We start from the raw sequence: 57671 nt of genomic DNA on the forward strand, positions 1-57671 counted from the left end.
GCACGACGGCGAACCGCGGCAACCCGGGCCTGTCGCCGGTCAAGTCGAAGAACCTGGACCTGTCGGCCGAGTGGTACTACACGAAGCAGAGCATGGTCTCGCTGGGCCTGTTCTACAAGGACCTGTCCGACTACGCCGGCCAGACCGTCGTGGACGAGCCGTCGACGACCGCGACGACGCCGGTGGGCGGCGCCTACTGGAACGCGGCCATCGCGTCCGGCTGCGTGGCGACCGACACGAACTGCATGCGCAACTACATCCTGTCGCACTTCGCCGGCCAGCCCGGCGTGACGGCGACGGGCACCAACGCGGCGGGCAACCTGACCGGCACGATCAGCGGCATCCCGGGCGACCCGGCGCTGCCGTACAAGGTGACGACGTTCATCAACCAGGACAAGGCGTCGCTGAAGGGTGCGGAGGTCAACTGGCAGCACATGTTCGCCAACGGCCTGGGCTTCCAGGCCAACTACACGTACGTGAAGTCGAGCCTCACGTACGACAATATGGGGCTGGGCAACCAGTTCGCGCTGGTCGGCCTGTCGAACTCCGCCAACCTGGTCGGTATCTACGAAGACCAGAAATGGTCGATCCGCCTGGCGTACAACTGGCGCGGCGAGTTCCTCGCGAGCGTGGCCGACAACGGCAAGCCGAATCCGCGCTACGTCGAGCCGTACGGCCAGACCGACCTGTCGATCGGCTACAACGTCAACAAGAACCTGTCCGTGTCGCTCGAGGCGATCAACCTGACCGACTCGACCCAGCGCACGCACGGCCGTTCGAGCCAGCAGGTGCTGACCGTCACGACGGGCGGCCCGCGCTACATGCTGGGCGCGCGCTACAAGTTCTGATGCCGGGCTGACGCCGCGGCGCCGCGTGCGCCGCGCGTAACGACGGGCCGCCCTGCGGGGCGGCCCGTCTTGTTTTTGGTTTTGGATTGGCTTTGACGTGACTCAATTTCCTGTGCGAAAGTTGTTCTTCGTGTCATGAATTGAACGATGATGTGACATTTGGCGAGCCTTTCAGGATATTGCCCTGATAACATTCTGTGCTGCGTCGCTCACATTCATCTCGGGATAAGCATCATGAGCCAGCCTTTGGTCGTTATTGGCGACAAGACCAGTCTTACCAAGCGTCCGCCACCCGTTCCGGCGCCGGCATTTTAAGGAATGACCATGACTGATCTGCCTTTCGATCCAGTTGAATTGATGCGGAAGCATCCCCAGAAAATGCGTGTTCCGGGCGGCCTGCTGACCAAGCAAGGCGCGCAGAATAATGTCGGCAGCGTTCCGGCTGTCAGCGGCACGCTGTTCTTCAACGATGCTCACTTGCCTGAGGTGCGCGAAGCCATTTGTGCCTGCTTCGACGAATATGAGGCGGTTGCCAAAAGATATTTGACGTGGCTCTGGCGTTCCGAACCTCCGGAAGGGCCCGACAAAATCGCCTACGCCAAGGTCAAGCCGATGCGCGACATGATGAAGCGGATGGATGAGGATGACCTGGTCAGCTTCGCGTACGTCAGCGGCGAGCAGCCGCACGATGCCGGAGAATGGGAGTTCCAGGTGTTTGGCCGGCGCGGTTGGGAAGCGAAAATGATCGTGCGCGGGACTTCGTCCTTGCGCTTCAGCATGCCCCTGCTGCACCTTGAAGACCATCCCGTCGACTTCCAGGCTATGTTCGTAAGCTTCGCCCGTCGTCTCGATGCCATTCATGGATATGCGGGACACGGTTTGATATTATCGGTGGTACGAGAAGGCGACAATCAGCCTTTCGAGGCCTATCTCTCCGAAAAACTGAGCGGGCTGGACGTCGGTGACCAAGTCAGTGCCTCTCGAACCGCCCACGAAGGCATCAAGACCGTATCGTGGCTGACCGCCGTCAACTACGAGATGGTCGAGATGGTGGGCGGCTTGTCGACGATCCGTTCGGAACTGCCGATGGACTGGTTCGCGCTGTACGACTACGGTGCGGGCATTGTCATTCAGGCCGGACCTTCACCCGAGGCCGCGCCGAGCGACCGGCCCAGGCCCGCTCGTTTCGTACTGCCGAATAGGCTTTTCCAACCAGTGCGGGCGCCGAAAGTCGGCCTACACTTCGCATCCAAAGATGGCGAGCCTCGGCTGACAGGCTGGCGTGCCGAGCAGTGGCTCGAACGCTTCGACATCGACGACGACGATCTCATGGTCTATAAAGCCCAGCTTCTCGACGAACCGAAGCTGACGCCCGCCACGACGCTGCCGGATCGGCTGTGACGACCATGGACACCCCCATTTTTCCGTTGCGCGACAGGCGGCTGGAGCGCGCCGAGGAACTCTTCCTCGCGCGCCAGAAGCCGACGATCGCCGCCACGCTGGCCACGCGCGGGCCCATTGAACTGACGCCGTCGCACGTGGCCGTCATCAGGGCACTGCAAGTCTCATGGGTGCTCATCGAATCCGGTGCGCCCGGCCTGAGTCCCGAGTTTCCGTTCGGCTGGCGCCGTGGGACCCGGCGCCATGCCGCGACGGTGCTGGGGATCCGGGACGAGGCCCTGCTCGCGCGGACGCTGACCGAGGTCGGGGCGATCGTCCCGCGCCTTTGTGCCGGCGGCGCCTCGCTGGCGCCCGGCCGCTATTCGCTGCCCGCGGACATGCTCGACGCGTTCGCGGATCCGGACTGGGGCGTCGCCGACGACGGCACGTTCGCATTCGACGAACGCCATGCCGTCCTCCTCGAACACTTCAACTGGCGCACCGAGCCGCTCGACGGGCCGTATTGGCCTTTGCCTTTCGTCGACGGCAAACGGCCGTATGGCGATTGCGCGTACTTCCAGATCGACATGGCCGGGCACCTCGGCCTGCCCGGTGTCGTCGCCGCAGACGGCAAGCGGCAATACGACGATGCGCATGACGCCGACCTGGATGTCCTGCACGGACACATGCTCGCCGCGCTGCAAGTCTTCCTCGTCCACGCGACGCTGCCGCCACGATGTGAGCGGTGGTAGCGTGTAGCAAGCAATATTTTCCTTGCTTTGGAGATTTTAGCGATTGCACATGTGACCGCTAACAGCGACAATACCGTTTCAACTATAACGCGCACGCCGCCGCCATCGGCAGGTAACGTGCCGATGAGACGATCCCACCCCGTCCGCCACGCGCGGCAGCGGGCCATACGGCCCGTCATGACAGTCTCCCCGGCCCGGTGCCGCCGCGCGCAACGCGTCGCCCGATTCACCCCCTGCGATAGAGGACTGGATGAGACTTACCCTGCACCGCACGCTGATTGCGCTAACATCGGCGCTCGCCATCGTACCCGCGGCCTTTGCCGCTCCGCTGACCACCCTGGACCGCAACGGCGCCTGGGTGACGGTGGAAGCGTACGGCCCGAACGTCGTCCACGTGACGATCGCCGTCGACAAGGCCGAAGTCCTCAAGGGCCCGGGCTACGGCATCCTGGCGAAGAACGCCGACAACGCCGCGTTCCGCCACACGGCGGGCAACGACGGCGACACGTTCACGTCCAGCGGCATGACGCTGCACGTGAACGCGGCGCCGCCGCCCCACACGCCGAGCCAGCCGGAAAAATACTTCGCGCCGTCGCTGGCGCCCGTCGGCCTGCAGGTCAAGAACGCACAGGGCGAGCAGATCCTCAACATGACGGGCTGGGAGATGTCGCCGCATACCGTCTCCGGCGAGAAGACGTACCAGATCGGCGCTTCGTTCGCGGTCGGCCGCGACGAGCATTACTACGGCATGGGCCAGAACCAGGAATCGCGGGGCCCCCTGGACCTGCGCGGCCGCACGCTCGATTGCAAGCACTGGTACGACGCCCCGGCGGGCGAGACCGTGTGCGTGCCGTTCATGGTGTCGTCGAAGGGCTATGGCATCGTCTGGGACAACCCGTCGGCGACGCGCTTCGTGGCCGCCATCAACGGCCGCACGAGCTTCCAGTCCGACGTGGGCGAGCGCGTGTCGTTCTTCGTCATCACGGGCAAGACGTCGGACGAGATCTATTCCGGCTATGCGCGCGTGACGGGCAAGACCCCGATCCCGCCGAAGGCCGCGTTCGGCCTGATCCAGTCGAAGGCGCGCTACGCCAGCCAGGACGAAGTGCTGCACGTCGCGAACACCTACCGCCAGAAAAAATACCCGCTGGACGTGATGGTCGTCGACTGGTTTTACTGGACCCGCATGGGCCAGATGGACATCAACCCGGCCGAGTTCCCGGATCCGGACGGCATGAACAAGAAGCTGCACGACATGGGGATGCAGTCGATCGTGTCGATCTGGCCGCGCTTCGAAACGGCCGGCCGCTACTTCAATGAGCTGGACCGGAAGGGCTATCTGCTCAAGGACAAGGACGGCAAGACCGTCGACGGCCTGCCGTTCCGTTCCGACCGCACCGGCGGCCTGATCGACGCGACGAATCCGAAGGCGCGCCAGTGGTTCTGGGAGAAATCGCGCGACAACGTCCTGTCGCACGGCTTCGACTATCCGTGGCTGGACGAGACCGAACCGGACCTCGTTCCGGACGGCTTCCAGTATTCGATCGGTTCGGGCGACCGCTACCACAACCTGTTCCCGCTGCTGCACGTGGAAGGCTTCGCCGACAATATGCGGGCGTGGAAGCCGAACAAGCGCGTGCTGATCCTGTCCCGCGCCGCCTATCTCGGCTCGCAGCGCACGGGCGCGCTGTTCTGGTCGTCGGACGTGTTCCCGACGTGGGAAGCGCTCCAGCGCCAGATCCCGACGGGCCTGAACATGACGGCGTCCGGCATCGCCCTGTGGGGTAACGACATCGGCGGCTGGCAGAGCCTGCCGTCGACGACGAACGCGGTCAAGCCGCCGCTGCTCGATCCGTCCGACGCCCGCGACGTCGTCGGCGGCTACAGCGACTATCCGGAACTGCTGACGCGCTGGTTCGAGTACGGCACCTTCCTGCCGACCTTGCGCCTGCACGGCGACCGCAAGCGCACCGAAATCTGGGCGTTCGGCAAGCAGGCGGAAGGCGTCATGGCCCGCTACGACACGCTGCGTTACCAGCTGATCCCGTACATCTACAGCCAGGCCAAGTTCACGCACGACACGGGTGCGCCGTTCATGCGCGCCCTGTGGATGGACTTCCCGCACGATCCGAACGTCGCCGACATCGGCACCGAATACATGTTCGGCCCGGCGTTCCTCGTCGCGCCGGTGACGGAGCAGGGCCAGACGGAAAAGAACGTGTACCTGCCGGCGGGCAGCGACTGGTACAACTTCTGGACCGACGAGAAGGTGGCCGGCGGCCAGTGGGTCAAGGTGGCGGCGCCGATCGACCACATCCCGGTGTTCGTGAAGGCCGGTTCGATCGTCCCGTTCGGCACGGAGATCCAGTCGACGGCGACGAAGCAGGGCATCGCCCAGGTGAAGGTCTATCCGGGCCGCGACGCCACGTTCGACCTGTACGACGACGACGGCGTGTCGTACGACTACGAAAAAGGCAAGGGCACCACGACGCGCCTGCACTGGAACGACGGTGCCGGCAAGTTGTCGGCCAGCGGTGGCGACGCCAACCTGGCCAAGAATCTGCCGACGCTCGTGAAAGTCGTGGGCAAGTAACACTGTTCCGCTCCTCCTGAACGCCGTTCCCGCCATGTCGGGAACGGCGTTTTTTATTGCTCGCCGGTCGTGCCGCTCAACGCGCCGAATCGGTCACGCATCCGCACTTCCCCCTCACATCGTCTCGTCATGCACGGCGAATAATGTCAGACATCCTATGTGTTGTTATCGTATAACACCCCTAACAGCAATTTTGTGGTAGCGGATAGCAAATCCACCAGAGCGCCGAGAGTGAAGGGAAGTCACCGATATAAGTTCCGATATCGCTCACGATAAAAAAATTATTGGTTCGGTGATATTTGCTGAAGTATGTTACCTAGATGTCAGACGTCATACTTGACAAACCGCTCCGGCGCCACGATTTCGCCCGATTCGGGTGAGACGTTGTTGCCGGAGCGGTCGTGATCGCGCCGCGCCGAGAAATGTTATCGCATAACATTTGGTGTTAGAGCGGACGGGGCGATCGTCCAGCAACCCGCACCGGGAGAACCGTTCAGCCGAAAAACCGACCGAATCACCGCATCGACCTCCACACGCAAGACCAAAAAGGCCCCGAGGCCATCCGACAAGACGAGAGGAGACAAATGAAGCAACCCTGGAATGGCGCCGCACGGCGCCGCGCACCTTATTGCCGCGAAATGTACGCATTGACGATCCTGTCCGGCCTCGTGTCGAACGCCTGGGCGCAGGACACCGCCGCGGCGGCCGGCAACCAGCCGACGGTCGCGCCGACCGTCACCGTCACCGGTTTCCGCAGCTCGCTGGCGTTGTCCGCCAACGAGAAACGCGAGAACAACGGCCTGACCGATACCGTGTTTTCCGAAGACATCGGCAAGTTCCCCGATCCGAACATCGCCGACGCCCTGTCGCGCGTGCCGGGCGTGACCGTGACCCGCGCCTCGATCGACGGCGAAGGCATGAACATCTCGATCCGCGGCATGGGCCCGGCGTTCACGCGCGTGCTGCTGAACGGCGCGCCGATGGCGTCGGCGTCGGCCGGCAGCTGGGGCGGCAACATCAGCGCCAACCGCGAAGTGGACATGGACTTCCTGCCGTCCGAACTGTTCCGCAGCGCCACCGTGTACAAGAGCCAGCAGGCGGACATCATCGAAGGCGGCGTGGCCGGCACGGTCAATATGCGCAGCGTGCGCCCGTTCGACAAGTCGGGCTTCCGCTCGGCCTTCACGGCCAGCGGCAATTACCGCGACAAGGACGGCAAGTGGGGCAACACGGGTTCTGGTCTCGTCAGCAACACGTGGAATACGCGGTTCGGCAAGGTCGGCGCGCTGGCCGGTTTCGCATGGGGTAACACGAAATACCACACGGACGTGTTCCAGACCGTCGACATGCGCACATTCCGCCTGAACGCGAACCAGCGCAACGCGTCCGACCCGGCCGCGCTGCCGGGCGATTATTTCAACAGCCCGGCCACGGTGCCGAGCGGGGTCCCGATGTCCGCCTTGCCTGCGTATGCGCAGTCGGTGCTGACGCCGGGCGCGCCGATCGACCGCGCGATGCTGCTGGCGCTGAATCCCGGCGCCACCATCCAGCAGATCGACAACGGCCTGATGGGACGCCTGCCGCGCTACCTCGTCTACTCGGGCGAGCGCCGCCGCCGCGGCGAGGTACTGAGCTTCCAGTGGCAGCCGAACGACCAGTGGGACGTCTACCTCGACACGCTGTTCGCCCAGAAGGGCAACAAGATGACGCAGGAAGACATGAACGTCGGCATGCGCGCGAACACGCCGATCCCCATCGGCATGGAATTCGACCGCAGCGATTGCTCCGCCTATTGCACGATCACGAACGCGACGCTCGCCAACACGTTCTGGTCGCTCGAGTTCCGCCCGATGAAGGAGAACACGCACTTCCGCAGCATCAACCCGGGCTTCGAATACCGCCCCACCGAGAAGCTGACGATCGACGGCCACGTCAACTACACCGACAGCGAGTTCTATCGCGACATGCCGACGGTGCTGGTGGCGACGACGTCGCCGTCCTCGGTCGTCAAGTACAGCAACACCAATCCGGGCCAGATTCCGGTCATGACGAGCAATATCGACGTCAACGACCCGAGCGCCTTCGGCTGGTATCAGGCGGGGCAGGGCCTGTCCGGCCTGCGCACGGACCTGTACCAGCGCCGCAATACGACGAAGGGCTCGCGCCTGAACCTGAACTGGGGCGACGACGCGTTCGCCATCAAGGTGGGCGGCGCGTTCGACGACATCGAGCGCCGCTACACGGACTACAACAATGCCGACGCGTGGATGAATCTCACGTGCGGCAACAACGTCAATTATCCGTTCATGGCGCCGAACACGGCGCTCCAGGGCACATGCGACGGCCGCTTCCAGCCGGGGCCCGTCGCGTCGACCGTGTATCCCGGCTACGGCACCGGCGCGACGGCCGGCGCGACGAACCAGCTGGTCTACCTCGGCTCCGCCGTGACGAACGCCGACCTGGCCAAGTACGTGCACGCGAGCGACCACGGCTTCATCACGGTCGACTGGGACAAGTTTGCGAAGGACACCAACTACCAGTACTTCCGCGACCACATCGCGGACGTGCCCACGACCGGCGGCGGCTATTTGCGCGAAAAGGTCAAGGCATTCTACGTCGAGACGAACGGCAAGGTGCCCGTGTTCGGCCGCACGTTCCGCTACAACGCGGGCGTGCGCTACGCCCAGACGGAACAGACGATCGGCGCGCCGCAGAGCGTGGCCGATCCGCGCAACGCGGCGCAGAGCCTCGCCAACGGCGGCCGCTACCTGAACCAGCAGGCCTGGGCGTACGAGTCGACCAAGTACCACAACATCCTGCCGTCGTTCACCGTGTCGTACAACGTCCTGCACGACCTGATCGCGCGCGTGTCCGGTTCCAAATCGCTGACCCGCGCCAATCCGGCCGATCTGCACCAGACGCAGTTGTTCATCGGCGACCAGGGCGTGAACCAGGGCCAGGTGTCGAACCCGAACCTCAAGCCGTTCAAGGCGAACAACCTGGACCTGAGCCTGGAGTGGTACTTCAGCCGCGAGGGTTACGTGGCGCTGTCCGGCTTCGCCAAGGACATCGTCAGCCGTCCCGGCACACGCTACATCGACTACACGCTGGCGCAGCTGGACCAGATCTACGGCACGGTGGGCTTGACGGCCGCGCAGCAGGCGGCGGTGGACGCGGCCGGGGGGCGCGACCAGAAGCACGTGATCATCAGCGAACCGTACAACATCGACACGAAGCTGAAGGTACGCGGCCTGGAATTCACGTGGCAGCAGCCGCTCGACATGTTGCCCGTCAAGGGTTTCGGCTTCACCGGCAACTACACCTACACGAAGCAGACGGATGAAGTGGTGGGGGCGCCGCCCGTCGCCGGCGTGCCGCCGCGGACCAACAACCTGACGGTCTACTACGAACGCAACGGCGTGAACCTGCGGGTGTCGCGCCAGTACACGGCGAGCCTGATCAGCAACACCGGCACCGGCCTCGGTGCGGGTGTCTATGCGTATTCGACGTCGCGCTCGCAGGTGGACATGTCGGCCGGCCTGAACCTGCAGAAGGTGTTCGGGTTCCGCCACAACACGGACCTGACGCTCAGCGTCTGGAACGTGAACAATGCGAAGAGCCAGAACTACACGCAGTTCACCAACGCGATCTTCGACGAGAACGCGCCGGGCCGCAGCTACACCATGTCGCTGCGCACGTCGTTCTGATCCTGTGTCTCCCGGGCCGGCTGGCATTGGCCCGGTTTTGACGGAGCGGCCCCGGTGGCCGCTCCTTTTTTTCCGGCGTCAGTCGTTCGCGGCCGGCGTCCACGTGAAACGCACGCCGTCGCTGCCGTCCGGCAGCGGCCCCGGGCTGTCGGCGCGGATCGCATGCGTGGCCGGATCGACGCGCAGGAACCGGTTCGTCGCGAGCGACATCAGCACGAGTTCTCCCGTCGGCGTCTCGATCCACTGGAAACTTGCGGCCTTGCCCGGCCGGCCCTTGCGCAGGCCCACGCCGCCCTGCGCATCCACGCTCACGAACGCCGCGCCGGCCTGTAGCGCGACGCGTCCGAGACCCATGTCGCGGACTATGAACGGCGCCGGCTTGCCCGCACCGGGCGCGAACGCGGCGCCCGTCTTCCATTCCGCCAGCCGGATGCGCTGGCCGTACGGTATCGCGCGCATCAGGCCGTGCGGGTTCGGCTGGTAGACGTCGATGCTGTCGAAGTCCGCGTGGCCCCCCGGCTTGCCGAGCTGGTTGTAGTCGAAGAGGGCATAGCGCACGCCCTGAAACGTCGTCAGCTGGAACACCATCGTGAACGGTTCGCCGATGGGCGTGAAGGTTTGGCCGTCCGTCGACCAGGAAAAGCGCGCCTGCTCCGTGAGGAAGTCGCAGTCCGCACGCAGCATCACGCGTGTGGCGCCGGCCGGCAACGGCACGCGCACGGTACTCGCGCGCGCCTGGTCGTACAGCGCGAGCTGCAGGCCGGCGCCGGTTTTTTCGACGCCCAGCGTGGCGTAGGGCAGGTTCAGCAGGGCGAGGCCGGCGACGTCGCCGTCCGCGAGGCCCGCCGCGTCCAGCGTCACCGTGGGCGACGAGCGCGGGCCGATGGCGCGCTGCGTCAGGCTGTTGCGGGCCTGCCAGAACGACGTGGCCGGCAGTGCGTGCAGGCGCAGGAAGCCGGGGCGTTCCGTCAGCGACCACTGGCCGTCGACGGGCACGTGATTCCACTGCCAGACCGGTTGCAGCCGGCTGGCGGAAAAATCGTCGCTGCGCGCGTACGGCACGGCGATCGGGGAGGGCGCGGCCGTCTTCGGCTTGACCCACGTGCGCGGATTGCGTCCCAGGTTGCCGGGCAGGCCGAAATACGGCCAGCCGTCCTTCCAGGTGATGGGCGCGAGGCTCAAGAGGCGGCCCACCGAATTGAAGTCCTGCATCGAGAAGCCCCACCATTCGCCGCCCGGCGTGCGCACGATGCCGCCCTGGTGCAGCGAGTCGGCGTTGCGCGCGGACGGATCGGGCGGCACGATGGCCTCAAGCGTCTTGTTGTCCTTCAGGCGGTACCCCTTGGCCATGCCGTAGTCTTCATCCTTGCTGATGGCCCGGTTCACTTCGTACGGGCCGTCCACTCTGTCCGCCCGCGCGGCCGGCATCCGGAAACCGCCCGCGTAATTGGCGGAGAGGATGTAGTACTTGCCCTTGATCTTGTAGAAGTGCGCGCCTTCGCCCATGCCGGCGTCCCGCGTGAATAAAACCTTCTCGGTGCCCGGCACGATGTCGGTCAGGTCGTCCGTCAACTGGGCGATGCGCATGCGCTGGTGGTCCCATACGACCCATGCCTTGCCGTCGTCGTCGAACAGGACGGACAGGTCGTGCAGGCTGCGCTTCATTTCGCGCCGCGTCCACGGGCCGCGCGGATCGGCGGCCGTGAAGATCTGCGTGGCGCGGCCGTTCACGTTGCTGAAGATGTAGAAGGTGCCGTTCCGGTAGCGCAGGCTTGGCGCCCAGATACCCTGGCCGTAGATGTTCTTGCCGTCTTCCAGATGATAGGCCGGGCCGAAGTCCAGCTTGTCGACGGCGTAGCTCAGGAATTCCCAGTTCACGAGGTCGCGCGAACGCAGGACGGGCAGGCCGGGCATCGCGTGCATCGTCGTGCCGGTCAAATAGAACCAGTCGCCCACGCGGATGAGGTCGGGGTCGGAGAATTCGTCGTAGAACAGCGGATTCGTGAAGGTGCCGTTGCCGTTGTCGGGCGTCCAGGTCTTGGTCGACAGGCCCGTGGCGGGGCGCGGTTCCAGTTGTGCACCCGCGTGCATGCAGGCGACGGCGGTGCAGACGGCAACGAAGGCGAGGGCGAGGCGAGGCGGGCGTGTGGTCATGTGTAGTCCGGTGGCGTGCAGGTCATCCGGCAATGTAGGGCATGCGTGGTAGCGCTGTCAAAATAGCGGTGTTCCGCCGGCCGTGGCGACAGGCGTTGCGCGTCGAGCGGATAAGTGCTTGTAATTGCTGGCATTTCGCGCGGCGCATGGCGCCGGGAATCGAAAAGGATGCAACTAACCGACATACGCGATACCGAACCCGATATCGGTCGCCAGGAAAAAATCATCGGACGGCGCCGGGATTGCCGGCCGTCGTCCCGGCCGGGCACCTCCGGCGAAGCTCACGCGACCGGCGGCGCATGCACGGGCGCGGCGGCCGGCGCCGTCTGCCGGCGCGGCCGCTGCAGGCACAGGCGGAACACGGTGCCGGTGGGTGCCGGCTCCACGTGGATGCTGCCGCCGAGCCGCTCGACGCCCTTCTTCGCGATCGCGAGGCCGATGCCCGTGCCCTGGTACTGCTCCTCGCCGTGCAGGCGCGCGAACACGTCGAACACACGCTCGCGCTGGTCCTCGGGAATGCCGATGCCGTTGTCGGAGACGTGGACGACGACCATGTCTCCGTCCACGCGCGCGTCGATGCGAATTTGGGGCGCCACGCCCGGCGCCACGAATTTGAGCGCATTGCCGATCAGGTTGTCGAAGACCTGCACGAGGACGGCTTCGTGGCCGAGCACGGCGGGCAGGGGGGAAACGCATTCGATCCGCGCCCGGCTGGTGCCGATCTGCGTCTCCATGTCGCCCAGCGCCAGCTGGACGACGTGGTCGAGGTCGACGTTCTGCAGGCGCAGTTCGGCGCGCGACAGCTGACTGTAGGCCAGCAGGTCCGTCACGAGCCGGTCCATGTGCTGGCTCACGGACACGATGCGGCGCAGGAACCGGGTGCCCGTGTCGCTCAGCGCCTCGCCTTCGTCTTCCAGCAGCGCCGCCGCATAGCCCTGGACGTTGCGCAGCGGCGCCCGCAGGTCGTGCGCGATCGTGTGCGCGAAGGCGCGCAATTCCATATTGGCCTCGGCCAGCTGTTCGGTGCGGTCCTGGATGCGTCGCTCGAGCAGCAGGTTGGCGTCGCGCAGATCGCGCTGCGCGCGCTTCAGATCGGTCACGTCCAGTATGCTCATCACGGCGCCCCGCACCTCGTCGTCGACGACGAGCGGCTGGCAGTTGAGCAGCCAGTTGCGCATCCGCTCCGGCTCGGACGGGGTGCTGCCGGCGATCTGGATGCCGGCCACGGCCTGCCGTTCGCGCAGGGCCGAACGCAGCGCGGCCGCCAGCGCGCCGTCGTCCGCGTCCGACCGCGCGATCCGGAACACGGTCGTCAACAACTGGCCCCGGGCCTGCGCCTCCTCACAACCCAGTATCTGTTCGGCCACGCGGTTCATGAAGCGGATGCGCCCGGTGGCGTCGACGGCGATCACGGCTTCGCCGATGCTGCGCAGCGTCGTGTCGAGATTGGCCCGTTGCGCCGCGAGAAAGGCGGCGTCGCGGCGCGCCATCGCGCGCACGAAGAACAGCAGCGCGATGGCCAGCACGGAGACGGCGCCCGCAGCCGCGATGGTCTGGGCGCGATCGGTGGCGACGGCCGCGTCGCGCAGCACGAGCAGGCGTTCTTCCTCGCCCTGCAGCGCGGTGAGCCGGGCCGTGATCGTCTGGCGCAGGTCCCGCTCGGCGTCCCGGTCGGGGTACGGCGCGGCGCGCACGAGGCCCGTGCGCAGGTTGCGCGTATAGTCGTCCAGCAGGCGGCGCAGGTCGGTCAGCGTCCGCTGCTGGACGGGATTGTCCGCGGTCAGTTCGGTCAATAGCCGGACTTCCTCGGGCAGCGCGGTGAGCCGGATCTGGAAATCCGAATCGTCGCGGCGGTTGTAGTCCAGCCGCAACGATTTTTGCAGCGCATCGGCCTCGTTGACGAGGCTTTGCATCTCCTGCACGTGCTGCAGCACTTCCCGCGTGTGGTTGACCCAGCGCCAGGACGCGGCCGTGCGTTGGATGCCGGCTGCCAGCGTGGAAATGCCGGCAAGCAGCACGGCGATGCTGATGGCTGCGGCGATATTGACGTACCGATTTGTTCGTTGAATGATCATGTGCCGGTCCGAGCCCGCGTCGTCGAGTCATGCGTGCGGGCAATCGTGACGTCGCCGGACTTCCTTTTGTAACCATTCTACGCGTATGTGACGGCTTGCCAATATACGATCTCATCCCGTGCGGCGGTCCGGCAACGGCTGACCGCCCGCAAATTCGGGGTCAGAGCACATTTTTCGCCAGATTCGGGGTCAGAGCACTTTTCGGGGAACGATCTTCGAGGCAAACGAATCCGGAAAAACGATGCGTGCCGCTCGTCCATATGGCGGTTCAGCGCTTTTCGTCGGGATTCGTTGCGTTCAGAAACATTGATCCGAAATTTGCTCTGACCCCGAATTTGAAGAAATAAATGCTCTGACCCCGAATTTCAAAAAAAAAAGGCCGGGCAGTGCCCGGCCGGAAGCTGACGGCCTGGTTCTCAGGCCGCGCGGTGACTCACATCCGCGTCGTTGGCGGCCGGCGCGCCCTTGGCGCTGCCGCTGCCGGCGCCCATGCCGTCGTCGTGGTGGAACGGCGCGAACCACGTGGCGAGGAACGATGGGATCGTGGCGATCATGACGGCGACGAAGTAGCTGACGTAGCCCAGGTATTCCTGCAGCACGCCGCTGATCGTGCCCGTGACCATCATGCACAGCCCCATCAGGCCCGTACCGAAGGCGTAGTGCGTCGTCGTGTACTTGCCCGGCGCGAGCTGCTGCATCAGGTAGATCATGTAGCCTACCGACCCGAAGCCGAAGAAGAACTTCTCGATGATGACGCCGGCCGCGATGGTCCACGCGTCCGACGGCAGCGCGATGCTCATCGCGAGGAACGTCAGGTTGGGGATGTTGACGGCGCAGCACAGGATGAACAGCGTGCGCTTTAGGCCGCGCTTGGCGACGAACATGCCGCCCAGCAGGGAGCCGACGAGCACCGCAGTCAGGCCCCACGTGCCGTAGATGATCCCCAACTGCTCGTTGGAGAGGCCGAGTCCTCCCTTCGCGGCCGAGTCGACCATGAAGAATGGACCGATCTTGTCCAGCATGCCGATGCTGAAGCGGAACAGGAACGCGAAGGCGATCATCTTCCACACGTCGCGTTTCTGGAAGAAGGTGACGAACGAATCCCACAGGATGCCGGTGGCGCCGCGCACGCTGGTCGGCGTGTTTTCCGCGCGCGCGCCCTCGGGCATCACGCGCGCATGCCAGGCGGCCATCACGATGACGATCGCGGCGACGATGAAGAAGATCACGCGCCACGCGTCCATCCAGTCCGGCCCGAACACCTTCGGGTCATGGTGGAACACTTCCGTGTGCAGGCGTCCGCTCAGGTAGACGAGAAAGCCGGACGCCACGATCGGTCCCACGTTCCACGACAGGCTCTGCACGCCGCAGTACAGCGCCTGCGTGCGCGTGTCGAGCGACGTGACGTACACGCCGTCGCTGGCGATGTCCTGCGTCGCGCCGATGAACGACATCAGGAAGAACAGCGGCAGCATCAGCACCATCCAGTTAGGCAGGCTCATGGCCAGCCCGGCGCCAGCGAAGCCCAACGCGATCAGCACCTGCATCAGCAGCACGAAGAATTTCTTTGTGCGGTACATCTCGACGAACGGCGCGAACAGCGGTTTGGCCGTGTAGGCGATGCCCAGTAGACTGGAATACGCGGCGGCGCGCGCGTTGTCCATGCCGATGTTCTTGAACATGATCGAGCTGACGCTCGTCAGCATGATGTAGCCCATCGCCATCGTGAAGTACCCGGTGGGTACCCACAACAGGGGGTGGCGGATGCGGTCAGGCGTGCGCATGGTTCGCCGCCGTGACGGAATCGATCGGGGCGTGCTGGGCCGCGGCGCGGGCGTCGGCCAGTTGCTGGTCCAGCATCGCGGCGGCGCCGGCGAGGGCGGGGTAGGGCGCGTGGATCACGTACACCGGGATCTGCTTGCAGAACTCGGAGAAGCGGCCCTTGTTCTCGAAGCGGGCGCGGAACGACGACTTGGCGAAGAACTCGCCCAGGCGCGGCACGACGCCGCCACCGATGTAGATGCCGCCGCGCGCGCACAGCGTGACGGCCACGTTCGCGGCCATCGTGCCGAGCGCGCCGCAGAAGATGTCCAGCACTTCCGCGCACACCTTGTCGCCCGCCAGGCCGCGCTCGACCACCTGGGCCGGTTCGAGCGGCTCGCCTGCGACGTCGTCGATGGCGCACAGCGCCTCGTGGATCGTCGCCAGGCCCGGACCCGAGATCAGGCGCTCGGCCGACACGTGGTCCCATTTCGTCCAGCAGTAGGCGAGGACCGCCTGTTCGCGCGCGTTCGACGGCGAAAAGGCCACGTGGCCGCCTTCGCTGGGCAGCACGGTCCAGCGGCCGCCCTCGGGGATGACGCCGCCGACGCCGAGGCCCGTGCCCGCGCCCACGAGGCCGATCACGGCGTTCGGCCGTCCCAGGCTGCCGCCGACCTGCTCGAGGTCGGCGTCCGGCAGGCCGGGTACGGACATCGACAGCGCGGCGAAATCGTTCACGACGAGCAGCGTGTCGAGACCGAGGTCGCGGCGGGCGCAATCGATCGAGAACTGCCAGTGGTGGTTGGTCATCTTGACTAAATCGCCCTCGACCGGATTCGCGATCGCGATCACGGCGTGGCGCACTTCGCGCGCGGCGCCGGGGTGGCGGGCCAGGTAGGCGCGCACGGCGTCGGTGAACGTCGGGTAGGCGGCGCAGGCAAGCGTCGCGATTTCTTCGATGCGGCCGGGGCCGCGCTGCAGGGCGAAGCGGGCGTTGGTCCCGCCGATGTCGGCCAGCAGGCGGGCGCCGCCGAAAAGCGTATCATCCATGTTGTCCCTCATGTTTCCTCGGTCTCCTCGGGTCTGTCGCCCGCGTCAGGCTGCGCGCAGCGCGTTGCGCTGGCCGGCGATGAAATCGCGGTACCAGAGCGCGCTCGCCTTGGGGGTCCGCTGCTGCGTGGCATAGTCGACGTAGACGATGCCGAACCGCTTTTCATAGCCGGAATTCCATTCAAAATTGTCCATGAGGCTCCACAGGAAGTAACCGCGCACGTCGACGCCGGCGTCCATCGCGGCCTTCAGGGCCTCGAGGTGGGTGCGTACGTACTCCAGGCGCTGCGCGTCGTCGACCTGCCCGCCTTCGACCTTGTCGACCGAGGCCATGCCGTTTTCCGTAATGTACACCGGCGGCAGGTCGGGGTATTCCTTTTTCAGCAGCACGAGCAGGTCCGTGAGGCCCTGCGGGTAGATTTCCCAGCCCATGTCCGTGAAGCCCATGCCGCCTTCGGGTTTGCGCGGCGGGACTTCCGCGCTCAGCACTTCGCGGCGGTAGTAGTTCACGCCGAGGAAGTCGAGCGGTTGGGCGATGATGTCGAAGTCGCCCGCGTGCACGTCCGGCGCGTTGGCGCCGTGCGCCTCCAGCGACAGCGCGGGATAGCGGCGCTTGAAGATCGGGTCCATGAACCACTCGATGGAATTGGCCCATTCGAGTGCGGCCAGGCGGCGGTCGGCGTCGGTGTCGGTCGCCGGCTCCGCGGTCCACTGGTTCAGCACGATGCCGAGCATGCAGGACGGCTGCACGGCGCGCATCGCCTGCATGGCCAGGCCGTGCGACAGCAGCAGGTGGTGCGAGACCTGGATCGCCTGTTTCTTGTCCGCGACGCCGGGCGCGAACTGCGCGTTGCCGTAGCCGAGGTTCGCCGTGCACCACGGTTCGTTGTGGGTGGCGATGCTGGCCACGCGGTTGCCGAAGCGGCGCGCCACTTCGGCGGCGTAGTCGGCGAAGCGATGCGCCGTATCGCGCGACATCCAGCCGCCGTCATCCTGCAGGCCTTGCGGCAGGTCCCAGTGGTACAGCGTGATGTGCGCGGCGATGCCTTGTTCGTCCAGCGCGTCCAGCAGGCGCGTGTAGAAATCGAAACCCGGTTCGTTCCAGGCGCCCTTGCCGGTGGGCTGCACGCGGCTCCACGCGATCGAGAAGCGGTAGGCGTCCACGCCCAGCGACGCCATCAGGGCGACGTCCTCGCGGTAGCGGTGGTAGTGGTCGCACGCGACGTCGCCGTTGCTGCCGTCGACGATGTTGGCGGGATTGTGCGAGAACGTATCCCAGATCGAAAGGCCCTTGCCGTCGGCGTCAAAGGCGCCTTCGATCTGGAAGGCGCTGGTGGCGACGCCCCACGTGAAGTTGGAGGGAAAACGGATGGAGTCGGTCATGATGCTTGGATCGTGGTCGTTGTAATTTAAAACTTTTTTGAAATCGATTTCATCGTACATGCGCCATTGCCCGGGTGTCAAATAGATTTTTTCCCTGCAAGCAGCAGGGCCATATCAAAGCGGCATGTCCTGGTGTATATTCACGAGCTTCGCGGCAATTGCCGTGTCGATGAAGCAGGCCGAAACGCATGAAAAAGGATTCCAGTAGCTCGCAGATGGTCACCGTCCACGAGGTCGCCCGTGTGGCGGGCGTGTCGGCGGCGACGGTCTCGCGCTTCCTGAACGGCACCGCCAAGGTGTCGGAAGAAAAGCGCCAGGCCATCGAAAGCGTCATCGAAAAGCTCAATTACAAGCCGAACGTGCTGGCGCAGAACCTCAAGACGGGCAGCTCGCGCACGATCGGCGTGCTGACGCAGTCGCTCGTGTCCGGCTACTTCGCCGACGCGATGGCGGGCATCGACGAGGCGCTGCAGGGCACGGGCTACGCGCCGCTGATCGTGTCCGGCCACTGGCATGCGGACGAGGAAGCCGAGCGCATCGAGCTGCTCATCGCGCGGCGCGTGGACGGCCTCGTGATCCTGAGCGGTAAATTGAAGGATGCGCAGATCCTGAAACTGTCGCAGCGCGTGCCCATCGTCGCCTTCGGCCGCGACCTGAGCGCGCCGCGCGCGTACGGCTTCTGCCTCGACAATTACTGGGGCGCGTGCGAGGCCGTGAGCTACCTGATCGCGCAGGGGCACCGCAACATCGCGTTCATCACGGGCCCGTCCGACCACCAGGACGCGCTGGCGCGCCTGGCCGGCTACCGTGACACGCTGGCCAAGCACGCCATCAAGGAACAGCAGCAACTGATCATCGGCGGCGACTTCCAGGAATCGGGCGGTCTTTTGGCCGTGGAGCGCTTGCTGGAATCGAAGCAGCGCTTCAGCGCGATCTTCTGCGCCAACGACCTGACCGCGTACGGCGCGCGCCTGGCGCTGTACCGGCGCGGCATCCGGGTGCCGGAAGACATCTCCGTGATCGGCTTCGACGACCTGCACAGCTCGATGTACACGACGCCCCCGCTGACCACGGTGCGCCAGCCACTGTTCGACGTCGGCAAATGCCTGGGCCGTGCGATCGTCAAGATGATCGGGCACGAGACGCTCGACATCGAGGTGCCGCACCTGAACCTCGTCGTGCGCGAATCCGTCGCGCCGATCGACTGAAAATTCGGGGTCAGAGCACGGATTTAGCAAAATTCGGGGTCAGAGCCCTTTTCGAAGACAGGTTTTGCGGGCATTTTCGTCGATGCCGTGATCGTTTAACGACGAATATCTCCGTCATCAACGAAAACATGTCGCTTACGCGCATCGTACGGAAAAGTGCTCTGACCCCGAATTTGCGGAAAAATATGCTCTGACCCCGAATTTGGTCAGGCCGCGAAGCCGCCGTCGACGGCGAGATCTGCTCCCGTGACGAAGCTGGCTTCCGGGCTCGCCAGCCACGCCACCATCGCGGCGACTTCCTGTGGCCGTCCGTGGCGCGGCAAGGCCATGAAGGCGTGCAGCGATTTGCCGAAGTCCGTGTCGGCCGGGTTCATGTCCGTGTCCACGGGCCCCGGCAGGACATTGTTCACGGTGATGCCGCGCGGGCCCAGGTCGTGCGCCAGCCCTTTCACGAGGCCCGTCAGCGCCGACTTGCTCATCGCGTAGACGGCGGCGCCGGCGAACGGCATGCGCAAGGCGTTCGTGCTGCCGATGTTGATGACGCGCCCGCCGTCCCCGAGGTGCCGCACGGCCGCCTGTGTGGCGGCGAACACCGCGCGCAGGTTGACCGCGATCGTCTTGTCGAAATCCGCGAGCGGGAATTCCGTCACGTGCCCGCCCAGGAAGATGCCCGCGTTGTTGACGAGGATGTCCAGCCGTCCGAATTTGTCGGCGGCGGCGTCGATGGCGGCCGCCAGCGCCTGCGGATCGGCCGCGTCGGCGCGCAAGCCGAGCGCGCGGCCGCCGGCCGCTTCGATGCGGCCCGCCAGGGCCTGCGCGGCGGCGTCCGACGCTTGATAGGTGAAGGCGACGGCCGCGCCGTCCCGCGCCAGACGTTCCACGATGGCCGCGCCGATGCCGCGCGAACCGCCGGTGACGAAGGCGACTTTGTGTTCCAGTTGGGTCGTTGCCATGATCTGCTCCATGCGTTTGGGTGGTCGATGCGTGCAGTATCATTCCAACTCTCCGTTGAAACTAGCGGGGAGAAATGCACAAGACTTTCAACTGCGAGTTAAAAATCGGCCATGAACGACGCATTCGTCCACCTCGATTCCTTCATCCATAGCGCGGAGGACGGCGGCTTTTCCACCGCCGCGCGCTGGCTCGGCCTCACGCCGGCGGCCGTCAGCAAGAACGTGGCACGGCTGGAGGCGAGCCTCGGCGTGCGATTGTTCCGCCGCAGCACCCGCAAGTTGAGCTTGACGGAAGAAGGAGAACAGTTCCTGCGCGAGGTGGCGGAGCCGTGGCACCGCATCCAGGATGCGATGGCCGTCGTGCGCCAGGGCGCGAATCACGCGGCCGGACCGCTCAAGGTCGCGCTGGCGCCGGCCGTCGGGCGCATGCATTTCGTGCCGATGCTGGCGGAATTCCGCCGCCGCTATCCCGAGGTCCTGCCCGACCTGCACTTCGACAACCGCCAGGTCGACCTGATCGCGGAAGGGTTCGACGTCGCCATCGGCGGCGGCGTCGAGCTGCCGCAGGGCGTCGTCGCGCGCGAGCTGGCGCGGGTGCGCATCGTCCTGTGCGCGGCGCCCGATTACCTGGCCACGCACGGCACGCCGCGTCATCCGGACGACCTGGCCGGCCACGACGGTATCGCGCGCCGGTCGATCCGCACGGGGCGCCTGCAGACGCTCACCCTGCGCGACGACGCGGGCGGCGTCGCGCCCTACGAATGCCGGCCCGTGGCCGTGCTGGACGATCCGGAAGCGATGGCGCACGCGGCGGCGGCGGGACTCGGCATCGCGCTGCTGCCCACACCGCACGCGGGCCCGCTGCTGGCGGACGGACGCCTCGTGCGCATCCTGCCCGACTGGTATGCGGAGACGGGCCCGCTGTTCCTTTACTATTCGAGCCGGCGGCTGCTGCCGGCCAAGACGCGCGTGTTCGTCGATTTCGTCGTCGAGCGTTTCCGCGAGCTGGGGCTGGCCGCGCACTTCGCTGGTTGATGGCGACGTGCAACGGCTTCTGTCACGGCACTGACATTAAGCCTTCATACAATGTACGATTGGCAATAACAACCCGACAGAAAGGCCGACCGCATGCGCTCCACCTGGCTGAAGACTTCGCTCACCCTGATCGCGTGCACCGTGCTGTGGCTGCCCGCACCGGCCCCCGCCGCGGACAGCGTCAAGCCGGCGACCGCCGGCCACGCCGTCGCGCAGGTGAAACCGCCGAAGCTGGTGGTCGTGATGGTCATCGACGGCCTGCCGTCCGAACAGGTGCAGCGCTACCGCAGCCAGTTCGGCCCCGGCGGCCTGCGCCGCCTGCTGGAGCAGGGCGCGTCGTTCACGGATGCGCACCAGGCCCACGGCATCACGGTCACGGCCGTGGGCCATTCCGCCGTGTTGACGGGCGCGTATCCTTACCGCCACGGCATCATCGGCAACAACTGGATCGCCGCGGACGGCCGGCAGGTCTATTGCACCGAGGACACCCGCTACCACTACATCGACGAGGACACGGATGCGCACGACGGCACGTCGCCCGCGAACCTGCGCGTGGACACGCTGGGCGACCAGTTGCGCTACGCGACCGGCAACCGCAGCAAGGTCGTGACCGTCTCCGGCAAGGACCGCGGCGCCATCCTGCTGGCCGGCAAGACGGGCACGGCGTACATGTACATGGACAAGACGGGCGACTTTGCCAGCAGTACCTATTACATGGACAAATATCCGGCCTGGGCCGAGCGCTTCCGTGCCGCCAGGCCGCAGGACCGCTACTACGCCAAGTCGTGGAAGCCCCTGCTGGACGACAAGGCCTATGCGGACGACGTCCCGTACCCGGAGGCGACGCCGAGCAACCCGAACCGCTTCCCGTTCACGTTCTACAGCGAGATCGGCAAGCCGGCCCCCGACTACTATCTGCGCCTCAAGAAGAGCCCGGTCGTCGACGCGTTGACGCTGGAATTCGCCGAGGCCGCCGTCGACGGCGAGCAGCTGGGCAACAACCCGACGGGCGCCACGGACCTGCTTGGCATCAGCCTGTCCGGCCACGATTACGTGAACCACGCGTACGGCCCGGAAAGCCGCATGTCGCACGACCACCTGCAGCAGGTCGACCGGCAGATCGCGCAGTTCTTCGCGTTCCTCGACAAGCGCGTCGGCATGGACAACGTCCTCGTCGTGCTGACGGCCGACCACGGTTTCGCCAACACGGCCGAGTTCGCGCAGGCGCGGCATATGGATGCGCTGCGCGTGAACCCGAAGACGCTGCTGGCGAACCTGGACGCCGCGCTGGCCGAGCGCTTCGGCACCGCCAACCTGGTCAAGACGTCCCTGCTGCCCGACATCCATCTCGACTACGCCGCCATCGAGCGCCGCGGCCTCGCGCGGGCCGACGTGGAGAATGCCGCCGCGCGCTTCCTGCTGGCCCAGCCGGGCATTTCGGAAGTGTTCACGCGCACGCAGCTGGCGCAGGGCGTCGCGGCCAAGTCGCGCCTGGGCACGCTGATGCAGCGGGCGTGGAACCGCCAGCTGTCCGGCGACCTGCTCGTCGTGACGACGCCGTACACGATCTTTTCCAGCGGGACGTCGGGCGCCAGCCACGGCACGCCGTGGCAGTACGACACGTCCGTGCCCTTGCTGATCATGGGCAAGCGCTGGATCCGCCCGGGCGAACAGGCCGGCTATGCGGAAGTCGTGGACATCGCCCCGACGCTCGCGCAGATCCTGCACGTGCGCCGTCCGGCGGGCGCGGAAGGGCGTGCGCTGACCGAGGCGCTGCGCTGATGGCGGAGATACATCGCGTAACGGAAGGCGCCCCCGGCCGCGCGCCCGCTATACTGCCGTCAACGCCACTTCATCCGTTCGCATCCATGTACGCAGCAGTCGACCTCGGCTCCAATTCCTTCCGCCTCCACATCGGCGAGCCGATCGCGGGCCAGATCCACATCGTGCGCACGGCGCGCGACCCGATCCGCCTCGCGGCCGGGCTCGGCCCGGACAACGCGCTGTCCGAGGCGGCCGTCGAGACGGCGCTGCGCACGCTGCGCGATTTCAGCGGCATCCTGCGCCAGTTCCACCTCGACGCCGTGCGCGTCGTCGCGACCAACACGATGCGCGTGGCCAGCAACGCCGAGGCCGTGCTGCCCCGGCTGGAAGAGGCGATCGGCTATCCCATCGAGATCATCTCCGGCGAAGAGGAAGGCCGCCTGATCTACATGGGCGTGGCGCGCGCGCTGGGCCGGCGTCCCGAGCGGCGGCTCGTGATCGACATCGGCGGCGGCTCCACCGAAGTCATCGCGGCGCACGGCGACGACATTCATCTGGTCGAATCGTTCAGCATCGGCACGCATCCGCAGAGCGCCGCGTATTTCCGTGGCGGCCACATCAGTGCGGACGCGTTCGAGACGGCCGTGAACGCCGCGCGCGCCCGCTTCGAGGACCTGGCCGATCAGTATCGCGAGCACGGCTGGGATGCCGTCTACGGTTCCTCGGGCACGATGCGCGCGATTCACGAAGTGATTTCGCGTAACCGCCTGGGCGACGGCACGATGTCGCTGGCGAGCCTGCTGGCGCTGCGCGACAAGCTGGTCGAACTCGGCCACGTCGACGCGTTCGACCTGCCGGGCGTGAAACGCGAGCGCGTGATCGTGATGACGGGCGGCCTGTCCATCCTGATCGGCGTGATGCAGGAACTGGGCGCGCCCGCCATGACGGCAATCAACGCCGGCCTGCGCCTCGGGGTACTGTCCGACCTCGAACTGCGCGCCACCCGCCGCGACCGCCGCGACCTGGCCATCCAGGACTGCATGCGCCGCTTCGGCGTCGACACGCAGCGCGCGACGCGCACGGCCGCCATCGCCAAGAAACTGTTCGACAAGCTGGCGCCGCAGGACGACGGCGTCGTCCACCACCTGTTGCGCAGCGCGATGCTGCACGAGGTGGGGCAGGCCATTTCGCACACGGGCGCGCACAAGCACGCCGCCTACATCGTCGAACACGCCGACCTGCCGGGCTTCACGGCGCGCGAGCAACGGCTGATGAGCCTGATCGTCCTGGGCCAGAAGGGCAATCTGCGCAAGGTGCGCGAGGTGCTGGGCGTGCCCGACCTGGCGAAGGCCGTGCTGGCGCTGCGCCTGGCGGCCGTGTTCATGCATGCGCGCGTGGACGCCGACGTCGACGCCGTGCGCCTGCGCATGAAGGGCCGGATCGACATCGAGACGCCGCGCGGCTGGCTGAACCAGCATCCGACCGTGGCCGCCTGGTTCGAGAAAGAGGCGGCGGCGTGGAGCGACGTCGGGGTGCCGTTCAGCGTGACGACTTGATTCGCGCTTTTGCCCGGCCACCATTGCAATCCTCTTTTCGACGGCGATACTGAAAGTCCGATCATCGACTTTCATGGAGAGGATCATGAACGAGCAAGCAAACATCGGCCTGCTCAAACAGGCGTACGACGCGTACGACAAAGGCGACATCCCGCGCCTGCTCGGCCTGCTTGCGCAGGACATCGAATGGGAGCTGCCCGAAGTGGAAGGCATCCCGTTCACCGGCAAACGCCACGGCGTGAGCCAGGTGGCCGACTTCTTCCGCGTCCTGGCGGACTGCCAGGACACGCGCGAATTCAGGGCCGACCGCTTCATCGGCCAGGACGACCAGGTCGTCGTGCTCGGCCACGGCACGTTCACCGTCAAGGCCACGGGCGCCGAGTACGGCAGCGACTGGTGCCACGTCATCCGCGTCGCCGGCGGCAAGATCGCCAGCTTCAGGGAATACGCCGATACCCACCGGGCCGCGCAGGCCTATCAAGGGCAGGGCGCCGGCGCCGCTGCCGGCAAGGGCGCGACGCGTCCGGCCATCCATTAATCCGCCGGTCTGTCGCGCATGCGGCCGCGCCTCCGGGCGCGGCCGTTTCGTTTTGCCATTCTGCTATCATGGAACCCATGAATGCCGATCCGCTGACCCTGCATCCCATCGCGCTCGAAGGCCGTCACGTGCGGCTGGAGCCGTACGTCGACGCGCTGCGCGAGCCGATCCGGGCTGCGCTCGATTGCGATCCCGACGCGTGGCGGCTGTTCGCGGTGAACGGGCAGGGCGCGGACTTCGACCCGTGGTGGAACACGGTCACCGACCGGATTGCGCAAGGCGGCTGGATCGCGTATGCCATCCGCCGGCGCACGACGGGCGCCGTCGTCGGCACCACCAGCTTCCTGAACATCAATCGTCCTGGCCGGTGCGTCGAGATCGGCGGCACCTTCCTGCATCCGGACGCGCGCTCGACCCTCGTCAACGCAGAAGCAAAGTACCTGATGCTCGCCCACGCGTTCGCCGGCGGCGCGCGCCGCGTCCAGTTGCTGACGGACGCGCGCAACGTGCGCAGCCAGGCGGCCATCGCCAGGCTGGGCGCCGTGCGCGAAGGCGTGCTGCGGCGCGAACGCGTCACGTGGACGGGGCACGTGCGCGACAGCGTGCTGTTCGCCGTGACGGACCTCGACTGGCCGGATGTCCGGGCCGGGCTGGAACGGCGCCTCGGCGCCTGATCCGGCGGCCGCTCACCGCTGCGCGAAAAACGCCGACGGCGAACAGCCGAACGTCTTCCTGAACATGTGCGAAAAGGCCGACTGGCTCGTGTAGCCCAGTTCCTCCGCCACGCGCGCGAGCGGCATGCCGCGCGCGATCAGCGGCGCGGCGTGCGCCAGGCGCACCTGCTGGCGCCACTGGCCGAAACTCATCCCCAGTTCTTTTTCGAACAGCCGCGCCAGGGTGCGCTCGGACGCGCCGACGTGGCGCGCCCAATCCGCCAGCGTGTGCGCGGCGCCCGGCGCGTCGAGCAGGCGCTCGCACAGGCTTTGCAGGCGTTTGTCGCGCGGCAGCGGCACGCGGATGGGGAGCGCGGGCGCGCGGGCCAGCTCGTCGAGCATCAGCTCCGACAACAAGCTCGCGCGGGGCGACGTTTCCAGCTGCGGCATCTGCTCCAGCGCCAGGATCAGCTCGCGCAGCAGGGTCGACACGTCCAGCACGCGGCAATCCTCGCCCGGGAACGGCGTGCGCGCGGCGTGGATGCGCACGGGGCGCAGCCGCACGGGTTCGAGCACCGTCACTTCGTGCACGACGCCGGGCGCCGTCCAGACGGCGCGCGACGGCGGCACGATCCAGCTGCTGCCGGCCGCGTTCAGGCGAATCACGCCTTCGCGCGCATACGTCAGCTGGCCGAAGACGTGCGTGTGCGGCGCCACGTTGTCGGCCGCCTCCAGGTCGCGCGCCGTCAGCGTCACGGGCCGCTCGGGCGTGGGATCGAAGCAGTCCGGCAGGGGCAGGGTGTGGTGCACGACGGGGATGCTCATGGCGTTGTCCGGTTTTCGACAAAGTTTGACCTGCTATCGTAATTCAGACGTGGCCCCTTTGCCTACACTGGGCTTTTCCTCTGGAGTCACTATGTCCCAAGACAACACACTGCGGTCCGATGCGCGCGTGATCGGGCTGGTCGGCCTGGCCCACGGCACGTCGCACTTCTATCACCTGATCCTGGCCGCGCTCTTCCCCTGGCTGAAGCCCGCGTTCGGCCTCAGCTATGCCGAACTGGGCTTGCTGCTGACGGCGTTCTTCGTCGTCTCCGGCATCGGCCAGGCGCTGGCCGGCTTCGTCGTCGACCGCGTCGGCGCGCTCCGCGTCCTGTTCTTCGGCATGACGATGCTGGGCGTCTCGGCCCTCGTGCTGTCGGCGGCCGGCAGTTATCCGGCACTGATGGCGGGCGCGCTGCTGGCCGGCGTCGGCAACAGCATCTTCCACCCGGCCGACTACACGCTGTTGAACCAGCGCGTATCGCGCGCCCGGCTGTCGCACGGCTTTTCCGTGCACGGCATCAGCGGCAATATCGGCTGGGCCGCGGCGCCGCTGTTCATGACGTCCGTCGCTGCACTGTCGAGCTGGCGCACGGCGCTCGCCTGCGCCGCCGTCCTGCCGTTCGCCGTGCTGGGCATCCTCTTCCTGAACCGCGCGCATCTGCGCCCCGAACCCAGGCCGGCCGCGGCGGCCAGCGCCGCCGCGGGCGGGGAGGGCGCCGGCACCTTGTCGTTCCTGCGCCTGCGCGCGGTGTGGATGTGCTTCGCGTTCTTCTTCCTGACGGCGGTGTCGCTGGGCGGCATCCAGGCGTTCGCGGCCATCGGCCTCGTGCAGCTGTACGGCATCTCGCGCGAGCTGGCGACTGGCTCGTACACCGCCTACATGCTGGCGTCCGCCGGCGGCATGCTGCTGGGCGGCTTCGTCGGCGCGGGCCGCCAGGACCACGACCGCACGGTCGCCATCGCCTTCGCCGTGGCCGCCGCGCTGGCCCTGCTGCTGGGCGCGGCCGTCGTGCCGGGCTGGCTGGCGCTGCCGCTGATGGCGCTCGTCGGCTTCTTCTCGGGCGTGGCGGGACCGTCGCGCGACCTGATGATCCGCGCGGCCGCGCCCAAGAACGCCACGGGGCGCGTGTACGGCGTCGTCTATTCGGGGCTGGATTCCGGCCTGTCGGTCGGGCCGGCGCTGTTCGGGCTCGTGATGGACGCGGGGCATCCGGGGTGGCTGTTTGCGGGGATCGCGTTGTTCCAGGCGCTGGCCATTGCCACCGCCGTCGGCGTGGGCGGCGGGGTGCGGAGCAGCCGGTTGCAGAATGCGTGAGGCCGGCGCCTGGCGCATCAGGCGCGTGCCATGGCCTTGTCCACGCAGCGCGTCGGCCATCCAGACCAGATTCAGTAGTCGAGCCGATCTGGACTGCGCATCGATCCTGCGATACCAGTCCATCCAGCCGTTCTGTATGTGGTCAGCGTCGAACGATACAAGCGGACACATGCCCTCGGTCGCGCGTTCTGCAAACGCGATCCGCTGTGTAGCCATTCGCTAAGACCGTGCGCATCCTATTCTGAATCGCCACGGCTTCGCCCGACACGAAGGCAACTATTGCGGCAGCATCGGATTGCGGTCTGCTGGGTGCGCAAATCGCTTTCCGATGAACACAGCGAATCGCAAGTTCGGCCCGCAGCGCATGGTAACGTCGACTCAGAATCCGGCCCGCACCCAAGCGGCCCTCGACGTGAGCGTGTTGCGTTGACGCTTCAGGTGCGGGTGACAGCGGTAACTAAATTCGAATCGCGCGCTAGCCCTCTAAAACCCGGCTGTGGGCATATACAGATGTATCCGGAATCGTTATACCACCGCACAAAATCCGCATAGCAGTGTTAGCAATCATTTCTCGTAACATTGTCTGCGCTAACCTTGTCGCACGGGCCTGCAATACAAGGCGCCGAACGCGGAGTGGTTGGCCTCCAAGAAGCACGCACATGCGCGTAAACGGTGGGACGACATACAAGGTGGGGACAGGACCATGCAGCAGAAGATGTTGCGGACAAGCCTGGCGACTAATCTACAGCGCCTTCGCCTGCTACAAGGACGGGCTGCCGTATGCAGCGGCCCGTTTGTGCGGTTCTCGGGCAGCGTGCTTGCCGCCGCCTCGCACCGCTTCGCTATCGGCGACCACGATTTTCTCCCGGACGGCAAGCCGCCGCAGATCCGCTGTGGCGGGATGCACTTCGCGCGCGTGCCGCGCGCCTACTGGCGTCGCCTCCCGCAGCTGTTGAAGGCAATTGGCCCGAACGCCGTCTGCGCCTACATGTTCTGGAATTATCACGTGTGGCGTGAGGGACGCTACGAATGAAAAGCGCGACGCGACGCCGCCAAATTCCGACGCCTCGCCAACAAGACTTCGACATAAGAAATCGGAACGGGTGGCGTCAAAAAAACCATACCGGTTACATAGTTGACAGCGACAGACTTTAATTGCGCGCACTATTCGCCCAACACGACTGGGTGCGGCTGCAAGGAAGTATTTCAATTGTCCCAGGAGACGGGAGGATACGCTGAACCGAACAACTCATCATATATAGGCGACGAGAAGTGCGTCGAGTCACAGGAAATTATTCGGACTCACCCAAATAGGGGCGGACCCGGTGAACGTCGAGTAGAAGGAATATGGCGATCCCGCCGGCGCTGGAATGCGATTTATATCGAGCCGGCAGCATACGAAGGCACTGCCCAAAAATTACTATAAGGAGACATTAGCTGTGCGAAACGGAAATACAAAAACGATTACGAAAACCGTTGTGGCCAAAGCTTGCGCGCTCTTAATGGCAGGGCCACTGACCGCGAACGCGCAGGAGGCCGACGCTGCGAGTGCAAGCGTGGACACGGCCGTTCCGAACACCGTTGTCGTCACCGGTCAGCGAGCGGCGTTGAGGTCGGCGCGCGATCTCAAGCAGGACGCCAATCAGATCGTCGACTCGATCCAGGCAACCGATATCGGCAAGCTGCCGGACGTGAATACTGTCGAGTCGCTGCAGCGGGTCGCTGGGGTTCAGATCCAGCGGCGCTATGGTGAGGGCGGCACTGATTACGACCATCGCACCGAGCCCGCGATCACGATCCGTGGCATTACACAGGTCCGCAACCTGATCGACGGACGCGACTTTTTTACGGCCAACGGTGGTCGAGCACCGGACCTGGAAGGGCTTTCCTCCGAGCTCATGGCCGGAATTGATGTCTATAAGAACGCAGCGTCCAACTTGATCGAAGGCGGTGTCGGCGGCGTGGTCAACATTCGCACGCGACTGCCATTCGACTCGAAAGAGGCCATCAACGTTGTTACGCTCAAGTCGAATTACTACGATCGAATTCGTAAGTCTTCACCGTCGGGTTCCGGCCTGTTGAGCCGCCAGTTCAAGACGGATTTCGGTCGCATGGGCATTCTGGTCAATGCAACGGCAAGCGAGACCTACTATCGCCAGGATGCCGTCCTTCAACAGCAGCAGCACTGTTTGACGGCGACGGTTGGGAAATGTTCGAACGATCCGACGCAAGCTCCCTCGGCGTCAAAGGTTGCGGCCTTCAATTCGATGCCAAACAAGGGGCCTCTCTCGGAACTCTATGTCCCGACTTCCTTCGAGATGTACCAGGACTCGGGTAACCGAAAGCGTCAGGGTCTGGCGCTCGCCTACCAATGGCAGGTGAACAAGGACGTTCTTCTCACGGCACAAAATCTCTATTCAAACTACAGATTTATCCGTCGCGGAGAATACATCTACGGCGACGATAAGAACAGCGACCCGCGCGCAGCGGCAGGTTCCACATGGACTTGGGCGGCTGATGGCAGCGCTACGAGCGGCGTTTTGTCGCCGCAAATTTTTTCGACCTCCCGGTTCGACCAGGACGTACGCAATCGCACGAACTTATCCGCCGTGAACGTCAAATGGCGTATCTCGGACAGGCTCAGGTCGAAGACTGACTTCGCTTATGAACGTGCCAACTATGACGCCGACCGCAATGGCGATTCCATCAAGCTTTACGATAACGAAAGCAGAAGCGTTGCCAACATTCCCAACCTGAATCTGGCCTTCGATGTGCGCGGCAGGATCCCGAAATTTTCGATCGTTGATCCGGCCAATCCAAGCAACCCTTACGCATATTTTGGCAATCCGAACAATTGGTATTATGAATGGCTCGCCAATGCGGTCGACCGTCATAAGCTGAAAATGTCGGCTCTCAGCCAGGATTTCGACTACGATCTTGGTGACGGCTTCTTTACCAAACTACACGCCGGCATTCGCGCGGCTGATACCAAGGTGCTGTTGCGGGGTAACTGGAACAACACCGGTGTCTGTAATGATACGGGTACCAACCCTAGCTGGGGGGCGTGCCCGCTTATCCCGGTTGCGCAACATCCGGATCTCGCCTACGCTGGGCCTGCCAGCAACTTCATGCAGCCGGGCATTGGTTGGCCTGTTGCAGTGTTTCCGGAGTACGCCAATCCCAACTCAAGCGTTCTCGATCGAACAGTCGCCACTTATGCGCAATTATTCGCGGGAAAGCCGAATTTCTATACATTCGATACGTCGTTTCATCCCGGGGATATCAATGAGCAACACGAAAAGACGCGGTCCTTCTTTGTCACAGGTGACTTTGGTACGAGCGTGTTCGGTTACGACCTCGACGGTACTGCGGGCATTCGAGTTGTAAAGACCGATCAGACTTCGATCGGCTTTGTCCAGGACAGCACTGGGTCGCGCGCTGCCACGCTCAATAACAGCTACTCGAATTTCCTCCCCAGCCTGAACACACGTCTGCACGTGAACGAGGATTTGCAGATCCGCTTTGGCTATAGCAAGACGATGACGCGGCCGAACTTTACCGATATGGCCGCCCATGTTCAGTTGAATCCGAACATTCCTGCGCAATACGACGCCAACGGGCGCCCGACTGGCAGTTCCGGTAATCCGTTCCTGAAGCCCATGACTGCGACTTCCTACGATTTGACGGCGGAAGACTATTGGGGGACGTCCAACATGGCGTTCCTGGGTTTATTCAAGAAGGATATCGAGGGTTACCTTGCCGGCGGAACCGAAGCGATGAACTTCGGCGGCGTCGTGTACGACATCGGAACCAGCATCAATCTCGGCAAGGGCTCGGTAAAAGGCATTGAAGCTGGCGTTACTCAATTCTTTGATTTCCTTCCCGACCCGTTCAATGGATTCGGCGTACAGGCCAACTATACCTATGTGGACTCGAAAGTTGAGCTCAAGCCTGGCACCCTTATTCCCTTGCCAAAGTTGTCTAAAAACAGTTATAACCTGATCGGCCTGTATGAAAAGGGTCCGTTACAAGCGCGTCTTGCGTACAACTGGCGTTCCGCTTACCTTGACCAAATCAACGGAAGCGGTGTTTTTGGTGCGAACCAATATGCGGCGCCGTATTCGTCGCTCGATGCTTCGGTGAGCTATCAAATCAACAAGATCTTCACGCTTTCGGCGGACGCCGTCAATCTGAAAAACTCCATGTACCACACGTATGTCGAGCGCCCCTCGGGTGGTTTGTTGTGGCAACTTAACGACCGCCGGTATAGTGTGTCCCTGAAAGCAAGCTTCTAGCATCGCGCGGTTGCCCCACGCAAGGCTGACATGAGCGAACGCGCCGCGCGTCTTTCTGCGGCGCGTTTTTTCAGCCCTGTGGCGATCGCCCGGTCAGTGGCGGATGCCGACAGATTTTTATTACCGTGCGGCCCAACAAGGGGATTTGATGGTCAAGGATAGATGGATTGCGAAAGTCGTCATTCTCGGCGGCGGTACCGCCGGATGGATGACAGCGGCCGCGTTGTCCCACACGTTTGGTCAGGCCGTTGAGATCGTCCTGCTGGAGTCCGACACCATAGGCACGGTGGGCGTTGGAGAGGCGACGATCCCGCCGATCCGCACGTTTCATCAAATGATCGGCATCGATGAAGCCGAGTTCATACGCGCCACCGGGGCGACGTTCAAGCTCGGTATCGAATTTCGCGGCTGGCTTAATAAAAGTTCGACGTATTTCCACCCTTTCGGCGCGTATGGGGTAGAACGCGAGATTGGCTACTTCTTCCAGTACTGGCTGCGTTTGAAGGAGAAGGGGCAGGTTGCCGACTTCTCCGAATTCTCGCTATGTACATTGGCAGCTCGAAGCAACGTATTTGCGCCCGCGTCTGAACGGCCAGGTGATCCGCTGCAGCATCTCCAGTCCGCCTATCACTTCGACGCCGGCCGCTATGTGAAATATTTGAAGGGACTCTGCATAGCGCGCGGAGTGTCGCACAAGATTGGGGACATGCTGACGGCGGAGCGTGACTCTCAAAATGGGCATGTCACGGGTCTGAAGCTCAAGTCGGGCGAGCTTCTTTCGGGTGATTTGTTTATCGACTGCTCCGGTCTGCGCGCAATGCTGCTTGGGCAGGAGTTGGGTGTCGAATATGAAGACTGGTCGCATTGGTTGCCCATGAATCGCGCGTGTGCAGTGCCTTGTGAACAGAAGTTGGCATTGACGCCATATACGATTTCTACGGCCAAACCTTTTGGTTGGCAGTGGCGGATACCTTTGCAACATCGCGTTGGTAACGGTGTGGTGTATTCGAACGAGTTTGCGACGGATGAAGCGGCAGAGCGGTGTCTGCTGGAGGGATTGGAGGGAGAGCCACTGGCTCCGATTAACCGCATCAAGTTCACCGCAGGAAGGCGTAAGACGCCTTGGTACAAAAACGTGGTATCCATCGGGCTTGCCAGCGGGTTTCTCGAACCGCTGGAGTCTACCAGCATTCAGTTCATTCAATCGAGCGTCCAGCGACTCATTCGATATTTTCCGGATTCACGGTTTTCTCCGGCATGTGCACAGGCTTTCAACAAGGATACAATTCGGGAAATCGAAAATGTCAGAGACTTCCTCATCCTGCATTATCACGCTACTGAACGTGACGATTCGGAATTATGGCGCTACGTAAAAGCCATGCAGATTCCAGACAGCCTCCAGGAAAGAATTGAGCTGTTCCGTGAGCGGGGACAGTTGAACCTTGCTGCCGAAGAATTGTTCCAAAGCACGTCGTGGCATGCCGTCCTTTTGGGTCAGGGAATTCGACCAAGAACCTATATGCCTACCATGGCCCTGCAAGACGACGCCGTGCTCGCGAATGCGTACGGCAATCTTGAGCGCAACTTTAAAAAAATCGTTGCGAAGCTTTCGGATCATTCCGTTTACATAAAAGAAAAGAAGCTGACCTCGATAATGGAGAGCCGCGAATGAGGTGTTGCAGCCAGAAGATTCCGACCATGATCTCTGGTGCGCTGCGGATCTTTTCATTGAGATGTATGGTTTTAATCGGACTGTGTTTCCTGGCAAGCAGTGCCGGTGCCGAAAACAACGACGAAAAGCCGGTGAATGTTCGCGCCGTTGTCAATGTCGACTGGCGGCATCCGGGTCCTCCGTTTGAAGGATGGGGGACCGCTCTTGCGTGGTTTGCCAATGTGACCGGGAGATTCGCCGAGCCGCGTCGCACCGAGTTGGCCGATTTGCTCTATGGACGGGACGGTCTTGCACTGAATATTGCGCGCTACAATATCGGTGGCGGCAATGCGCCCGGGACGCCTTCGTATTTGCGCCCCGGTGGGGATATTCCCGGATTCTGGCGCAAGCCGGCTGAGAAATCCGGGACAGGTTGGTGGAATCCGGACGCCGAGGATGCCTGGGATTGGTCTGCAGATACAGGGCAGCGCTGGTGGCTTGATGCGATAAAAGAGCGGGTAACGCCGCAAGAACTGATTCTGGAGGCGTTTTCGAACTCTCCGCCATATTTCATGACTCGCAGTGGTTTGGTTTCCGGTAACGTCAATGCGTTGGAGGATAACCTTATTCCGGGATTTGAAACCAAATTTTCAAGATATCTGGCGCGGGTCACAGCGGAGCTCGAACGGCGGCATGGCATTCGATTTAGAACGTTGTCTCCGATCAACGAGCCCAATACGCCCTATTGGTTTTCCACGAACCGACAGGAAGGCGCTCATTGGTCTCCTGAAGCGCAGTCGCGGATGTTTATTGCGTTGGCACAGGTGCTGCGCGAACGTGGAATGAAGACAGAGATATCCGGCCCGGACGAAACCAATCCCCAGACTTTTTTTGTTGATTGGGCCGGTTTGTCAGCCGACGCGAAAGCTGTTATCCGGCAAATCAATGTCCATAGCTACGAATGGATCGGAAAAAGTGGGGTTAGGGATATTGCAGAAACTTCTGGAAAACGGTTGTGGATGTCGGAAGTCGATCTGTCGCCCAGCAACGTACGTGAAGACATCAATGACATGCGTCCAGCCATTGCGCTGGCGCAGCAAATAGTTACTGACATCAATAGCATGAACCCCCAAGCCTGGATTCTATGGCAAGCCATAGAAAACAGGTCTTCTGATCCAAAGAACAGCTCGAACTGGGGATTGATCAAGGCTGATTTTTCAAACCTGGAGCGGCCGGAATACCGGATCACGAAGAAATTCTGGGCGTTTGCCAATTTCACCAAATTCATCAGGCCAGGATACCGGTTCTTGAAATCTGATGACCCCGATGCATTGGTGGCTGAACATCCGGAGACGAATGAAGTCGTAATAGTGGTGGTCAATCCGGGTATCGTTTCGCGAATGCTGGACATCCGGCTGCCAGATGCAAAACGTGGAAAATTGACATGCAAAACTTTTATTACACGGGAAAAAGATAACCTCGCGACTTTGAAGTCGGCATCATGCGCCGTCAGGTTGTCCGTGCATTCGCTACCAATGTCCGTGGTGACTGTCGTCGCGACGCCGCATAAATAGGTGTGGCCGCTCCGGCCCCGGCCATCATCAGCGCAACTTGCCCACGATATCCGGCCCCACGGCCAGGCGGACGAACGGCGCCGGATCGTCTTCGCCCTTGTTGGCGATCCAGAACACGCTGGCCTTGCGGATCTTCCAGTCCTGCGCCGTCCCGGCAAAGATCAGCGACGCCACCTGGCCCAGCAACGGCTGATGCCCGACGACGACGACCGTGTATTTGTTGTCCGGCCAGCCGGCCGCTTCCAGGATGCGTTCCGCCGTCGAGTCCGTGTTCAGCGCTTCCACGGTCGTGAACTTGCGGCCCAGCGCCTGCGCCGTCTGCACGCAGCGTGCGGCCGGGCTGGAGAGGACGCGGGTGTGTGACGGCAGCTGGCGGTCGAGCCACGCGCCCACGCGCGACGCGTGGCGTGCGCCGCGCGCCGTCAGTTCGCGCAGCTGGTCGCCCTGGCGGTCGGGCACGTGCGGTTCAGCTTCGGCGTGGCGCCACAGGATCAGTTCCATGGTCGTTCTCCTTGTTGTGCGCGTGGACGGCACTTTGCGCGCCCAGCGTGTCCATCAGGAACTGCTGGGCGCCGAAGGCCGACTGGCTGCCGCGCGCCCTGCGGCGCCGGTAGCGGCCGTCGCTGCCCAGCTCCCAGGCATTGACATTGTCCTTCAAATAGACCTGCAGGCCCTCGCGCAACACACGTTTTTTCAGCGCGGGCGAACGGATGGGGAAGGCGACTTCGACGCGGCGGAACAGGTTGCGGTTCATCCAGTCCGCGCTGCCCAGGTAGACGTCGTTCTTGAGGTTGTTGCGGAAGTAGTAGACGCGCGTGTGCTCGAGGAAGCGGCCGACGATGGAGCGCACCCGGATGTTCTCCGACAGCCCCGGTACGCCGGGCCGCAGCGAGCACGCGCCGCGCACGATCAGGTCGATGCGCACGCCGTCCGCGGACGCTTCGTACAGCGCGCGGATGACGGATTCGTCGGTCAACGCATTCATCTTGGCGATGATGCGCGCCGGCTTGCCCGCGCGCGCGATCGCCGCTTCCTGGCGGATCGCCTTGACGATCTCCTTCTGCAGCGTGAACGGCGCCAGCCACATCGCGGCCAGCTGCGTCGGACGCGTCATGCTCGTCAGGTGGATGAACACTTCGTTGACGTCGGCCGTGATCTCGTCGTCCGCCGTCAGCAGGCCGAAGTCCGTGTAGAACCGCGCCGTCGTCGGATTGTAGTTGCCGGTGCCGAGGTGGGCGTAGCGGCGCAGGCCGTCCGGCTCGCGCCGCAGCACGAGCGCCATCTTGGCGTGCGTCTTGAGGCCCACGACGCCGTACACGACCTGGGCGCCGGCTTCTTCCAGCTGCTCGGCCCAGTTGATGTTGGCCTCTTCGTCGAAGCGCGCCATCAGCTCGACGATGACGGTGACTTCCTTGCCGCGCAGCGCGGCGCTGATCAGCGAATCCATCAGCTCCGAGTTCGAGCCGGCGCGGTAGATCGTCTGCTTGATCGCCACGACGTTCGGATCGGCCGCCGCGCAGCGCACGAAGTCGATCACCGGCTGGAACGACTGGTACGGATGGTGCAGCAGAATGTCCTGCTTGCGCAGCACGGCGAACATGTCGTGGGCGTTCACGAGCTTGGCCGGGAACCCCGGCGCATACGGCGTGAACTTGAGATCCGGGCGCGCGTTGTTGTTGGCGATTTCCAGCAGGCGTCCCATGTTGACGGGGCCGTCGACGGTGAACAGGCGCGAGCGGTCGATCGAGAACTGGTCGAGCAGGAAGTCGGCCAGATGCTTGGGACAGCCCCGCGCCACCTCCAGCCGCACGGCGAAGCCGTAGTTACGGCTGTGAAGTTCGCTCTGCAGCGCCTGGCGCAGGTTCTTGACCTCTTCCTCGTCCACCCACAGGTCGCTGTTGCGGGTGACGCGGAACTGCGAATACGACACGACTTCGCGCCCCGTGAACAGGTCCGCCATGTGCGCCTGGATCACGGAGGTCAGCAGGCAGTACGACGCGCCCGGCTTGTCCGACAGTTCGTCCGGCAGGCGGATGAGCCGCGGCAGCACGCGCGGCGCCTTCATGATCGCGATGCCGGTGCCGCGCCCGAAGGCGTCCTTGCCGGCCAGTTCGATGATGAAGTTCAGGCTCTTGTTGATCACGCGCGGGAACGGGTGGGCGGGATCGAGGCCGACGGGGGTGAGCAGCGGCCGCACCTCCTTGTCGAAGTACTGCTTGACCCACGCCTTCTGCGCCGCGTTGCGGTCGGAACGGCGCAGCAGGTGGATGCCGTTGGCGGACAGCTGCGGCAGGATCTGGTCGTTCAGCAACGCGTACTGGCGCGCGATGATCTGACGGCACTCCGTGGCGACACCTTCCAGGTCGGCCTCGCCGGGATCGGGCCCGCCGTGCGACTGGTGCTGGGCCAGCAGGCTCGCGACGCGCACCTCGAAGAATTCGTCGAGGTTGCTCGAAACGATGGTGAGGAAGCGCAGGCGTTCGAGCAGGGGAACGGACGCGTCCTCGGCCTGTTCGAGCACGCGGCGATTGAATTCGAGCAGGGACAATTCCCGGTTCAGGAGCAGGTGCGGGCTGTCGGCCGGAAGCGCGGCAAGAGCCTCGTCCGTTTTCAACTTCATATCCATTTTTCGGAAATATTTCACTCGTGGCAACAGAGTGTAGAAGGCGAGTGTGACAACATTGTGACAGAGAATGCCGGGCAGTGGGGTTCGGTCTTCAGTCGGGTGTCATTTTCGGTAAGCGATCTTCGACGTTCATTCCGAGCTCCGTCGCGCGCGAAGCCGCACCATCACTGTTGTTTCTCAATGGCAGTTCCGCTCCGTATGCCACGATAACAAGCCGTCTCGACAGTATCTGTAACCACGCGCAGAAGTGTCCGAACGCGCTGTTTCATCTCATTGTGGGCAGTACTTCCGTGACGAGCGACTACAAATGAGGTATCCGTTCCAATGGTCGATCTGAAAACCGCCTATGCACTTCATCAAGCATTCATCGGTCAACAGGACAGGCTCCTGAAGCTGACCGGCCTCCTTGGCAACGATCTCCTCCTGCCTCAGCGTGTCGTCGCTCATGAGCGCCTCGGCCGGGGTTACGACTACACAGTCGATGTCATATCGGTACGCGGCGATTTCGAACTGAAAAAACTCATTGCCCGCCCCGTCACGCTTTGGATCAGGCAGGAGGATCGAAGCTATTCTCCGGTCAATGGCTACGTGCATACGGTCAAGCGCCTCGGCAGCGACGGCGCGCTGACCTTTTGCCAAATATCGTTTGCGCCTTGGCTGCATTTCCTGAAGTTCCGGAAAGATGCGCGAATTTGGCAGGACAAGAATCCAGATGACATTTTGGCTGACGTATTTTCCGTGCACCCTCAGGCACGTGGGAATTTCCGTTTCGATTTGATCGAACCGGTTTCGCCGCGCTCATATTGCACGCAGTACGAGACCGACTGGCATTTTGTCCATCGCTTGATGGAAGAAGAAGGTTGGTTCAGCTATCACGAGCAATCTCCCGATGGCAAGAGCCACCGGCTCGTCATTACGGACACCACGCACCGCCTCAAGCCTGTCATCCCTCGACAAATCGACTTCCATCGTGGAGGTACCGAGGATGAGATCAACAAGATCGTGCACTGGGGGGCAAATCGTAGGCTGTCGTCGAATCAGTTCGCCACCAGAACCGACGATTACAAGTCACCCTTCTATCAAAAGGAGAGCAACACCACCGTCCTTGCGGAGCATGGGAATCGGCCCAGTCAATTGGAAATCTACGAGTATACCGGGGCCTACACCTATGCAAGACAACAGCAAGGCGATAAACAGTCGCGAATTCGGGTGGAAGAGTGGGAATCGAGCATGAAGCGTTTCTACGGCGTTTCTGGCGCACGTTCCCTGCCCGTGGGCGGGTGGTTCACGCTGGAGAATCATCCCGCGCATCGGGGCGACACGGAGGAGGATCGCCAGTTTCTCGTCATCGCCGTCGAATGGAGTATCGAGAACAATTTGCCGCTGTCGGACAAGCTCAGGGAGTTCCCTGACAGCCTGTCGCCGCAACTGGACGCATTCAAATCCGCCATCGGGCGCGATCTTGGGCAAGACCAGTCGAACAAGGGTAAGAAGGCCACAATGGGGCATACCGGGCATTGTTTTAATCGTTTCGAACTCCAGCGCCTGAAAGTCCCGTTCCGTAGTCCGATTGAACACGCCAGACCGAACCTGCATCCGCAGACGGCCGTTGTCGTGGGTCCGCCAGGCGAAGAGGTTTATACAGATGACCTCAATCGCGTCAAAGTCCGGTTTCGCTGGGACCGGCAAAATCCCGGCGACGAAAGAGCGTCATGTTGGGTACGCGTCAGTTACCCCAACGCGGGCCAAGGATGGGGCGCGCTGAATGTGCCCCGTGTCGGGCAGGAAGTGATCGTGACATTCCTGGGAGGCGATCCCGACCGCCCCGTCGTTACCGGCCGCCTCTATAACAATGATCAGGTTCCGCAATGGCACACCGACGGCAGGCTGTCGGGCTTTAAGTCCAAGGAATGCAAGGGTCGGGGATTCAATCAGGTCGTCTTTGACGACACGACCAATCAGAACAGGGTACAGCTGTATAGCACGAATACCCATGCTCAGCTGAATCTCGGCTATCTGGTCACTCAATACGGCAATGACCGGACCCGTTTTTATGGATCAGGTTTTGCGCTGAGCACCGACGACTACGGCGCCATCGTCACGAACAAGGGCCTGTACATCAGCACCTACGGACGCCCTGGCGCACAAGGCACCCAGCTCGACGCGACGGAGGCGATAACCCAACTGAAAGCGGGGACGGCGCTTGCAAAAAATCTGTCCGACACAGCATTCAAGGCGGGGGCCGAATCGCTGGCCGGACAGCGGGCACTCGACGCGTTCATTGACGCGACCCATGATCGTTACGAGGGCTACGGGCAAGGCGACGCAAATCGTTTCAAAGAGCCGATTCTGTTGGCCGCGTCCCCCGCAGGTATCGGATTGGCGAGCGCCAAAGGCGCACATGTGCACGCGAACGATCAGGTGACGCTGTCGTCCGGCATGGACACCAATATCGCAGCGGGGAAAAGCCTGCTCGCCAGCGTCGCCGAAAAGATCAGCCTGTTCGCTTCCAACGCAGGCATCAAACTGTTTTCCGCGAAGGGCAAAGTCGAAGTGCAGGCGCAAGCCAACGATCTCGATCTCATCGCGGAAAAAGTCGTGCGGCTGTTATCGACGACCTCCCGCATCGACATCCACGCGAAAGAAGAAGTACTCATCTCGGCGGGCGGATCCTTCATCAAGATCAACAGCTCGGGTATCACCGACGGCACAACCGGGAAGCGGGTGTCGCACGCGTCGATGCATAGTTTCGAACCGCCGGCGACGAATTCTTATGTCATGCCGCACGTGCTCAAGGCCGATCTGCAAAAGACGGATCTCGAATTTCGGCATTTGACCGACTGGGGCGTCCCGCTCGCAGGCGCCGCTTATAAGGCGACATTGAGTGACGGCAGCGTTCGAAAAGGAACGCTCGATGCTCAAGGCATTGCCCGCATCAGTGACGTTCCCGCGGGTACTGCGGCGAAAGTCGAGTATGACTACAAGCCGATGCCGGTAAGCGCCACTGTCGCGGCGGAAATGCACGAGGACCTCCATGAGCTATTGAACTGGACTCCCGGCAGCGCAATACGCAAAGGTGACGCATGAGTCAAGGCCGTTCGGCACCGGATCAACATACGATCCTCGCGGATGCCTGGGGCCAGGTTGTCGGCGGCATGGAATGGCTTCGGTCTGTCCTTTTCGGCGAATTCGCCGACCATCGCCCGCTATCCGCCGTTGTCGCCGACATGCTGGTCAGTTTTATTCCGGGCGTCGTCATTGTCACCAGCGCACGCGATGCAGTCGCAGTGATTTTGCGTTTGGCCATCCATCCTGAGAAGCGCGAAGACCTGATGGAGTGGGTGCTTCTGTGCGCCTGCCTGATTGTGATCGCCTTGCCGATCGCGATGGCTGCCGGCAGTGCCGTTGCATTGGGAGTGGGCGCCGTCGTTGGCGGCGTGGCAGGCTCGGAACTCGGCGCGGCGCTGCGCGCCGTCATGCTTATGCTGATCAAGGAAGCGTCTCAGCTCGTCGAACTCGTGCGCTTTCTGCAAAAGTTCATGAAGGGCGATGTTCTGAAGTTCTTGCGGGGCGTTAAATTTGCTAAATACGAAAGGGCGCTGATTCAAGCAATATGCAAAATCATCGGCAAACTGCTGGAGATCGTCAGAGCGCTGCGCGTTCATCTGGAAAGCCTGCGATATTTCGATACGGTCAAAATTGCGATTGCGAAATTGACTGATTGGGAGAAGAGGTTCTACGATGTTCAGCGGGATGCGCTCAGACAGGTGCCGAGAGCGGTGGCGGAACTCGACGCGAGGCTGGCGAAAGTATTGGCGCAGACCGCTCCGAAAGAAAGTCATATGGTGGCTGCTGGGGTTCAGGCAGACAAAACCGTGGCTAAGCTTCCGGCGCGGCAGCGCGTCATCGACACCCCTGGAAAAGTTCTGCCTGAGGCAGAGGGGCACGTAGTTCAAGCGGGCGGCCCAACGAAAACAACGATCAAGGCAGCGCGAAAAGCCAAGCCTGAGTCCCCTCCGAATTCGCCGTCGAAAGAAAAACCTGAAGCGGTTGCATTGACTGCCGACGGGCCAAATATGAAGAAGCAAGCCGTCATCGATGTTGCCATCGTGGCTGATCGAGAGCGGATCACGCAATTCTCGAACGAAGGGAAAATCAAGGAGGCGCAAGATATTTTGCAGCCTTATGTTGACGCCGCGAAGCGTGCAACAACAATTGCAGAAAAACGTTCTGCAATGAACTCGATCATTGATAGACTTGACGTGACTTCGGTAAAGGAAAAAATGTTTTGGTCGGGAAATAAGGGGTTGGCGAAGAAGATTGCGCAAGAACGAGGGAAAATCATCCTCGAGCAAACTCCCGGTGGGAAAGTAATTGATGATTGGGATGACCTGAATCGTACGTTTTCTTGGGATCCTGGAGACATGGAGCCTCATGGCTGGGATTTGTGGGGCGCTGTCTCAGCCGAGTATGCAAGACATGCCTCAGGAGAAATTGACATAATACAGAGCGCTGAGAAATTTCCAAGAGGAGGTGAGACTTGGCGAGGGAGCGAATGGACAACAATCGTACGAGAACGTAAAGTTGAGTTAATGAATATTTTTGCGATGGATGAAGGCGGCAACGTGATAAAAACGATGAGAATGGCGCCAAGTAGTGAAGTCGCGAAAGAACTTTTCAAGAGAAAATAATATGACTGCGGCATTTGAGAAATTTATGAGGCAACACGATATGACTGGGAGCGAAAAAGCTGATGGCTATAGCCCAGATGTGTTCATTGGTTTAAATGATCGAGAAAAAGATTGTGTTTTTAAATTGCTAACAGATGAGCTTCCATGGTCAGCCGAGTGGCTTTTTTCTCTTGATGCCGAGAAGGCCTCAACGGTAGTAAAAGAGAAAGAGGAAGAACTGCGCGGCCGAAGTTACGGGGATGTATATATGCTCCAACAAGTGCTAGTTAAATTTACAGGGGATTTAATCTATCAAAAACACATGATTGAAGATTATCCGTGCTACGACGATAGGTTAAAGGCGCGAGTCGTCGATGCTATTGAATGCACTCCGGCGAGTGCGGCGAAAATTTCGTTCCTGAAGCAAGTAATCTTGACTGAAACCAATGCCGACGCAGTAGCCAGCGCAAGCATCCATTTTCTGGATGCAATGAAAATCCCCGAGAAAACAGAGGAAGAGAAGAAAGAGTATTCCAGGTTATTCGATGAGTTGCGGAGTGACGATGTAAACGTTAAATTGAGAGTGATTGCTAAGCTGGAGAAACGTTGAGTAGATTTGTGAATGTGTTTATTGATTCGATGGCGCTAGAAGTTTTTTGTAAATTCGCCAAACCGAAATGGTGGCTATACAAAGAGTGGGAAAGAAGTTTGCGCGGATCGTAGTGTGGTGTTTGTAATAATTGAAATACTTTTTATCAAAGAGGCGCGCCAAATACGTTTTGCGATTTACTGAGGAGCGCATTCGAAAACCTCTTGAATTTCTTCCCGCTCAATAACAAAGAACGTCTCGATGGGCTAAGTGAAACCTAATTTGCTTCATGACCAAAGAAGAGCGGATTCGCGCCTTTGATTACTTACTAAAGCTCGTTGAGAGGGGAGGGATTGACGAATGCGTCGACGGCCTTTCCGGGCTGACTCCAATCGCGCGATCGAGCCCGTCAAACGCCTGCTGGCAGATGGGACATTGAATGGTGAGGGGCAAATCGCAGCAGCTTGGAATCATTGCAACTTCCAACGCGAGGAAGGCCTTCTGTCCACTTTTATCCGATTTTTGTCCAGCCCCGACCGACGCCTTCGAGAAAAAGCGGCGTATTACGTTCCGGCAGATAATTTGACTACTGAACTTAAGGTTGCTCTTCAAGGAATGATATGCACAGAAACAGAACAACTTGCACGTATACATGCTGTGGATAAACTTCTGCAATGTTACGGGGTAACGAGGGAGTCGGTCGGAAAGGACGCATTGTCGGTTTTTTTTACAAGGGCCTGCATAGCTGCTACCAAAAAATAAAAGAAAAAACTTTTAAAGTCCTTGATGCAATTATTTGACTAGCACGAAGTATGAGCGAATTATGAAGCGCGAAGATGATGAATCACCTGAGGCTCGGGCAGCCCGTCTTGAGCGAAAATCGGTTCATGCGGCTGCGCCAATAGGTTCCGCCCGCTAGCGCGAGCAACTCGCTATATTACGCGACTGGGGTCCTCGGGCGGCGCTCACGCGCACAAATCGCGACTTATCATGAGCCCGTCGCCATAACCATGGGACAACTTGTCCGGCATCATGAAGACACGCCTCAATGACACGCTTTACCGATGCAAACCCGCTCAGAGAAATAATTTTGCAACTAGATCTAGTTGGCGATGGTAACGTGGGGAATATATTGGAGATGTTGATAATTGAGCCAGGTGGCGCGATAGCGAGATCTATTTTGAGGAGGGATTATGTCGCTCGCGTTCGAGAAATTCATAAAACAATACAATGCGACCGGAAGTGAAAAGGCCGACGGCTACAGCCCTGACGTATTTGTCGGTCTCGACGAGGTTGAAAAGGAAAAAGTATTCGACTTATTGGTAACGGAACTTCCATGGGGAATCGAATGGCTTTTTTTTCTTGATTCTCAAAAAGCTCTCGAGATTGCGAAGGAAAGGGAGTCGAAATTGCGTGGAAATCCCTATGCAGGTGCTTACGTATTTCAACAACAAATAGTCAAATATTCAGGAGATTTGCTTTATCAAAGACATATGATTGACGACTATCCTGGTTATCCGGAGAATATACGGCCTCTTGTTGTAGACGCGATGCATCGCACACCGGACAACGAAAATACAATTGCATTTTATAAGAATGTTATTCTGGCAGAAGCTAATTCGAGCGCTGTCGCCAGGGCAAGTCGGCACTTGCTGGATGCCTTGAAAGTCCCAAGGGCGACCGATGCTGAGAAAGAAATCTACCGTGGGCTGGTAGCTGAATTACGTAAAGACGACGCTCAGGCGAAGTTGAGAGCTTTTGCTAGGCTCGAGAAATATATGCGCAACTTAACAACTCATGGCTGACTTACTGGCCGGTTATAGTACCGAATTCATTGAGATCGCCCATTTGAGTTAAAGAACGCTGATGTTGTGGTTTTCTCAATAATCACACCACCGTTTCCCTCACCCGCCTGAGATCATCCCTGGGCGGCCGCCCGAACATGCGGCTGTACTCGCGCGTAAACTGCGACGGGCTCTCGTAGCCCACCTGATACGCCACGGCCGCCACGTCGCGGCTGCTCGCCGCCAGGCGGGCGCGTGCCTCGTGCAGCCGGATCTGCTTCTGGTATTGCAGGGGGCTCAGCGACGTGAATTCCTTGAAGTGGCGGAACAGCGTCGATGCGCTCATGCCGCTCACGGCTTCCAGCTGCTGGGTCGACACCGGCTCCGCGTAGTGTTGCTGCAGCCAGCGGATCGCGCGGCCGATGCGCGACGCGCGGCTGTCCGCCAGGCCCACCTCGCGCAGCATCGGGCCGTGCGGACCGGAGAGCAGGCGCCACAGGATTTCCTTTTCCAGCAGCGGACGCAGGATGCGCACGTCGTCCGGATGGTCGAGCAGGGAGACGAGGCGTCCCACGGCGTCCAGCAGCTGGCAGGACGCCGCGTGCACGGCCATCGGCGCGGAATCCTGCGGAGCCTCGGCTTCCGCTTCGACGATCAGTCCCGCGATCTCGGCCGGCCGCAAGGTCAGCGCGACGCCCAGGTACGGCTCGTCCGCGCTGGCGTCGATCACCTGGCCCGTCGACGGCATCGACAGCGACACGATCACGCAGTCGCCCGGGCCGTATTCGTAGGTGCGGCCGCCGATCGTCGAGCGCTTGCGGCCCTGCAGGATCAGGGCGAACATCGGCTCCTCGATGGCGCTCATCGGGCCGGTCGGCGCCGTGACGGCACGGACCCGCAGCCCGGGCACGATGCAGTCCGGGCCCGTCCCGGCGTGGCGCATGGCGAGGTGTCGGAGGTCGTGCAGAGTCATCATGGTGTCGTTCGCTGGTAGGAGAGGCGCATGGCGTGACGCGACAGGGATCGTAACATGATCATCGCTACCAAGACACATATGCATGCCAGATGGCAGGGCTCGGCGCCTATACGAACGGATACTGGCGACGGCCATGGCGCGGGACTACCATGGTCTTCCAACCCTACCCGCAGAGGATCATCCCATGAACAATCCGAAACTCGAAGTGCTGACGCCGCAGAACAGCCAGCTCATCTTCATCGATCACCAGCCGCAGATGGCGTTCGGCGTGCAGTCGATCGACCGTCAGGTCCTGAAGAACAACACCGTCGGCCTGGCCAAGGCGGCCGCCGCGTTCAACATCCCCGCGACCATCACCACCGTCGAGACGCAGGGCTTCTCGGGCTACACCTACCCGGAACTGCTGGACGTGTTCCCGGACCAACCGATCCTCGAGCGCACGTCGATGAACTCGTGGGACGACCAGAAGGTGCGCGACGCGCTGGCCGCCAACGGCCGCAAGAAGGTCGTCGTCGCCGGCCTGTGGACGGAAGTCTGCAACACCACCTTCGCGCTGTCCGCGATGCTGGAAGGCGGCTACGAGATCTACATGGTGGCCGACGCCTCGGGCGGCACGTCGAAGGAAGCCCACGACTACGCCATGCAGCGCATGATCCAGGCCGGCGTCGTGCCGGTGACGTGGCAGCAGGTGCTGCTCGAGTGGCAGCGCGACTGGGCGCACAAGGACACCTACGACGCCGTCGTCGGCATCGCCAAGGAACATTCCGGGGCCTACGGCATGGGCATCGACTACGCCTACACCATGGTGCACCAGGCCCCGCAGCGCGGCACCACGCGTCACGAGACGCTGGCGCCGGTGCCGGCACGTTGATGCGCGCCATCCAACGACAGGGGGAAGCATGAAGTTCTACCTGGTGTCCCTGGCGGCCGGCCTGCTGGTCGGCTGCATCTACGCCTTGCTGCAGGTCCGGTCGCCCGCGCCGCCGGCGATTGCCCTCATCGGCCTGTTCGGCATGCTCGTCGGCGAGCAGGCCGTGCCCATCGCCAAGCGCCTGATCTCGGGCGAACCCGTCACCGTATCGTGGTTCCGCGCCGAGTGCGTGACCCGGATCAGCGGCATCGCGCCGGCGCCGGCTACGGGCGCGGCCGAGCATGACCGCGCCGCCTGAAGCCGGCCAGACGGTGCTCGTGGTCGACGACGACGACACCGTCCGCACCGCCATGCTCGCGCTGCTGCGCGCGGCCGGCTATGCGGCCCAGGGTTATCCCGGCGCGGCCGGCCTGCTGGACGGCGCCGATCCCGTCCACGCCCGCTGCGCCGTACTGGACATCCACATCGGCGAGCCGGACGGCTTCGCGCTGCGCGAGCGCCTGCGCGCGCTGGCGCCGCGCCTGCCCGTCATCTTCGTCACCGGCGACGACGATCCCGCGCTCGCGCGCCGCGCCGGCGCCGCGGGCGCGCTGGCGCTGTTGCACAAGCCCGTCGACGCCGATTGCCTGCTGGCGCTGATCGATGCGATCCCGGCGCCGCCGGACGCCCTCCAATGACGGCCACCCGCCCGCATGCCTCGGCAATTTCCGCTATGCTGGCGTCTGCGCACGACAGGGAGCCGGGCATGGACGATCGGATGGTGATGGTGGTGGACGACGACGCGCACGTGCGCGCAGGCCTCGAACACCTGCTCGCGGCGGAAGGCTACGGCGTGCGCGCGTTCGCCGACGCCGCCGAGTTCCTCGCCCAGCCGGCCCCCGTTGCCCCGTCCTGCCTGATCCTCGACATGCAGATGCCGCGGCTGGACGGTATGAGCGTGCTGCAGCACATGGCCGCGCGCCACCTGGCGCTGCCCGTCATCTTCCTGACCGGCCACGGTACCATCCCGCTGTCCGTCGCCGCCATGAAGGCGGGCGCCAACGAATTCCTCACCAAGCCCGTCGACCCGGACGCGCTGCTGGCCGCCGTCGACGAGGCGCTGACCGGCGACGCGCGCCGCATCGCGCGGCGGCGCGAAGCCGACGAGCTGGCGCGCCGCCACGCCCAGCTCACGCCGCGCGAGCGCGAGGTGTTCGGGCTCGCCATCGGAGGATTGCTGAACAAGCAGATCGCCGACGCGATGGGCATCAGCGAGATCATGGCCAAGGTCCACAAGCGCAACCTGATGCAGAAGATGCAGACGCGTACCCTGGCCGAACTGGTGCGCATGGCCGAAAAGCTCGGCATCGAGAGCGCCCGCAGTCGCTGAAATCGCGCCGCCCGTGCGGCCGCCGAGCCCTTACAATGCGCCCGAACGAATCATCACGGGAGGATGGCATGGCGAAGAAAGACGTACCGGGCATCGGCGAATACGGCGGCCCGGCCGGAGGCTGGGGCGCGCTGCAGGCCGTGGCGAAGGCGATCCGCAGCCAGATGACCGCGAAGGACGCGACGATCCTGCTGCACGTGAACCAGCCCGAGGGCTTCGATTGTCCCGGTTGCGCGTGGCCGGATCCGCGCCAGGGCTCGTCGTTTGAGTTCTGCGAGAACGGCGCCAAGGCCGTGTCGTGGGAAGCGACGAACAAGCGCGTCACGCCCGAGTTCTTCGCGCGGCACACCGTGGCCGAACTGTTCGGGTGGGAGGATTTCGCGCTCGAAGGGGAAGGGCGCCTCACGCATCCCATGAAGTACGACGCGGCCTCCGACCGGTATCTCCCGATCGCGTGGGACCGGGCGTTCGCCGAGATCGGCGCGCACCTGCGCAGCCTGCCCGACCCGGACATGGCCGAGTTCTACGCGTCCGGCCGCACGTCGAACGAGGCGGCGTTCCTGTACCAGCTGTTCGTGCGCGCGTTCGGCACGAACAACTTCCCCGACTGCTCGAACATGTGCCACGAGGCGACCAGCGTCGGCCTGCCGGAATCGATCGGCGTCGGCAAGGGCACCGTCACGCTGGACGATTTCGATCACTGCGACGCCATCTTCTCGTTCGGCCACAACCCGGGCACGAACCACCCGCGCATGCTGGCCACGCTGCGCGAGGCGCGGCTGCGCGACGTGCCCATCGTCGTGTTCAACCCGCTCAAGGAACGCAGCCTGGAGCGCTTCAAGTCGCCCCAGAGCCCCGTCGAGATGACGGTCGGGAAGGCCGTGTCAATCGCCACGTCGTACTACCAGGTCAAGGTCGGCGGCGACGCGGCTGTCGTGCAGGGCATGATGAAGGTGCTGCTGGCGCGCGATGCCGTCGACCACGCGTTCATCCGCAATCACACGACGGGTTTCGAGGCGCTCGCGGACGATCTCGCGGCGATGTCCTGGGACGACATCGAGCGCGTGTCGGGCTTGTGGCGCGCGGACATCGAAGCGGCGGCGGACGTCTACGCCAACGCCAGGAGCGTGATCATCTGCTACGGCATGGGCATCACGCAGCACCGCCACGGCACGTCGAACGTGCAGCAGCTGGCGAATTTGTTGCTGTTGCGCGGGAATATCGGCCGAGAGGGCGCCGGCATCTGCCCGCTGCGCGGCCACTCGAACGTGCAGGGCGACCGCACGGTCGGCATCACGGAAATCCCCGGCGACGCCTTCCTCGACAATTTGCGGCGCGTGTTCGGGTTCGAGCCGCCGCGCGCCAAGGGTCACGCGGCCGTGGAGGCGCTGGAGGCGATGCGGGACGGGCGGTCGCGCGCGCTCGTCTGCCTGGGCGGCAACCTGCCGGTGGCGATGCCCGATCCGCAGGCCTGCTTCGAGGCGATGCGCAAGCTGGACCTGTCGGTGCACATCGCCACCAAGCTGAATCGCTCGCATCTCCTCGTCGGCAAGCATACCTACCTGCTGCCTTGCCTGGGGCGGACGGAACTCGACGTGCAGGCGACCGGACCGCAGGCTGTCACGGTCGAGGACTCGATGGCGATGGTGCATGCGTCGCGCGGCAGTCTTCCGCCCGCGGCGCCGGAACTGAAGTCGGAACCGGCCATCGTCGCGGGCATCGCGCGCGCGACGCTGCCCGATTCGGCTATCGATTGGGAGGGCTTCGTCGCCGACTACGGCCGCATCCGCGACGCGATCGAGGCCGTGTTCCCGGACTTCGCCGGCCACAACGAACGGGTGAGCAAGCCGCGGGGCTTTCGCCTCGACGTGCCCGCGAGCCGGCGCGAATGGCGCACGAAGACGGGCCGCGCGAACTTCATCGTCGCCGCGCGCGACCAGCGGCCGCTCGCACGGGTCGATGCTCAGGACGTCCTGGTGCTGACGACGGTGCGCAGCCACGACCAGTACAACACGACGATCTACGGCAAGAACGACCGCTACCGGGGCGTCACGGGCCGGCGCGACGTCGTCTTCGTCAACGAGGCGGACCTCGCGGAACGGAGCCTTGCGCACGGCGACCTGGTCGACATCGAGGCCGTCGCGGCGCACGATCATTCGTCCGAAGCGCGCGTGCTGCGCGGCTTCGTGGCCGTCGCCCACGACATCGCGCGCGGTGCGGTGGCCGCCTACTATCCGGAAGCGAACGGGCTCGTGTCGCTCGCGAACTTCGATGCGAGGAGCGGCACGCCATCGTATAAATCGGTGCCGGTCGTGATCCGGCGCGCGGCCGGATCGGGGGAGGGCCTCAATCCCTGACGATCATGCCGCCGCCGGCGCCGCTTCCAGCGCCGGCCAGTCCAGCAGGACGAGCCACGCCAGCAGCGCCAGCGCCGGCGCCAGGCACCAGAACCCGAACGTCATGTAGGCCGTGCCGCCCGCCACGCAGCCCAGCGCGAACGCCAGCACGGGCCAGAAGAATTTCACGAAGCGCGCCCTGACGGCCGGCGTGGCGCGGCCGCTCGCGAGGTCCGTCATGTCGATCAGCAGTTCCGTCACGTTGCCGGTCATGACCGTCGTCGGCGCGATGCGTCCGAACCGCAGCTTGCCGGCCGCGTTCTGCACGCCCATCGCGGCGGCGCCCAGCATGCCGCTGGCGAGGACCAGCGGCGCTTCCGGATTCCCCGGCGGCGACGCCAGCACGCCCGCCACCATGAACGCGGCGAGTAACGCGAGCTGCATCCCCAGCAGCGGGCGCGCCGGATTGTGGCCGAGCCGGGCGCAGCGCACGTCCATCAGGCGCGCCACGACGACGCCCGCCGCGAACGCGGGGATCGCGAGGAATTTCAGCGGCAGCACGCCGGCGTGCGACGGCCGCGCGAGCTCGCTGCCGATGAGGACGAAGTTGCCGGTCACGTGCGCGGTGAACAGGCCGAACAGGGCGACGAACGCGGACGTGTCGACGTAGCCGGCCAACAGGCCGAGCGCGACGCCGAGCGTCAGATCGGTCGGTTTCATGGACATGGCGCCTCCGTCAGAACGCGAAGCAGCTGCAACCGAACGCGCCCCAGAACGCGCTGAAATCGGACACCGGCACGTCCGACTTGCGGGCAACGTCGTGCGCATGCGCATGCACCGAGCACGCGCCGCGGCATTGGTGGGCCAGCGCTGTCGCCGCTTGCGGCACGGGGCGGTAATGTCCCGGCACCCGCGCGACGGGCGACCACTCGGGCAGCACGGGCAGCGCCGGCGGCGCCAGCCTGTCGAACGGTCCCTGGCCGAACACGATGCGCCCGCCCACGATCGTCAGCACGGATTCGATGGCCTTGATCGATTCCTCGTCCACGCGGAAGTAGTCGCTTGAGAGCACGGCGAGGTCGGCCAGCATGCCCGCCTGGATGCGGCCTTTGTGACCCTGCTCGCTGGAGAACCACGCGCTGCCCGCCGTCCACAGCTCGAGCGCCGTGTGGCGGTCGAGGCGCGCGCCGGCGTCGTACAGGCGCAGGCCGCCGACGGTGCGGCCGGAGACGAGCCAGTACAGCGCCGTCCACGGGTTGTAGCTGGCCACGCGGGTGGCGTCGGTGCCGGCGCCGACGGGCACGCCGGCGTCCAGCATGCGCTTGATCGGCGGCGTCGTCTCCGCCGCCCTGGCGCCGTAGCGCTCGACGAAGTATTCGCCCTGGAACGCCATGCGGTGCTGGATCGCGATGCCGCCGCCCAGCAGCCGGACGCGCTCGATGTTGCGCGGACTGATCGTCTCGGCGTGGTCGAACATCCAGCGCAGGCCGGCGAACGGGATCTCGCGGTCGACCTTCTCGAACACGTCCAGCATGCGCGAGATGGATTCGTCGTACGTCGCGTGCAGGCGGAACGGCCAGCGGTTGGCGATGAGGTGGCGCACCACCTGTTCCAGCTCCGCCTCCATCCCGGCCGGCAGGTCGGGGCGCGGTTCCAGGAAGTCCTCGAAGTCGGCGGCGGAAAAGACGAGCATCTCGCCGGCGCCGTTGTGGCGATACCAGTCGTTGCCCTGGCCGGGCGTCACCATCTTCGTCCAGTTCTTGAAGTCGTCGAGTTCGCGCCCCTTGTTCTGGGTGAACAGGTTGTAGGCGATGCGGATCGTCAGCTGGTCCTGCGCGGCTAACTGCTCGACGACCTGGTAATCGTCGGGATAGTTCTGGAAGCCGCCGCCCGCGTCGATCGCGCTCGTGAGGCCGAGGCGGTTCAGTTCGCGCATGAAGTGGCGGGTCGAATTGATCTGGTGGGCCAAAGGCAGCTTGGGCCCCTTGGCCAGGGTGGCGTACAGGATCATCGCGTTCGGGCGCGCGATCAGCATGCCGGTCGGGTTGCCGGCCGCGTCGCGCACGATCTCGCCGCCCGGCGGGTTCGGCGTCGACTTGTCGTAGCCCACGGCCGCGAGGGCGGCGCGGTTGAGCAGGGCGCGGTCGTACAGGTGCAGCACGAACACGGGCGTGTCCGGCGCGGCCGCGTTGAGTTCCTCGATGGTCGGCATGCGCCGTTCCGCGAACTGGAATTCGGTCCAGCCGCCCACCACGCGCACCCATTGCGGATGCGGCGTGCGCTGCGCCTGCTCGCGCAGCATGCGTAGGGCGTCGGCCAGCGACGGCACGCCTTCCCAGCGCAGTTCCAGGTTGTAGTTCAGGCCGCCGCGGATCAGGTGCAGGTGCGAATCGTTCAGGCCCGGGATCGCGGTGTGGCCGTCGAGGTCGACGACGCGGGTGGCGTCGCCGCGGTGGCGCATCACGTCAGCGGCGTCGCCCACGGCGAGGAAGCGGCCGTCGGCGATGGCGACCGCTTCAGCCTGCGGGTTGGAACGGTCCAGCGTGTGGAAGCGGCCGTTGGTGAGGATCAGGTCGGCGATAGCGAATGAATTGACGGCGGATGGGTTCATGGTGTTCTCCAGTGTGATGACATGGTACTGCGCGCGGCGCCGGAGGTCGCCGCGGTGCGCACCGGCAGCACGACGCGGAACAGCGCGCCGTGCGGCTCGGCGGGCGCGTATTCGATGCGGCCGCCATGCGCGTGGACGATGGTGCGGCTGATCGACAGGCCGACGCCGGTGCCGTGCGGCTTGGTGGAATACAGGGCGTCGAAGATGCGCTCGCGGTCGGACGGGGCGATGCCGGGACCGTTGTCGCGCACGCGCAGCTCGACGAGGCCCGGACCCGCTGGCGCGGATTCCAGCACGATCCGGCGCGGCCGGCCGCTCACCGTCGCCAGCGCTTCGATCGCGTTCAGCAGCAGGTTGATGAGCACTTGCTGGATCTGGGCGCGGCTGGCGTGGACCTGGTGCTCGGGCAGCTGCAGCCGGGTGTCCAGCTGCACGTTCTGGCGCACCATCAGCGCGCGCAGCAACTGCGCGACTTCGGCGACGGCCGCGTCGAGCGCGAAGGTGCTGGCGGCCTCGCCTTCGCGCCGCGCCAGGCCGCGCACGCTGCGCACGATGTCGCCGGCCTGGCGTCCGCAGGTGCTGATCTGTTCCAGCGCCTCCAGCGCGCGCGCCGTGTCGGGCTCGCCCCGGCGCAGCCAGCGCCGCGCGGCCGCCGCATGCAGCAGGATCGCGGCGAGCGGCTGGTTGACTTCGTGCGCGATGGCGATGCCCAGTTCGCCGACGGTGCCGGCGCGGGCGGCGCGCGTCTGCTGGTCGTGGTCGCGCGTGGCCGGGACGGCGTCCCAAGCCTGCATCAGGTCGCGCGCGCGGCCATGCGCGCCCCAGTCGCGCCACGCGTCGAGCGCCAGCCTGCGATAGGCCGGTAGCGCGCCCGCGAGCCCCTGGCCGCCGCACAGGCCGGCGGCGCCCTCCCAGGCCAGCGCCGCGATCCAGGCCTGGCCGTGCGCGCGCGCCAGCGCGGCCGCGCCTTCGTAGGCGGCGAGGGCGCGTGCGCCGCCGCCGGCGTCCTGTTCGGCCGCGTGCGCGAGCAGCGCCATGGCGCCCGCCGCGTCCGGGCTGCGCCGCGCCCACGCCTGCAGCGCGCGGCGGTGCGCGCGCAACTGCGCCGCCACGCCGGGAATGCCGCGCAGGCGCGCCAGGGTCAGCGCGCCGAACAGGTGATAGGGCAGCAGCTCGCACGGCGGCGTGAGCGGCGTGACGAGCTCGCGGGCCGCCGCCAGCGCCGCGCGCGCGGCGCCCATCTCGCCACGCAGCCACGTGGCCTGCAGGACGCCGAGCCAGCAGCCGAACCGCATGGCCTCCGGGGCAAGCGTGGGCAGGAACGGTGCGTGGGCCGTGCCGGCCAGGGCGCGGAACAGCCCGATGCGCCCGTCCAGCTGGGACGTGGCGGTGGACGGCGGGTCCATCGCGATGGTCTGGCGCACCGCTTCGCCGTACTGCAGCAGTTCGTTCAGCGGCGCGCCGCACAGCAGGCGCGTGCCGGTCCACAGGACGGCGTTGCGGGCCAGCGTGTCGGGGCGGGCGGCTTCGCTGCGACAGGCTTCGGCCTGCAGCAGGGCGGCGTCGCGCAGCGGGGCGCGGCGGGCCAGCACGAGGGTGGCATGGGCGCGCAGCACGGCGCCGCCGACGGCGGCCGCGTCGGGCCGGCGCGCACGCTCGGCGCAGGCCGCGGCCAGCAGCATGGCGCGGCGGCCGCCGCGTAAATGCTCGAGCGCGACGGCGGCCAGCAGGACCGCGGCCAGCAAGGTCGCGTCGCGCGGGCCGTGCGCAAGCGCGCGCCGGATCTCCGCTTCGATCAACGCGCCGGGCAGGCGACCGGCGTCGCAGGCGTCCTGCAGCGCGCCGGCGAGAAGCGGGTCGGCGGCCAGCCGGATGCCATTCGCGGGCGCGGACATGCCGGCGTCGCACAGCAACTGCCAGGCGCGCCGGCAGGCCGGCAGGGAAGGCTCGGACGCCGCCGCGCCGTCGTCAAGCGGGGCACGCGGCGCGGGCGTGGATCGGGTCGGAAGGGACAGTCGGGTCATCTGCGCGTTCAGGGCGAACGCCGGCGGGATTTGGGCCGGCGCGCCACCAGTATCGCGGTGCGGCGCGACAATGCCCTCATACGAAAGGAGGATCGCTGCGCGCATGTATGAACGCGCGGGGCCGGGCAGGGATCGCATGATCATGGCGTCGGTGCCGGCCCGGCGGGATCAGGAACGCAGGAAGGCCAGCAGGTCGGCGTTCAGGCGGTCCTTGTGGGTGAAGGCGAGGCCGTGCGGGCCGCCTTCGTAGACGGCCAGGCGGCCTTGCGGCAGCAGTTCGACGGCGCGGCGCGCGGTGGTATCGATCGGCACGATCTGGTCGTCGCCGCCATGGATCACCAGCGTGGGGATGGTCATCTTCTTGAGGTCTTCGGTGAAGTCCGTTTCCGAGAACTGCGCGATGCATTCGTACGCGGCGCGCAGGCTGCACTGCATGCCCTGCAGCCAGAAGGTGTCGCGCACGCCCTGGGAATCCTTGGCGCCTTCGCGGTTGAAGCCGTAGAACGGGCCCGTCAGGTCCTTGAAGAACTGGGCGCGGTCGGCCTTGACGCCGGCGCGGATGCCGTCGAAGACTTCCATCGGCACGCCGTTCGGGTTGGCGTCCGACTTGCCCATCTGCGGCGTCACGGCGCCCACCAGCACGGCGCGCTTGACACGGCTGGTGCCGTGGCGGCCGATGTAGCGCGCGACTTCGCCGCCGCCCGTCGAATGGCCGACGAGGGTGGCGTCGGTCAGGTCCAGCGCCTCGATCAGCTGGGCCAGGTCGTCCGCGTAGTCGTTCATGTGGTTGCCGTGCCAGGGCTTGCTCGACAGGCCGTGGCCGCGGCGGTCGTGGGCGATGACGCGGTAGCCGTGGTTGGCCAGGAACATCATCTGGTCTTCCCAGGCGTCGCCTTGCAGCGGCCAGCCGTGGCTGAACACGACGGCGGGACCGTGGCCCCAGTCCTTGAAGTGGATGATGGTGCCGTCGCGGGTCGTGATGGTGTTGATCGTGCGGGTGATGGTCATGGCGGGTCCCTTCGGGTGAGTGGCTGGGAACCGGAAGGGACGGCAGGGCCGCCGCATCCGGACCCGGTCATTGTCGGGAGCCCGGCGCGGGCGGTCTAGTCATACGAACGTATAGGTGCTTGCCCTGCGTTACCTGACGTTGCTCGCTCGATCGAACAGTTGAGTGCGAGCATGCGTGCGAGCGGGGCCGAGGTGCGCAGGCGCTCGCGCCACCACTTGAGCGCCGCGCCTTCCTCGCCCGTGCGCCAGGCCAGGTACAGCGTCTCGTCCGGCTTGGGTTCCTCGACGTCCTTTTCGACGAGGCGGCCGGCCGCGATGTCGGCGCGCGCCCAGGCCTCGGGCAGGAACCCGAAGCCGAGGCCCGCCAGCTGGAATTCGTACTTGGTCTGCATGTCGGGGACGGTCAAGGTGTCCTGGCCGAACAGCAGCCCCACTGTGCGCGCCTGCAGCAGGCGGACCGAATCGGCGACGGACACGGCGCGATGCGCCGACAGCTCCGCCTTGCCCAGCCGGCGCCGGATCGCCGCCAGCGGATGCGAGGGCGCGACGGCGAACACGAACGACATCGTGCCGAGAGGTTCGGCCGTGTAGCCGCCGCCGGACGGCCCTTCGCCGGCCGCGCCCACGAGCAGGTCGACGCGGCGGTCGAGCAGGCTTTCCCACGTGCCGGACAAGGCCTCGCGCACGATGCGCAACCGGGTCTGGTCGGCCACGTCGTAGAACGCGCGGATGTCGTCCTGCAGGCCCAGCGGGGCGAGGGCGGAATCCATGCCGATGGCGAATTCCGTCTCCCAGCCGGAGGCGACGCGGCGCACGCGGCTTTCCAGGTCGCCGGCGGCCTTGAGCAGGTAGCGGCCTTCCTTCAGCAGTTCTTCGCCGGCGGGCGTGAGGACGACGCGCGGCCCGAAGCGCTCGAACAACTGCACGCCCAGGTCGTCCTCCAGCTTGGAGACGGTGTACGAAATCGTCGACGGCACCCGGTAGAGTTCCTTCGCGGCGGCCGAAAAGCTGCCGCGGCGGGCGATGGTGTCGACGGTGAGGAGGGCGTCCAGGCTGAGTCTGAGCATGTGCGGGCGATAGGTGGCGGGAGGCGCATCGTACCAAAAACGCAGCGATGCGTCGCCCCGCGTGGGCGGGGACGATGTTTCAAGGGGCCAGTCCCAGTGCATGCGCCGTCTGTTCGCGCAGCATGAACTTCTGGATCTTCCCCGTCACCGTCATCGGAAACCCGTCCACGAAGCGCACGTAGCGCGGGATCTTGTAGTGCGCGATCTGGCCGCGGCAGAAGTCGCGGATCTCCTCCGCGTCCGCCCGTTCGCCCGGCCGCAGCACGATGCAGGCGCACAGCTCCTCGCCGTATTTCGAGTCGGGCACGCCCACGCACTGCACGTCCAGCACCTTCGGGTGGCGGTACAGGAATTCCTCGACTTCGCGCGGATAGACGTTCTCGCCGCCGCGGATCACCATGTCCTTCGCGCGGCCCACGATGCGGCAATAGCCGTCCGCGTCCAGGGTGGCGAGGTCGCCCGTGTGCATCCAGCCGGCCGCGTCGATCGCCTCGCGCGTGCGCGTGTCGTCGCCCCAGTACCCGAGCATCACGGAATAGCCGCGCGTGAGCAGCTCGCCCGTCGCGCCGCGGGGCACGACCTTGCCGCCGGCGTCGACGATCTTGACCTCCAGGTGCGGATGGATGCGCCCGACCGTGCCCACGCGGCACGCGAGCGGGTCGTCGACGGA

Annotated in this window: 41 protein-coding genes (2 of these 41 cut by a window edge); 25 read left to right on the plus strand and 16 right to left on the minus strand. The window is 64.1% G+C overall.

All coding sequences use genetic code 11. From position 1 onward, the window contains the following. The 5 genes from ISF28_RS10695 to ISF28_RS10715 all read left to right on the plus strand — a co-directional run. Positions 1–848, plus strand: partial view of a TonB-dependent receptor gene (locus tag ISF28_RS10695; protein WP_370663417.1) — the end only. The gene continues 2182 nt to the left of window position 1, outside the view; the window shows 848 of its 3030 coding nt (coding positions 2183–3030); its start codon lies beyond the left edge, outside the window; its stop codon occupies positions 846–848. A 324-nt stretch (positions 849–1172) separates the two neighbouring features. Then, the gene (locus ISF28_RS10700; RefSeq protein ID WP_198117158.1) at positions 1173–2249 is read left to right on the plus strand and encodes a type VI immunity family protein; all 1077 of its coding nucleotides are present in this window, start codon (positions 1173–1175) and stop codon (positions 2247–2249) included. Between the two features lie 5 nt (positions 2250–2254). Then, complete coding sequence (locus ISF28_RS10705; protein ID WP_198117159.1) at positions 2255–2980, plus strand: hypothetical protein; 726 nt, start codon at positions 2255–2257, stop codon at positions 2978–2980. 250 nt (positions 2981–3230) lie between these two features. Further along, positions 3231–5573: a glycoside hydrolase family 31 protein gene (locus ISF28_RS10710; RefSeq protein WP_198117160.1), complete on the plus strand. Its 2343-nt coding sequence runs from the start codon at positions 3231–3233 to the stop codon at positions 5571–5573. A gap of 584 nt (positions 5574–6157) precedes the next feature. Continuing rightward, positions 6158–9280, plus strand: coding sequence for a TonB-dependent receptor (locus ISF28_RS10715; RefSeq protein ID WP_198117161.1), 3123 nt, complete (start codon positions 6158–6160; stop codon positions 9278–9280). A 78-nt stretch (positions 9281–9358) separates the two neighbouring features. Here ISF28_RS10715 and ISF28_RS10720 read toward each other — a convergent pair whose 3' ends face one another. From ISF28_RS10720 to ISF28_RS10740, 5 genes are all read right to left on the minus strand, one after another. Beyond that, complete coding sequence (locus tag ISF28_RS10720; protein ID WP_198117162.1) at positions 9359–11434, minus strand: glycoside hydrolase family 43 protein; 2076 nt, start codon at positions 11432–11434, stop codon at positions 9359–9361. 281 nt (positions 11435–11715) lie between these two features. Continuing rightward, entirely contained in the window at positions 11716–13509 is a 1794-nt protein-coding gene (locus tag ISF28_RS10725; RefSeq protein WP_198117163.1) for a sensor histidine kinase, read from the minus strand. 416 nt (positions 13510–13925) lie between these two features. Further along, positions 13926–15293, minus strand: coding sequence for an MFS transporter (locus ISF28_RS10730; protein WP_198117164.1), 1368 nt, complete (start codon positions 15291–15293; stop codon positions 13926–13928). After that, a complete protein-coding gene (locus tag ISF28_RS10735; RefSeq protein ID WP_229518994.1) occupies positions 15280–16320 on the minus strand; it encodes a glucokinase in 1041 nt (346 codons plus the stop codon). The genes ISF28_RS10730 and ISF28_RS10735 overlap by 14 nt, the downstream gene beginning before the upstream one ends. A 45-nt stretch (positions 16321–16365) precedes the next feature. Further along, entirely contained in the window at positions 16366–17703 is a 1338-nt protein-coding gene (locus tag ISF28_RS10740) for a GH1 family beta-glucosidase (RefSeq protein WP_198117166.1), read from the minus strand. Between the two features lie 188 nt (positions 17704–17891). Between ISF28_RS10740 and ISF28_RS10745 the strand changes: the two genes are divergently transcribed. After that, the gene (locus tag ISF28_RS10745) at positions 17892–18911 is read left to right on the plus strand and encodes a LacI family DNA-binding transcriptional regulator (protein ID WP_229518995.1); all 1020 of its coding nucleotides are present in this window, start codon (positions 17892–17894) and stop codon (positions 18909–18911) included. 206 nt (positions 18912–19117) lie between these two features. Here the strand turns inward: ISF28_RS10745 and ISF28_RS10750 are convergent, their stop codons facing one another. After that, entirely contained in the window at positions 19118–19864 is a 747-nt protein-coding gene (locus ISF28_RS10750; protein ID WP_198117167.1) for an SDR family oxidoreductase, read from the minus strand. A 111-nt stretch (positions 19865–19975) separates the two neighbouring features. Between ISF28_RS10750 and ISF28_RS10755 the strand changes: the two genes are divergently transcribed. The 5 genes from ISF28_RS10755 (at position 19976) to ISF28_RS10775 (ending at position 25431) form a co-directional block, all read left to right on the plus strand. After that, positions 19976–20899, plus strand: a complete 924-nt coding sequence (locus tag ISF28_RS10755; protein ID WP_198117168.1) for a LysR family transcriptional regulator — start codon at positions 19976–19978, stop codon at positions 20897–20899. 93 nt (positions 20900–20992) lie between these two features. Then, on the plus strand, positions 20993–22681 hold the full coding sequence (locus ISF28_RS10760) for an alkaline phosphatase family protein (protein WP_198117169.1): 1689 nt from the start codon (positions 20993–20995) through the stop codon (positions 22679–22681). Positions 22682–22767: 86 nt separating this feature from the next. Continuing rightward, positions 22768–24219: a Ppx/GppA phosphatase family protein gene (locus tag ISF28_RS10765; protein ID WP_198117170.1), complete on the plus strand. Its 1452-nt coding sequence runs from the start codon at positions 22768–22770 to the stop codon at positions 24217–24219. 85 nt (positions 24220–24304) lie between these two features. Next, on the plus strand, positions 24305–24757 hold the full coding sequence (locus tag ISF28_RS10770) for a nuclear transport factor 2 family protein (RefSeq protein WP_198117171.1): 453 nt from the start codon (positions 24305–24307) through the stop codon (positions 24755–24757). A 77-nt stretch (positions 24758–24834) separates the two neighbouring features. Continuing rightward, entirely contained in the window at positions 24835–25431 is a 597-nt protein-coding gene (locus tag ISF28_RS10775; protein WP_198117172.1) for a GNAT family N-acetyltransferase, read from the plus strand. 12 nt (positions 25432–25443) lie between these two features. Here the strand turns inward: ISF28_RS10775 and ISF28_RS10780 are convergent, their stop codons facing one another. Continuing rightward, positions 25444–26235 carry an AraC family transcriptional regulator gene (locus ISF28_RS10780; RefSeq protein WP_198117173.1) on the minus strand — a complete coding sequence of 264 codons (792 nt, stop codon included), beginning with the start codon at positions 26233–26235 and terminating at the stop codon, positions 25444–25446. A gap of 91 nt (positions 26236–26326) precedes the next feature. Between ISF28_RS10780 and ISF28_RS10785 the strand changes: the two genes are divergently transcribed. The 5 genes from ISF28_RS10785 (at position 26327) to ISF28_RS10805 (ending at position 35070) form a co-directional block, all read left to right on the plus strand. Continuing rightward, positions 26327–27550 (plus strand): MFS transporter, encoded by a 1224-nt coding sequence (locus ISF28_RS10785; RefSeq protein ID WP_198117174.1) that lies wholly within the window; start codon positions 26327–26329, stop codon positions 27548–27550. A gap of 703 nt (positions 27551–28253) precedes the next feature. Further along, the gene (locus ISF28_RS10790) at positions 28254–28583 is read left to right on the plus strand and encodes a beta-galactosidase (protein ID WP_229518996.1); all 330 of its coding nucleotides are present in this window, start codon (positions 28254–28256) and stop codon (positions 28581–28583) included. 469 nt (positions 28584–29052) lie between these two features. Further along, positions 29053–31845 carry a TonB-dependent receptor gene (locus ISF28_RS10795; protein WP_198117175.1) on the plus strand — a complete coding sequence of 931 codons (2793 nt, stop codon included), beginning with the start codon at positions 29053–29055 and terminating at the stop codon, positions 31843–31845. Positions 31846–31948: 103 nt separating this feature from the next. Beyond that, positions 31949–33517: a tryptophan halogenase family protein gene (locus ISF28_RS10800; protein ID WP_198117176.1), complete on the plus strand. Its 1569-nt coding sequence runs from the start codon at positions 31949–31951 to the stop codon at positions 33515–33517. Between the two features lie 26 nt (positions 33518–33543). Then, positions 33544–35070 carry a glycoside hydrolase gene (locus tag ISF28_RS10805; protein WP_198117177.1) on the plus strand — a complete coding sequence of 509 codons (1527 nt, stop codon included), beginning with the start codon at positions 33544–33546 and terminating at the stop codon, positions 35068–35070. A gap of 27 nt (positions 35071–35097) precedes the next feature. Here the strand turns inward: ISF28_RS10805 and ISF28_RS10810 are convergent, their stop codons facing one another. Both ISF28_RS10810 and ppk1 read right to left on the minus strand, forming a co-directional pair. Then, entirely contained in the window at positions 35098–35571 is a 474-nt protein-coding gene (locus tag ISF28_RS10810) for a SixA phosphatase family protein (protein WP_198117178.1), read from the minus strand. Further along, positions 35537–37696 (minus strand): polyphosphate kinase 1, encoded by a 2160-nt coding sequence (gene ppk1, locus ISF28_RS10815; RefSeq protein WP_198117179.1) that lies wholly within the window; start codon positions 37694–37696, stop codon positions 35537–35539. The genes ISF28_RS10810 and ppk1 overlap by 35 nt, the downstream gene beginning before the upstream one ends. A gap of 324 nt (positions 37697–38020) precedes the next feature. On the opposite strand from ppk1, the gene ISF28_RS10820 reads away from it, so the two are divergent. The 4 genes from ISF28_RS10820 (at position 38021) to ISF28_RS10835 (ending at position 44760) form a co-directional block, all read left to right on the plus strand. Continuing rightward, on the plus strand, positions 38021–40783 hold the full coding sequence (locus ISF28_RS10820) for a type VI secretion system Vgr family protein (protein ID WP_198117180.1): 2763 nt from the start codon (positions 38021–38023) through the stop codon (positions 40781–40783). After that, positions 40780–42387 (plus strand): hypothetical protein, encoded by a 1608-nt coding sequence (locus tag ISF28_RS10825; protein WP_198117181.1) that lies wholly within the window; start codon positions 40780–40782, stop codon positions 42385–42387. The genes ISF28_RS10820 and ISF28_RS10825 overlap by 4 nt, the downstream gene beginning before the upstream one ends. Position 42388: 1 nt before the next feature. Beyond that, positions 42389–42976 (plus strand): hypothetical protein, encoded by a 588-nt coding sequence (locus ISF28_RS10830; protein WP_198117182.1) that lies wholly within the window; start codon positions 42389–42391, stop codon positions 42974–42976. Positions 42977–44148: 1172 nt separating this feature from the next. After that, positions 44149–44760 carry a hypothetical protein gene (locus tag ISF28_RS10835; protein WP_198117183.1) on the plus strand — a complete coding sequence of 204 codons (612 nt, stop codon included), beginning with the start codon at positions 44149–44151 and terminating at the stop codon, positions 44758–44760. An 82-nt stretch (positions 44761–44842) separates the two neighbouring features. Here ISF28_RS10835 and ISF28_RS10840 read toward each other — a convergent pair whose 3' ends face one another. Next, positions 44843–45715 (minus strand): AraC family transcriptional regulator, encoded by an 873-nt coding sequence (locus ISF28_RS10840; protein ID WP_198117184.1) that lies wholly within the window; start codon positions 45713–45715, stop codon positions 44843–44845. 184 nt (positions 45716–45899) lie between these two features. Here ISF28_RS10840 and ISF28_RS10845 point away from each other — a divergent pair, with 184 nt between their 5' ends. The 5 genes from ISF28_RS10845 to ISF28_RS10865 all read left to right on the plus strand — a co-directional run bounded on the left by ISF28_RS10845 (position 45900) and on the right by ISF28_RS10865 (position 50312). Beyond that, positions 45900–46586: a hydrolase gene (locus ISF28_RS10845; RefSeq protein WP_198117185.1), complete on the plus strand. Its 687-nt coding sequence runs from the start codon at positions 45900–45902 to the stop codon at positions 46584–46586. Between the two features lie 28 nt (positions 46587–46614). After that, positions 46615–46884 carry a XapX domain-containing protein gene (locus ISF28_RS10850; protein WP_198117186.1) on the plus strand — a complete coding sequence of 90 codons (270 nt, stop codon included), beginning with the start codon at positions 46615–46617 and terminating at the stop codon, positions 46882–46884. Beyond that, positions 46868–47263, plus strand: coding sequence for a response regulator (locus tag ISF28_RS10855; protein WP_198117187.1), 396 nt, complete (start codon positions 46868–46870; stop codon positions 47261–47263). Before ISF28_RS10850 ends, ISF28_RS10855 begins: the two co-directional genes overlap by 17 nt. Before the next feature lie 68 nt (positions 47264–47331). Continuing rightward, a complete protein-coding gene (locus tag ISF28_RS10860) occupies positions 47332–47955 on the plus strand; it encodes a response regulator transcription factor (protein ID WP_198117188.1) in 624 nt (207 codons plus the stop codon). A gap of 68 nt (positions 47956–48023) precedes the next feature. Then, on the plus strand, positions 48024–50312 hold the full coding sequence (locus ISF28_RS10865; protein WP_198117189.1) for an FdhF/YdeP family oxidoreductase: 2289 nt from the start codon (positions 48024–48026) through the stop codon (positions 50310–50312). A 3-nt stretch (positions 50313–50315) separates the two neighbouring features. Here ISF28_RS10865 and ISF28_RS10870 read toward each other — a convergent pair whose 3' ends face one another. The 6 genes from ISF28_RS10870 to ISF28_RS10895 all read right to left on the minus strand — a co-directional run. Beyond that, positions 50316–51011, minus strand: a complete 696-nt coding sequence (locus ISF28_RS10870; protein ID WP_198117190.1) for a YoaK family protein — start codon at positions 51009–51011, stop codon at positions 50316–50318. A 16-nt stretch (positions 51012–51027) separates the two neighbouring features. Then, positions 51028–52902 (minus strand): amidohydrolase, encoded by a 1875-nt coding sequence (locus ISF28_RS10875; protein WP_198117191.1) that lies wholly within the window; start codon positions 52900–52902, stop codon positions 51028–51030. Beyond that, positions 52899–54926: a sensor histidine kinase gene (locus tag ISF28_RS10880; protein WP_198117192.1), complete on the minus strand. Its 2028-nt coding sequence runs from the start codon at positions 54924–54926 to the stop codon at positions 52899–52901. Before ISF28_RS10880 ends, ISF28_RS10875 begins: the two co-directional genes overlap by 4 nt. Positions 54927–55094: 168 nt before the next feature. Then, positions 55095–55916 (minus strand): alpha/beta fold hydrolase, encoded by an 822-nt coding sequence (locus ISF28_RS10885; protein ID WP_198117221.1) that lies wholly within the window; start codon positions 55914–55916, stop codon positions 55095–55097. A 113-nt stretch (positions 55917–56029) separates the two neighbouring features. Beyond that, positions 56030–57001 (minus strand): LysR substrate-binding domain-containing protein, encoded by a 972-nt coding sequence (locus ISF28_RS10890; RefSeq protein ID WP_198117193.1) that lies wholly within the window; start codon positions 56999–57001, stop codon positions 56030–56032. Positions 57002–57080: 79 nt separating this feature from the next. Next, a protein-coding gene (locus tag ISF28_RS10895) for an AMP-binding protein (RefSeq protein WP_198117194.1) crosses the window boundary here: on the minus strand, positions 57081–57671 show its 3' portion. Its footprint extends 1086 nt past the window's final position; only the last 591 of its 1677 coding nucleotides appear in the window; its start codon lies beyond the right edge, outside the window — the gene reads right to left on this strand; the stop codon is at positions 57081–57083.

It is taken from the genome of Massilia rhizosphaerae, assembly GCF_016093545.1.
GTDB classification, from domain to species: domain Bacteria; phylum Pseudomonadota; class Gammaproteobacteria; order Burkholderiales; family Burkholderiaceae_D; genus Telluria; species Telluria rhizosphaerae.

Bases quoted from the DNA above. Each gene is read 5' to 3' on its own strand.
- ISF28_RS10700 (WP_198117158.1), top strand. From the start codon at position 1,173: ATGACTGATCTGCCTTTCGATCCAGTTGAATTGATGCGGAAGCATCCC.
- ISF28_RS10705 (WP_198117159.1), top strand. From the start codon at position 2,255: ATGGACACCCCCATTTTTCCGTTGCGCGACAGGCGGCTGGAGCGCGCC.
- ISF28_RS10710 (WP_198117160.1), top strand. From the start codon at position 3,231: ATGAGACTTACCCTGCACCGCACGCTGATTGCGCTAACATCGGCGCTC.
- ISF28_RS10715 (WP_198117161.1), top strand. From the start codon at position 6,158: ATGAAGCAACCCTGGAATGGCGCCGCACGGCGCCGCGCACCTTATTGC.
- ISF28_RS10720 (WP_198117162.1), bottom strand. From the start codon at position 11,434: ATGACCACACGCCCGCCTCGCCTCGCCCTCGCCTTCGTTGCCGTCTGC.
- ISF28_RS10725 (WP_198117163.1), bottom strand. From the start codon at position 13,509: ATGATCATTCAACGAACAAATCGGTACGTCAATATCGCCGCAGCCATC.
- ISF28_RS10730 (WP_198117164.1), bottom strand. From the start codon at position 15,293: ATGCGCACGCCTGACCGCATCCGCCACCCCCTGTTGTGGGTACCCACC.
- ISF28_RS10735 (WP_229518994.1), bottom strand. From the start codon at position 16,320: ATGGATGATACGCTTTTCGGCGGCGCCCGCCTGCTGGCCGACATCGGC.
- ISF28_RS10740 (WP_198117166.1), bottom strand. From the start codon at position 17,703: ATGACCGACTCCATCCGTTTTCCCTCCAACTTCACGTGGGGCGTCGCC.
- ISF28_RS10745 (WP_229518995.1), top strand. From the start codon at position 17,892: ATGAAAAAGGATTCCAGTAGCTCGCAGATGGTCACCGTCCACGAGGTC.
- ISF28_RS10750 (WP_198117167.1), bottom strand. From the start codon at position 19,864: ATGGCAACGACCCAACTGGAACACAAAGTCGCCTTCGTCACCGGCGGT.
- ISF28_RS10755 (WP_198117168.1), top strand. From the start codon at position 19,976: ATGAACGACGCATTCGTCCACCTCGATTCCTTCATCCATAGCGCGGAG.
- ISF28_RS10760 (WP_198117169.1), top strand. From the start codon at position 20,993: ATGCGCTCCACCTGGCTGAAGACTTCGCTCACCCTGATCGCGTGCACC.
- ISF28_RS10765 (WP_198117170.1), top strand. From the start codon at position 22,768: ATGTACGCAGCAGTCGACCTCGGCTCCAATTCCTTCCGCCTCCACATC.
- ISF28_RS10770 (WP_198117171.1), top strand. From the start codon at position 24,305: ATGAACGAGCAAGCAAACATCGGCCTGCTCAAACAGGCGTACGACGCG.
- ISF28_RS10775 (WP_198117172.1), top strand. From the start codon at position 24,835: ATGAATGCCGATCCGCTGACCCTGCATCCCATCGCGCTCGAAGGCCGT.
- ISF28_RS10780 (WP_198117173.1), bottom strand. From the start codon at position 26,235: ATGAGCATCCCCGTCGTGCACCACACCCTGCCCCTGCCGGACTGCTTC.
- ISF28_RS10785 (WP_198117174.1), top strand. From the start codon at position 26,327: ATGTCCCAAGACAACACACTGCGGTCCGATGCGCGCGTGATCGGGCTG.
- ISF28_RS10790 (WP_229518996.1), top strand. From the start codon at position 28,254: ATGCAGCAGAAGATGTTGCGGACAAGCCTGGCGACTAATCTACAGCGC.
- ISF28_RS10795 (WP_198117175.1), top strand. From the start codon at position 29,053: ATGGCAGGGCCACTGACCGCGAACGCGCAGGAGGCCGACGCTGCGAGT.
- ISF28_RS10800 (WP_198117176.1), top strand. From the start codon at position 31,949: ATGCCGACAGATTTTTATTACCGTGCGGCCCAACAAGGGGATTTGATG.
- ISF28_RS10805 (WP_198117177.1), top strand. From the start codon at position 33,544: ATGATCTCTGGTGCGCTGCGGATCTTTTCATTGAGATGTATGGTTTTA.
- ISF28_RS10810 (WP_198117178.1), bottom strand. From the start codon at position 35,571: ATGGAACTGATCCTGTGGCGCCACGCCGAAGCTGAACCGCACGTGCCC.
- ppk1 (WP_198117179.1), bottom strand. From the start codon at position 37,696: ATGGATATGAAGTTGAAAACGGACGAGGCTCTTGCCGCGCTTCCGGCC.
- ISF28_RS10820 (WP_198117180.1), top strand. From the start codon at position 38,021: ATGGTCGATCTGAAAACCGCCTATGCACTTCATCAAGCATTCATCGGT.
- ISF28_RS10825 (WP_198117181.1), top strand. From the start codon at position 40,780: ATGAGTCAAGGCCGTTCGGCACCGGATCAACATACGATCCTCGCGGAT.
- ISF28_RS10830 (WP_198117182.1), top strand. From the start codon at position 42,389: ATGACTGCGGCATTTGAGAAATTTATGAGGCAACACGATATGACTGGG.
- ISF28_RS10835 (WP_198117183.1), top strand. From the start codon at position 44,149: ATGTCGCTCGCGTTCGAGAAATTCATAAAACAATACAATGCGACCGGA.
- ISF28_RS10840 (WP_198117184.1), bottom strand. From the start codon at position 45,715: ATGATGACTCTGCACGACCTCCGACACCTCGCCATGCGCCACGCCGGG.
- ISF28_RS10845 (WP_198117185.1), top strand. From the start codon at position 45,900: ATGAACAATCCGAAACTCGAAGTGCTGACGCCGCAGAACAGCCAGCTC.
- ISF28_RS10850 (WP_198117186.1), top strand. From the start codon at position 46,615: ATGAAGTTCTACCTGGTGTCCCTGGCGGCCGGCCTGCTGGTCGGCTGC.
- ISF28_RS10855 (WP_198117187.1), top strand. From the start codon at position 46,868: ATGACCGCGCCGCCTGAAGCCGGCCAGACGGTGCTCGTGGTCGACGAC.
- ISF28_RS10860 (WP_198117188.1), top strand. From the start codon at position 47,332: ATGGACGATCGGATGGTGATGGTGGTGGACGACGACGCGCACGTGCGC.
- ISF28_RS10865 (WP_198117189.1), top strand. From the start codon at position 48,024: ATGGCGAAGAAAGACGTACCGGGCATCGGCGAATACGGCGGCCCGGCC.
- ISF28_RS10870 (WP_198117190.1), bottom strand. From the start codon at position 51,011: ATGAAACCGACCGATCTGACGCTCGGCGTCGCGCTCGGCCTGTTGGCC.
- ISF28_RS10875 (WP_198117191.1), bottom strand. From the start codon at position 52,902: ATGAACCCATCCGCCGTCAATTCATTCGCTATCGCCGACCTGATCCTC.
- ISF28_RS10880 (WP_198117192.1), bottom strand. From the start codon at position 54,926: ATGACCCGACTGTCCCTTCCGACCCGATCCACGCCCGCGCCGCGTGCC.
- ISF28_RS10890 (WP_198117193.1), bottom strand. From the start codon at position 57,001: ATGCTCAGACTCAGCCTGGACGCCCTCCTCACCGTCGACACCATCGCC.